This window comes from Brevibacillus sp. SAFN-007a (assembly GCF_051967035.1).
GTDB lineage: Bacteria > Bacillota > Bacilli > Brevibacillales > Brevibacillaceae > Brevibacillus.
On sequence record NZ_JBQCKK010000010.1, the window covers coordinates 57,672 to 114,787 of the forward strand.

The window sequence follows — 57,116 nt, forward strand, 5'->3', positions numbered from 1 at the left end:
CCGTTTTGCGCGAGAACATTCGCCGTCTGGCAGCGCTCTATCTGGCAGTTGGCCTCGATCCGAACAAAATGACCTTGTTCATCCAATCGGAAGTACCGGCCCATGCCAAGCTCGGCTGGATCATGCTGTGCACCTCGTACCTCGGCGAGCTGGAGCGCATGACCCAGTTCAAGGACAAAGCCGACGGGCGCGGCGAATCGATTCCGGCCGGCTTGCTGGCGTATCCTCCGCTGATGGCGGCAGATATTTTGCTGTACGGTACGCACTATGTTCCAGTGGGCGAAGATCAGAAGCAGCACCTGGAGCTGACTCGCGACCTGGCGCAGCGCTTCAACAACCGTTACGGCGACATCTTCACCATTCCGGAAGTACGCCTGCCGGAAACGGGCGCACGCATCATGTCGCTTGTCGACGGAACCAAAAAGATGAGCAAATCCGATCCGAACCAGGGCGCCTTCATCTCCATGCTGGATGACCCGGCGACGATCACGAAAAAAATCAAGCGCGCGCAGACCGACTCCGACAGCTGCGTGCGCTATGACAAGACAGAAAAGCCTGCTGTCTCCAATCTCATGACCATCTACTCGCTCTGCTCCGGCAAGTCGCTGGAAGAAATCGAAGCGATGTACGATGGCAAAGGCTACGGCGCTTTCAAAGCCGATCTGGCGGAAATCGTGGTAGAGACGCTGCGTCCGATTCAGGAGCGCTACGAGCAGTTGTTCCACTCCTCCGAGCTGGACGACATCCTCTCGGCAGGAGCTGCAAAAGCAAATGCCGTGGCAAACGAAATGCTGCACAAAGTGGAGAAAGCGATGGGAATGACACGCTAGAAAAAGCTGGATGAAAAACGGGCCGGGAAGCTTCTCCCGACCCGTTTTTGCATGGGCAAAGCAAACGCGCGGCGAGCGCACGCGACAACGCCGTTTGGCCCGTTCCTGCGCTGCGCGGAAGCTCTCGCCCGCGGCCCTTCCTTACTTTGCTGCGCTTTTGACAAAAAGGTGTACCTTCGCCGTTTTCCCGGCGTAGCGAATCGAGATCGTCGCGCGCACACCCGTTTCCACATCGGCCAGGACTGACACCCGGCCTGCTTCGTCCACCTCGATCTGCTCGGGGAGGCTGGACGCAAACTCGATGCCTTCCGCCTTTGTCACGTCTTGCGAAGCGCCATCGGCGAATATCGCCCGCACCTCAAGCTGCGCTTCCTCTCCGGGAGCGAGCTTCAGCGACTTCGGTCTGGCTTCGAGCGCCTTTACATCAGCGTCGCCCACGACGTAGGTCGCCGCCGAATGGACGGTGAAGACAGCCAGGTCAGCTTCCTGCGCCACCTGGAGCGGCTTGCCTTTCGCCCCTGTTACCACCCGCCACTGCTTGTTGCGGTACGTGTAAACTTGCAGCTTTTCACCCGCATCGGACGACAGTGGCAGCGCGAGCGTAAAACCTGCTTGGCCAAGGCTGCTCAGCGCTTTTCCGTTGCTCCACGCTTCAAGCAAGTAGGCTTCTCCCGGATGGGAAACGCCCTTATCGCCAGTTGCTTTCGCTGCTGTCAGGGAGAGGGCAAATTTTTGGGCGCGTTCCTTGGCAAAGTACGCTCCCGGTACTTCTACCCATGCTCCTGACGGAACGGTCAGCCTGACGCCGATCTCTTTTTTCTTCAGCAGCTGGACCAGCTTCTGCTCCACGGTAATCCGCTGATCTGCCTGCCCTGATTTTTGGCTGCGGAGGCGACCCGCTGTATCGGCATCCGCACCGTCTTCCTCTGCTTCCTCGCCTTCGATGCGAATGAACAGCACCGGGGAAAAGTCGATTTTCTCCCGCACGTCCTCGATGGCTTCCAGAAAATCGTCCAGCGTGTCCAGCACGTCGCCCACGTGCCCGTCTGTGGCTTTCAACTCGGCTCCAGGCTCGACGGCCAATGTGCCCGCCTGGATCAGCAGCGTTTCCGCCAGCAGACGAACACGCTTGGCTACGTCCCGGGAAATATCCTCTGGATCAAGCGGCTTCAGCGCCGTTTTCGCAAACGTCGTCAAGACCGCAAGCCCCCGTCGGGCCAACTCCTCGTCCGCTTCCTGGCCGTTTGCCAGGGGAGCAAATGCTTCGTCCAAATAGCGTTCGCTCCAATCATGCAGCGACGTTTTCCGAACGACTTCACGCTCTGCCTGCTTTACCGCAGCGGCCAGCACGGTTGAAACTGAATGGGAAACCGCGTCCCACTTCTCGGCCTGGTTGACCTGTTTGGCAGCGAGCAGCTTTTCCAGACTGGCAAGCACCCGCTGCACCTGTTCCTCGATACTCCGTTCATCTTTTGCCGACAAAATGGCCTGTTCTGCCTGCTTGTCTGCTTCTTTTTGCCTGTCTGGCGTCGGTGTCGCATCAGGTGGAGTCACAGGAGGCGGCGGGGTTGTCGGTTTGGCTGGCACCTGGACGACCAGCTTTTCGGTAGTGGCGCTCGTCTGATCCGACTCCCGGGTTACCTGCAAAATCAGCTCGACGTCCGTCCGGCGACTCGGCGGCGTGATCGTGCCATCCAGCGCGATGACGCCTGTGTCGCTCGATTGCTTGATGGCGACCGTAAATCCTGCGGGCACTTCAGGCAACCGCAGCCTTGTCGCCCCGACTGTCGGCTGGGCGAGACTCGTAATGCCGTCCGCCACTTCCTGCGCCGTCGTCTCGTGCTCGGCCCGCTCCTGCAAGTGGATTTGCACCAGCACCGGATCGTGGTCGCTCACCCGGCCCTCGTCCTCGGTGAATCCGGCATTGATATGCACGATGTCCACCTTTGTGCGGTTTTCCAGATGATTGCTCACCAAAATTTGATCGAGTACCTGCGAATTGCCCTGGTACACGTAGGTGTACTGACTGCCCGGCGGCAGCTTCTCGACCATATTGGTCAACACGCCGTCTGCCAGCGCTCGCACTGGATGGGAAAACGGGAAGTCGTTCAGGTCGCCCAAAACGACCACATTGGCCTTGGGATCTGCTGCATGGATTTGCTTGACAAAACCGTTCAGCACGCGGGCGATTTTCATTCGCTGCTTCTCGCTTACCAGCTCCGGCGGCTGCTGTTTGCCGAACAGCGCCCCATCCCCGCCCTTGGAGTTGAAATGGTTGGCGATGACAAACACAGGCTTGCCCTGGAAAATGAACTGCGCCGCCAACGGCTTGCGGCTGGACGCGAACGCCTCGTTGTTCGGGGCGACCCGGCCTGGATTGTGCGAGAGGTACGCCGCTCCGTCGCGCGTCTCGACCTGTACCGCCTCTGTTGCCGTTCCCGCTACGCCCTCTGCCAGCTGCACGCGAGCCGGGTTGTAGAAAAACCCGACGCGGATGTTGCCGCCTAGCTGGCCCCCGTCCTGGTTGTTCTCTGGCGCGATGTCGATGTAGCGATAGGCAGGGCCGTTCTTTTGCTGGATAGCCTTACGCAAGGCATCTGCGGATTTCGCGGCATTGGTTTCGCCGTCGTCCGTCGGTCCGCTGTTGTCCTGCATTTCCACAACGCCGATAATATCCGGTGCTTTCATGTTCTCGACGATCGTTTCCGCGATCCGCGCGATTTTTTTGGAATCGGTTTTGGCGGAAAAATTCTCGATGTTGTAGGAAGCAATCGTCAGTTCATCGTCTTGCGGAGCGAGTGTCGTCACAGTCGGTTTGCTGCTGCCGGACTGGACGGATACCGTTTCAATGGGATACAGCTTGTAATTGGCAAAGCTGTAATCAATAATCCCTGCCAGCGGCTCGGTGATTTTGTCGCCAACCTTGGGATGAGCCAAAATCGGCACGAGTTTGTCTGCTACCGTGATGCGCTCGGGGTGAAAATCATCGGCTGCAAGCACCACGCCGCCTGCCGGGGTGCGGGGCTGCCCGCGATGCGCCTGGTCGTCCATGACGACGAATTCTACGCTGGCCGGGTTCGTGAAAACGTTTGCTTCCCCAACCACGACCGGATTGTCGACCTGCACCAGCATCCCTTCGAGGCTCTCCCAGAAGTCAATGGCGTCCTCCTCCGGATCGAATGTGCCCAGGCCGTCGTTGTCAATGATTCCCTTCGGATAGCGGTAGCTTCCTTTTCCCAAAACAACCGGGTCCGGGAGCGGCAGCGCCTTTTTCTCAACGGTGATTGTCGCCGCGTCAATTTGCGTCTGGGTGAGATCGGTAGACGCCCGGTTTTGCGGCACGTACTCCTTCACCGTGCCGTCTACGCTCACTTCATCGCCCGGTTGTACCGCCGCTTTCGGCTCGTACACGTAGATGCCCTCGGACGTGTTCGGATCGTCGTCCGGAAGCGGGTCTTGCATGTAGAAGCCTTGTACCGTTCCGCTGTTTTTCACGACGGCCGTGACGATTCCCTTGACGGCTTTTACCGTGCCGTTTTCCAGCGGGGACTGGTGGGAGGCGCCTTGGATATCGTGGATGCGCACGCTCTCTTTTTGGATCGTGTAGCGGAAGCTGGCGACTTTGCTGTCCGTGAAGCCTTCCTTGACAGCAAACGCCTGAATCGTCGTATCCGCGTCGAGCTGGATCGGTTCTATATAGACGGTACTGTCTCTGGTCGGCTCCGAGCCGTCTGTCGTGTAGTAAATGTTTGCGTCTGCCATGGACGTGGACAACGTCACTTTGGTGCCTGCCGCGACCAGAGGGCCTGGGGGATACGCCGTCACCGTCGGCACCCGCGTCTCATCCTCGACCAAATCGGCCAGCGTCCGCGGCACCAGCTTGTATTCGTTAAAATCGTAGTTGACCACTCCGGTGATGCGGGCGTAAGTCGTGCCCGGTTCCAGAGGGAGAGTGACGGGCGGGCGGGAAAGGAAGCGGCCCTGCTCGTCTTGCAATGTGTAATTCCCGTTCTGTACAGACTGGACCGTCACATTGCGGACCGTCACCAGTTGGCCTTCGATCGCTTCTCCCGCATGAGCCGCAAAATGTTCCGATGTGACCAGCCGCGGCGTCGGCACCCCAGCCTGCTTCTCTACGACTGTCACGTCGTCGGCTGCGACTTCGAGCTGTTCCAGCCCGTAGTAGTCATTCCTTTTTCCTGTCGCCCGGATGTTGTCTCCGACCGCAATGTTGGCAGCAAGCCCCGGACCGCGCAGGACCAGCCCGGCCGTTTCGTCCTGTAGGTAGACGTTGTTTTGGCCTCCCGCCTCAAAGATAGCGGTCACGATCCCCGCGACACTCGCGGTTGTTCCCGGTGCCAGTGCTCTTGCCTCGGCAATGGGCATGGCCGAGGACACAGACTTGGCAATCGGCACAGGCTCGCTCTCGAACATCTTGCCGTGCTCGCTTGCGAGCTGCTGCGTCACGTAGACGGCTTCCACCTGCTCGATTCCTTGCAACGTATAGGAAAACGCGCCGTTCTCCCCTGCGCTGCCTGTCAGATTGCCGTTGAGCAACAGGCTGTTGCCAGCTGGCGCATCATAGGCGCGCAAAATCGCCTTGCCCGCGGCTGCCCCCGCTTGGCCTTTTAGCTCCGCGGCGCTTCCGGCCTGCTGTAGGCTGATTTTTTCAGCCGTCACAACAGGGCTTGCCTCGGCTGGCAGCAGCTCGATGCTCTCGCTCTCCTGTTTGCCACTCTCCGTCGCTGTGAGATAGACCGCTGCCGCAGTCGGATGGGCAAACGTCAATTCGACTTGACCGGAATCGTTCGACACCTGCTCAGCCAGCGGCGTTTCGCTGCCAGCTGGCGGATTTGCGTACACTTTGATGGTGACATGCGGACGAACTTGGCCGCGAATGACGGCTTCCGCCGGATTCGTATGGTCAAACAGCAGCTCTCGGCCGCTCGGCTTCTCGCTGACATCGCTGTCTGTCGGCGGCGGCTCTGCCGGACTCTGCGTATTTTTCGGAGTAGGCTCTCCCACTACGAAGTCGGCGCTGTTGTTGTCCGTGTCCCAGCCGTTTCCGCCGTTTGGCACAATACCATCCGCGCGGCTTTTGCGGGAAGCGCTGGTAGCTGCCGACGTAGTGGGAGCAGGACCAGCCCCCTCATAGCCATTGGCCGCTCCGAAGCCGACCAGATCGACTACATCGGGCCGGGCCGATACATCGGCTCCCGTCAAGATGGTTCCGCTGCTGACGAGGGCCACTTTTCCAGCCGCGTTTCCCATTGGAATCGCGCCCTCGGCATCTGCGGGGGGAAGACCAGTCGTTCCTCCTGACCCAGCCGCCTGCTGAATCAGGTAATATCCGTATGGAGCGATGCTGCCCGTCAAGTCTGTCTTGCTCCATGCCGTCCCGTTTGCAGAGGCGTACTGCACAGACCAGCCTGCAAGCGAGACGGGCGTGCCCGTCGGATTGTACAGTTCCATAAAATCGTTTTTGTAATGGGCCCCGTTGTTTCCTCCGCCGCCGTACACCTCGCTGATGACGACATGTCCGGCTTGCTGCGCTTTTGCCTGCGGCTCCCATCCGCTCGGCAGAACCGCGCTCGCGACAACCGCCGCACTCAACGCCAGCTTCGCGAGACAGCGCCAGCTTCTCTTTTGGCTTTGCATTCTCTTTTTCTTCCTCCTCTCAAATAGGCGAAACCATAACCATGAACATCGTAAACAAATCATCCAAATTTGATGTAAATTAGATGTGAAGATTTCATATTCCTTCCATTTTTGTAAAATAAAAAACGCCAAGGCAGGTGGAACACCATAAGCGCTTCCAAAAACGACGAAACCAGTGTGCTCCCGCTGCGTACGGAAACACACTGGCTGCTTGGACTTGTGCATAGCTGTCTACTTGACAGGGGTACGTGCATCCTTCACTGGGAGGACGAACGATGCCTTTATCTCACCAAACTCGAAATCAGGAGCAAGAATACAAAGACAAAAAACAGAGACAGAAATGAATAACCAACGATTCTCAACCATCTTGGCATTGTTTTCATATTTATTTTTGTAGGTGGCCCGCTTCCTTCTATTCGCTGCGCATCCTCCAACATTTCATTGATAGGAGTGCGCTCTGAACCGGATGTATCTGTAGGTATCGTTTTGTTCTTTTCATTCATTTATTGTCCCTCCCTCATCGGAAACAGGCCGGGGTTATTCAGCCCCAGCTTGTTTCGTCCTGCAAGTGAACTTCGCTTTGTTGCCCGCTTTTCCCCTGTTCCTGTTTTGTAGACGGGCTGTCACCTGTCTGTAACGATCCCTTCTGCTCTTTCGCTCATAATGAACGTGTAGCAAGACACATGAACCACTCACCACACACTCATGAAAACTTGCCACACTCTGAACAAATGCGAAGACAAGGGAGGAGATTCAGCATGAACAACTGGAACAAAATCGTCACAGGGACATTGCTCACCTCGGTGCTTTTCACCGGACAAGCCCTGACCGCCGACGCTGCAAGCACAGGCTCTGCCACAAAAGACTTGCAGGTGCTCGCAGAAAAAACGGCGGACGTGACAGGCGACAACAAGGCCGACACGATTACGCTCTATGGGAAAAAGGAGAAAAACAGCCCGTACGTATCCGCCCTCACTGTCAACGTAACAGATGGCCGGACCAAGAAATCGTTTACGATTGACGTCAAAGACGGCGGCTATGAGCCCAAGCTGTCCGTGCAAGACTTCACCTACGACAAAAAAGGCGAGATCATGGTCAGCGCCAATACGGGCGGCAGCGGCGGCTACACCACCCAGCACATCTACACCGTCAAAAACGGCAAAGCCGAAAAGCTCAGCCTGCCCGGCCTTGATAAAGACAAACAAGGCATCGTTGGAGGCGGCTTTGTCGAGTTGAAGCCAATCGACGAGAACAAAAACGGCCTCTACGTGCTGGAAGGCACAGAGCGTCTGACCGGAGACTACAACGCAGACGTGCGCGGCTACCTCCGCTCCAAATGGAAGTGGAGCCAAAACAAATGGGAGCTGATGAGCGCCCATTTCGAGCCGACTAAAAGCGGAGAAAACAGGATGAAATGAAAAAGGCGTTTGTGCTGGTGAAACGCTAAACCTGGCTACCGAGGCTTCACCCTGCCTAGCAAGCAAGGCCACCTTTTGCTCTTGACGGAGCGAAAGGTGGCCTTTTTGGGGACGAAGGCCGGTTTACCTGGCTCTATCCCTCTTCCCCGCAAGTCCCGCCTCTTTCTTTTTCACACATAAAAAACGCTCAACGCCGGGGTAGACCTCCCCGAGACTCTCCACCGTAAACCCGCACGACTGATAAAAGGCGACCGCCTCCTGATCGGTTTCGGCTTGAATGGCAGTAAACCCGTGCAGAGCCAACACCTCGTCGATCAATTGGTGGCCGATGCCTTGCCCGCGCCGCTCTTTTGTGACCGCGATATGCAGAATGACCGCTGTCTTCTCTGCCGGATTGATTTTCAGCCCGATAATGGCAAAGACGCCATCGTCGTCGACGCAGGCGTATAAAATCCGGTTCGGATCGGATTTGTATAATCTCATCAGCACGTTCAGCTTTTCTCGTGTCGGGTTGTACAGGCATGGCGCAATCACGGACGCAACGTCGTCCGTCAGCTCATCGACCTTTTTTAGCGGGAGCATGTTTTCCCTCCTTTATCGGGCCGTACCCTTGACTCGCAAAGCGGCCTGCCTGGCGCAAAAGCCCGCGAATGGACAAATGACAACAAACACGTCATGGCGCGCTCTCGGCAGCATCCCTAAATTTACCACTGGCTGAAGGAAAAGATCAATAAGAAAACAGCCATCCCGCAAGAGAATGGCTGCTTTTCCTGCTTTCAACCGTCACAACCAGCGCTTTCGCCGTTTGTAGTGCTTCACCTGACGAAAGCTTTTGCGCTTCCCGTCGCTCACCCCCAGGTAAAACTCGCGAACATCCTCGTTGGACTGCAACGACTCCACGCCCCTCGACACGCTTTTGCAGACCGTACGACAAAGTGCCCACTGGCTTGTGCCGGATGGACTCAATCTCCAGAAACGAGATGATCTCCTCAACAGCTTGGCGATGCTCGATTTCTTCCTGCTGTGCCTTCCTTCAGATAGCGAAGGTCGGGCTGCCGAAAAAAGGCGACCAGTCCCCGCTCCGTGTGGCCGAACAGGTCGGGACAAAAAAATACCCCAACCGAAAGGCGGGGTATCGTTCCTTACGTGAATACAGGCAGCATCAGATTGAGCAAAAACAGCCCGGCGATCACATAGAGCAGAGCAGGCACTTCCCGGCGCTTGCCCAGCGCGAGCTTCATCAGCGGATAGGCCACGAAGCCGAAGGCGATGCCGTCCACAATGCTGTAGGACAGCGGAATGATCGCGATAATCAAAAAGGCGGGGAAGCCCTCCGAGAAGTCTTTCAGATTGATGTTCTGCACATTTTGCAGCATCAGTGCCCCGATGATGATGAGCACAGGCGCCACCGCGCCGTCCGGGATCATTTTCACCACCGGAATCAGGCCGAGCGAGAACAACAGAAGCGTCCCGGTGACAAGCGTGGTCAGTCCGGTCCGCCCCCCTGCCGCAATTCCGGCTGCCGTCTCTACCGTGGATACGGTCGGACTCGTTCCCAGGATGCCGGAGATAGCCGCCGACAAGGCGTTAGCCTGCAACGAGCGGCGGAACTTTTGCGGCTGACCGATCATCGCCGTATGCCCGTGCAGCAAGCCGATGTTTTCAAACACGACCACCATTGCGAGCGAAAAGGTCGCGATCCAGAACGGCAAGGTCCAGATGGCGGAAAACGACAGACCGCCCAGTACTTGTCCGTACTGCGCAAACGAAAACGTCTCCCCTGTCCCCGGCGCGACGATCCCGAACAAAAAGCCAAGTCCCGTACCAGCCGCAATCCCGATCAGGAAGTTGCCGGGGACATTGCGCACAAACAGGATCAGCGTGAGGAGGAGCGTCACCAACGTCACGATCACATGCGGGCTGGACAAATCGCCCAGCGCGACGAAGGTGGACGGATTGGTGACGATCAGGCCGCCTTTTTGCAGCCCGATAAAGGTCAAAAACAAGCCGATGCCTACCGTAATCGCTTCCTTCAGCGAAGCGGGAATCGCATTGGACAAAATCGCCGCCGCGCGGGTAAAGGCGATGACGGTAAAGATCAGGCCGGAAACGAATACAGCCGCCAGCGCTTCCTGCCAGGAGAGGCCCATCGACTGGCAAAGCGTATAGGTGAACAGCGCATTAATCCCCATGCCGGGGACGAGGATGATCGGAGCATTCGCCCAGAAAGCCATGAACAAGGATCCGATAAAAGCGGTCCATACAGTCGCCAAAATCCCTGCCTCCATGGGAATTCCGGCGTCCTGCAAAATCGAAGCGTTTACGGCAACAATGTAGACAATGGTGACAAAGCCGATAAAACCGGCGATCAGCTCCCGTTGAAACGTCGTGTCGCAAGCGCGCAAGTGAAACAGCTTATCCAGCCACGTACGCACGTCTATTTCCCTTCCTTCTTTCGTCGTCTCTCGATGTTTTGCTGAAACATATGCTATCATAGCAACAACAATATGAAAAATATCGAGTAAATCTGATTTTCATATCGAAATCATATAGCAGAAAAGCCAACGAAAGAAGGATGACACGTGGATATACGGCAATTGCGCTACTTTATCGCCATCGCGGAGGAAGGCCAAATTACAGGAGCGGCAAAACGGCTGAACATGGCCCAGCCCCCTTTGAGCCAGCAGCTCAAGCAAATGGAAGACGAGTTGGGCGTCGCGCTCGTGGAGCGCTCCGGGAAGCGGATGGAGTTGACCGAAGCCGGGCTTACCCTGTACCGCCAGGCGCTGAACATCGTTCATCAGATGGAGGAAGCGCTCGCCGAGGTAAAAGAAACAGGCGAAGGCATTCGCGGGACGCTGTCCATCGGGGTGAGCGCCTTGTCCGCCTACCGTCTGCCGGAGCAGATTCGACTGTTTCAGCAAAAATACCCGCTCATCACCTATAAAGTCTGGAAGGGCGACACCCAGCTGCTCAACCAGTGGCTGGAGCGGCGCACCATCGAGGTCGCGATTGTGCGCTTGCCCCACTCGCTCCACAACTGCACGATGATTCCGCTGGAGGAAGAAGCGTTCGTCCTGATCGTCCCGGCTGACTCGCCGTATGCGGACCGCACGGAAATCCACATGGAGGAAATCGCCCGGCTTCCGCTCATCATGCCCAGCCTGCCCGGCCTTGGCATTTACGATTTGCTCATCAAAGAGTTTTCGCGCCTGGGCATTTCGCCGCACGTCATCTGCGAGTGCCCGGACATCTCGCTGATCGTCAGCATGGTCGCCGCCTCCGTCGGCTCGTCCATCGTCCCGATTTCCGCCTGGAAGACGCATCAGAGCGAACAAATTCGCGGAATCAGGCTTGCCGGAACGTCCATTTACTCATCCGCTGCTGTCGTCTGGCAGTCGGGCCGGCACTTGTCCAAGGCCGCCAAGCGGTTTATCGAAACGTTTTCGTAAACGGGTAGAAACCGAAACAAAAACCCGTGCGCACAGCCATCTGCTACGCGCACGGGTTTCATGGTATCATTTGTAAAAAAACGCAAAGGAGCGCCACCACTTTGCCACCGATGAGCTTGTTTACACGAAGTCGCTCTTTTCCGATGTCATGTACAAAATCGAATACGAACGGGATCAGGCAGGAAATGTCGTAGCGTACCATACTGTTTCCGCCCCTGCTATTCGCTGCTTCGCTTGCGAAAAACGGTGCTATCAATAACTTGGAGCAGCCAAGTTTTCTGCTGCGCGAAAGCTAGTTTCGCTCCGACTTCACCTCGATGCCATGTCGGCGAAACAGCGCCGCCGTCACGCCTGCTCCCGGCACCTTGTTCCCGGAAAAGTGGCCGTCGTACACAAACGAGCTGCCGCAGGACGGGCTGTTCTCTTTCAGGATCGCGGCGGTTGCGCCGACCGTCTTCGCCAGTCGCAGCGCCTGATAAGCGCCCGCCACAAATTCAGCCGTCACATCGCGGCCGGTCTGGTCGATCACTTTCGCCCGCCCGTCCAGCACGTCGTTCCCGTCTCCCCCGACAATCTCCGCTGGCGGACGCGGGGTCGGCAAGCCGCCCAGCTGCTCCGGACAGACAGGAATGACTTGGCCGTCGCGCAGCAACTGCTCCAGCTCCTTGTCCAGACACGATGTTTGGTCGTAGCGGCATTCGCAGCCGATCAGACAGGCGCTAATCATTTTCACTGGCTATCCCTCCCGCCGCTATGCTTACAGCTTGCGTAGCTTGACGCTTTGCACCATGTGATCCTGCCCCTTGTTCAAAATCAGTTGGGCCCGGACGCGCGTCGGCAAAATATTTTGCACCAGGTTCGCTCCGTTGATTTCCGTCCAGATGGTTGTCGCCACCTCTGTGGCTTCCTCGTCAGACAGGTTCGCGTAGCGCCGGAAGTACGAGTTCGGATGGGAAAAAGCGGTCTGACGCAGCAGCTTGAAGCGCTCCACATACCATTGCAAAATATCTTTTTCCTCGGCGTGCACGTAAATCGAAAAATCGAAAAAGTCGGAGACGATCACCTCGGAAAGGCGCGGATCGTCGCCTTTTGGCGGCTGAAGCACGTTCAAGCCTTCCACGATCAGGATGTCGGGCTGGCGAACGGTCTGCCATTCCCCTGGCACGATGTCGTAGACGAGGTGAGAGTAGACCGGAGCCTTGACCTCAGGCAGACCGGATTTCACATCGGACAAAAAGTTGATAAAGCGGCGCAGGTCGTAGCTTTCCGGGAACCCTTTGCGCTTCATGATCCCCCGCTCCTCCAGCACCCGGTTCGGATACAGAAAGCCGTCTGTTGTCACCAGATCGACCTTGGGATGGTTCGGCCACCGAGACAACAGCGTCTGCAAAATACGGGCTGTCGTGCTTTTCCCGACCGCCACGCTTCCGGCGATCCCGATGATAAACGGCACCTTGCTGTCCTGATTGCCCAAAAACGTATGCGTGGCCTGATACAGCTCCTGCATGCCGCCAACGTACAAATTCAGCAGACGAGACAGCGGCAAGTAAATATCGGCCACTTCAGTCATGGATACATTTTCGTTCACCCCCTGCAAACAGGCCAGTTCTTCGTCTGATATGGTAAGCGGCGTGGAGGCCCGCAGCGCTCTCCACTGCTCGCGATTGAAGGTAACATAGGGTGATGCCATGGGAATGTACATCCTTTCCATCATGAAAGTGCTTTCTTTTTTTCATCACATAAAAGTAAGTTTACACTAGCATGCCTCTCTTGGGAACAAGAGGGATGTCCCAAATAGAGCCACAGCACCTTCTTTGCTTATGGAAAAGAGAGGCGCACCCACGAAAAAATCCCGCCTCGCTGTTACGTCGCCGTCGCTGCCGGACCTGTTGCGGGCACGCGCTTTTTTTCCTCCAGCTCCCATTTTTGCGCCTGTTCGTCCCAGCGATACCTGGCAAGGTGGTTGCTTCCCAGCCCGTCATTGTATAGGACGACAGCCACTGGCTCGTCTTTTTTTAAAAAGACGGCAGGAATACTGCCCTTGTAGGCCGTTCCGCGCTCCACCATCGGCTGGCGGGAAAGCAGCCTGATCTGTTTCAGCGCGTCTAGCTTCCACCCCATGTCGGTATAGATGGCGTTTTGCTTGTAATCGTGGAGGTACGCATACGCCGACAGTGACAGCCCGAAGCTTTGCAAAAATTGTTCATGCCGCTGTTCGCGATCCAGCGCAAATTTCACGTCCTCATGCAGCGACAAGCTGTTGGTCAGGAACAGGACGTTTTTGGCCGCATACAAATACGTCGGGCCGCTGGCTGAAAGCGGCAAGCGATCCTCCCGCAACTTCGCCCCTTGAAACGTATACGTGACCTCCTTCGGGCGAGTGAAGTCCTCCACGATTTTGATTTGATCGGCCCGGTACCCTTCGGGAAAAAAGATGATGTGTACCTTTCTGTATCGTTCTTCCACCAGGACGGCTTCCTGCGCCTCGGCAAAAACTCCCGCCAACGGAGAAGCGGAAATTTTCGCTTCGTGTACCCCGCCGTACAGGGCCATAACCTCGATCAGCTGAGCCGCTCGCTGACTGAGTGCCGCTTCGCCATAGGGCGCTTCCACCGGATGGTTGCCCCCTTGATTGCTCACACCAACCTGAAAGCCGACGCCGACCGTGACCGCCAGCACGATTCCGGCAGCAACCGCCCCTCCGATGCGCGGGAGCGCGCTTTTCCGTCTTTTCGCCTGTGTGAGGATGTTTTGCTCCATGCGTGCCTTCCGCTCGTCTTCGAGCTTCCATGCTTGCCGTTCGACTGTTGCCAATTGGCGCAATCCTTTTTCTACGTCCACCGTTCTCCCTCCTTCAGCAAAAGCTTTTTCAGCTTTTCACGCGCGCGATGCAAACGGGTGTAGACAGCGCCGGGCGATATGCCGAGAATCGCCGCAATCTCTTCCGCGCTTAGTTCTTCGTAGTAGTGGAGAACCAGCATTTGGCGATGACGATACGAAAGCTTCGCCATGCAGCCTGTCAGTTGGCGCCACTCTTCTTTTTGCAGCACTTCCTCTTCCAACCCGGAAAAGCCAGGCACAGCCGGTTCCGCCTGATACAGCAAATGCCGAAACGACCACGAGCGCATGTAGCGTTTGCACTCATTTACCGCAATCCGATACAGCCACGTCTCGATTTTGCTCTCCCCGCGAAAGCGTGGAAGATGCTGGTACGCGCGCAAAAACACCTCCTGGGCAATATCTTCTGCGACCTGCCTGTCCTGGACAAGCCAGCAGCAGAGACGGTAAATCCGGTACAGATGAGCGTCCATGATCGCTTCCAGCGAGACGTCGACTGTCGTGCGAAGAATCGAGAGCGACGGCAGCAGTTCTTTATCTCTCAGCGTCCTCCCCTCCCTTTCAGCATTTAGATACCGCAGCCCGCATTTTCTTACACGTTTTTTGGCGAAGCCACAAATTCTTGTCTGGATAAAAAACAAGCTGACACCGACGGCATCAGCTTGCTCTCCTGCTTGCGCTTATTTTCCCAAATGCGCCTGTAGCATCCACACATGCTTTTGCAGGCTCTCGCTCATTTCCAAAAACATGTCGCCCGTCGCCTCGTCATCGGCGGCCTCTGCGGCGACAATCCCTTCCTTCAGCTCGCCGATCAAGGTCGTAAAGTCGCTCACGACTGCCTGCACCATCTGCTCGGCCGACTCGCCTCCGGCTGCTTCCTTGACAGAAGCCTGCTCGATACAGGCCTTCATCGTCGAGACAGGCTTGCCGCCGACAGCCAGCAGCCGCTCCGCCAGTTCATCCACATACGTGGCCGCCTCGTTGTACAGCTCCTCGAACTTGGCGTGGAGCGTGAAGAAGTGCGGACCTTTTACATACCAGTGAAAATGGTGAAGCTTCACATACAACACGGACCAGTTGGCAACCTGTTTATTTAAGACCTCGGTAACGGGCCGACTTATCGTCATGCTCATGAAAAGGACGCTCCTTTCTATGATGAAAAAGCTACAGCGTCTGTAGTGTTCCGCCGCTTCCCCGATCCTATACCGGATCGGCTTTGAAAATCGCCGCGTGCGCCCCTCCCGAGCTGGCAACAGCCAGCCCGTTTCTGCCCGAGCCGTTGTGCTCCCGATAGCTCCTGCCCGTGAGCATTCGCTTCGGCCGAACCTTACACGGTCAGGCTTTCCTCCAGGACAAGAAGCCGTGAAGTCGCGTCAAGCGTAGCCTCCACACCAAAGGGCAGCGCCATATTGTAGGTGCCGTGCCCGCTCTGCACGTTCCAGATCGTCGGCTTTCCGTAGGGCACGACGATGTTGTGGAACACGTCCCACACCGAAAAGCCTTCGCGCTTTTTCGGCTCGCAGTTGGTCCACGTGCCGATGACGACTCCTGCGCAATCGTCGAACAGGCCACCGAGCGCAAGCTGCGTCAGCATGCGATCCACCCGGTACGGCTCCTCATCCACATCCTCCAGAAACAGGAGCTTGCCACGGGTATCCAGCTGGTACGGCGTGCCCATCAGCGCCGCGACCAGCGCGAGGTTTCCGCCGACGATGGGGCCGCAAGCCTGCCCCTCCACGAGACAGAGAATGTCCTCTCCCGGCGGATTGAGGATCGGCCCGAGCGGCTCAGGCCGGGTCATCGCCCGCAGCAAATACGCCTTGGACCAGTCATCCAGTCCGGGCGCCATATACGAGGTCGCCATCGGCCCGTGCAAGGTCGCCAGACGTGACACCTGCCCGAATGCGGTGTGCAGCGCCGTTATGTCGCTGTACCCGATAAACAGCTTCGGATTTTGCGCGATGAGATCGTAATCGAGCAGCGGCAGCATTTGCGGGGATCCGTAGCCGCCGCGCATGCACAGGATGCCGTCCACCTCGTCATCGGCAAACATCGCGTTCAGCTCGCTTGCCCGCTGCTCCGGCGTGCCCGCCAAATAGCCGCCGTACGTCTCGTAGCACGTCTGCCCGACTTTTACCTTGAAACCCATCTCCATGATCGCGGCCACTGCCTTGCCCAGCCCTTCTTCCGTTGCAGGGCTGGAAGTGGCGACCAGCCCGATTGTATCCCCGGCCCGCAATGCTTTTCCTTTCTTCATCGGCCCCGTCTCCCTTTCTGTTTTGTCCTTCGACTGCGGTCCTGCGAAGCGACTCTGCACACACGTATGCCGTCTCCGGTTCGTTCATGCCTTTTGTTTTCCCTTGTCATTTCGTTTCCTGCGCGCCGACACGAACGTAGCGATTCGTCGGCCTGCCTACCCCGCCATAGCTGACGTCGATTCTCACCAGCCCCATCTTTTCCAGGTAATCCAGATAGCGTCTGGCCGTCACCCTCGCGATGCCCACCCGTTCCGCGACATCTTCTGCGGACAGCGCCTGTCCTTCGTTGTCCAGTTGGCGAATGATTTGCCCAAGCGTCACGGCATGCAGCCCTTTTGGCAAGGAATCGAGCTTGCCGCCTGCCCGTGCTGACCACTCCTCTTCGTCGTCGCGCTCTGACGCGCCGCGAAACAGAAGCTGGTCTACCTCAGCCTGCGACGCCGTCTCTGCCTGTTCGATCCTCTGACGGAACTCCCGGTAGGTTTCCAGCGACTTTTTCATGCGCGCAAACGCAAACGGCTTGATGAGGTAGTCCATGGCACCGCCGCGCAGCATCGCCTGAATCGTCGCCTTGTCTTTGGCCGCCGTCACCACGATGACATCCACGTCCTGTCCGGCAGCGCGCAGCTCCACGAGCGATTTGACGCCGTCCTGAATCGGCATGAAAATGTCCATGATGACCAAGTCCGGTTTTAGCTCCTGCACCATTCGCACGCCATCGGCCCCGTTCGCCGCCATCCCGACGACGACGAAGCCCGGCACGCGCTCAATGAACTGTTTGTTGATCTCCTGCACCATCGGATCGTCTTCCACTACCAGCACGCGAATGCTGTCCGCCGCCATTATTCGTCCACCTCCTTCATCGGGAATGTAATGAGGAAACTCGCTCCTGCCCCCGGACGGGAGTGGCAGACCAGTTCGCCCCTGCCTTTTCGCACCAGTTGATGCACCAGGTGCAGACCGAGTCCGCGATTCGCCCGGCTTTTGGTGGAAAAGCCTCTTTCCAGCATCTTCTCCCGCGTCTCTTCGTCCATGCCGATCCCGTTGTCCTCCACGAGAATCGAGCACACTTCTTCATCCTGCTCGATGCTGATCGTAATTTCCTTGTCCGGTCGCTCGCACTGTTCCAGCGAGTCGAACGCATTTTCAATCAAATTGCCCAGGATGAGCACAAAGTTGTGGTGGTCCATGTAGGGCGGAAATTTTTCCAGGTGGCTCATCCGGTCGATACTCACGCGAATGCCCAGTTCCTTGCCGCGGCTGACCTTGCCGATCAGAAGCCCGGACAGGTTTTCGTCCATAATCCGCGTCGTCAGAAAAGAAGTCAGCTCCTCCTGCTCCTCGTTGATCTCGAACAAGTAGGCGAGCGCCTTGTCGTATTGGTGGAGCTGCAGCAAGCCCGCGATCGTGTGCAGCTTGTTCATGTGCTCGTGGTTTTGTACGCGGAGGGCGCCGACAAACTCCTTGACCCCTGTCAATTCCTCCGCCATTCGCGCAACCTCCGTCCTGTCCTGGAAGATGGCGAGGGCGCCGACGATCTTGTCCTCGACTTTAATCAAAAAGCGATTGGACCAGAGCAAGGCATTGCCGACGTGCAACTCGGTGTTCGTAAAGTTTTGCCGCAGCTCCAGCACCTCGGGCAAGCGGGTGTCGGGCAGGACCTCGCGAATGGATTTTCCCAGCACGTCCCCCTCGATGCCGAAGATCTGTTTGGCCCGATCGTTGAAAATCGTGATTCGCTCCTGGTTGTCGATGGCGATCACCCCTTCGTGCATGGCGTGAAAGGTAGCCGTCCGCTCGACCAGGATGCGCGCGATCTGCTCCGGCTCCAGATCGAGCATCTGCTTCTTGATGTGGCGAGCCAGCAGGTAGCTGCCCCAGACGCCCACCAAAAGCGAGAGAAGCAGCGTCCAGGCGATGTTGCCGCGCTCGCTTTTCACCATTTCCCATGGACCGGGGATCACCCGGCCCACCAGCACCACCCCTACCTGTTGGTGCTGCTCGTCCATGATCGGCACGTAAGCGCGGAGCGCGGTGCCCATGTCTCCCTTGACCTTTTGCAAATAGGAGTGCTCGGCGTACGCCTCTTCGACAGCCGCGTCTTCAAACACCGTGCCGATCCGCTCGTCCAGCGGGTCCGAATAGCGCACGCGCTCCTTATTCAAAACGACGATGTACGTCACGTCATTGACGACCCTCAGCTTGTGCGCTGTCGGATTGATCTGCCGCCAGCCCTCCGGCTCCTGGATGCTTTCTTGCACCAGCGGGATTTGGGCGACAGTGCGGGCAATCGTCATCAGTCGTTGGCCCAGCTGATTTTCCGTCACGCGAATCATGCCTCCCACGATAATCAGCATGCCGATAACCAGGGAGAACAGCACGATTCCGACGGAAAGCAGCATGATCTTCCATTTGATCGTTAACCGTTTGAACAGACCAGTCCTTCCTTTCCGGCAGGGATTGCTTGCTTCTCTATATTTTGGTACAGTACATCCAGCAACGCAACTGATTGTGGGCAGGTGTAAACAAGATGAGATCGTTTCTTGGCATCGCGCTGTTTGTGTTGATCGGGCTTGTGAGTGCTGTCATGATCGGCTTCGGGACAGACCTGTCGTCGGCGAAGCTCGGCTATGACGAAGTGCAGGAAGGACTGTCCGAGCGCATCATCATCAAATTCAGCCACGTAGTCGCGGAAAACACGCCCAAAGGCTTGACCGTGGAACGATTTGCCCAGCTGGTCAAGGACAAGACCAAGGGACGCGTGGAGGTGCAAGTCTTCCCCAACAGCGTGCTGCATTCGGAAAAGACGGAGATGGCGGCGCTGAAAAAGGGCGAAGTACAGATGATCGCCCCTGCGTTTTCCCATCTGTCCAGCATCATTCCCGCCTGGGCTGTGCTCGAATTGCCCTACGTGTTTCGAACGCAGGAGGACGTAGAACAGGCACTCAACGGCGAAATCGGGCAGATGCTGTTTTCCACGCTCGCCGACTATGATATGAAGGGTCTGGCCTTCTGGTCCAGCGGCTTCAAGCAGATGACGGCCAATCGCCCGCTGATTACGCCAGACGATTTCGTCGGCCAGCGTTTTCGCATGATTCCGAGCGCCGTGCTCGAAGCCCAGTTTCGCTCTTTTCAGGCAATTCCGATCGGCTCGTACTTCGGCGACCTGTACAGCCTTTTGGCGAACGGAAAAGTGGATGGCGAGGAAAACACCATCTCCAATGTGTACACGAAGCGGCTGTATCAGGTGCAAAAGTATATGACCATCAGCAATCACGGCTTTCTCGGCTACGCAGTCGTCATTAATCAAACGTTCTGGAACAAACTCCCTCCGGATATTCAGCAGGCCATCACGGAGGCCATGCAAGAAGCGACCGCGTACAACAATCAACTGGCTGTTTCCATGAACGCGAGCCAATTGCGCCTGCTCCAGGAACAGAACAGCATCCAGATTCACATGCAAACAGCGGAAGAGCGGGCAGCCTGGATGCAAGCTGTGCAACCGGTCTACGACAAGTTCGCGGAAAGCATCGGGGCGGACCTGATGGAAAAAATCAGAGAGCTTCACCAGAGACGGTGAAGCTCTCACCCGTTCTCGGCTGTCTATCCGTCCGCTTTGGCAGGATCAGCGTAAAGACCGAGCCTCGCTCACTGCTTTCCCTAAGCACGAGATCGCCGTCCAGCGCTTTGGCCATCATGCGCGAGTACGACAGCCCAAGCCCAAGCCCCCTCACCTTGTCCTTTTTGTTGCTTCCGCGGAAGAACCGCTCGAAGACAAGCGGCTGCTCCTCTGCGGGAATCCCTTGACCGTTGTCCTTTACGTCCATGCGCACGTCCGTTTCGGTTTCGTACAGCACCAGTTGAATGCTTCCCTGGGCTTCCGCCTTTCCGATCGCCTGTCTCGCGTTGTTCAACAGATTGGTCAAAATTTGTTGAACGCGGCCCGGATCAACGACAACCGTCACAGGCTTCTCTGGGATGACAACCTCGAACGAGATAGCCCCCAGGTCTTGGACAATCCGCCATTGCGAGGCGATTTCCCTGACCAGCTTGTTGATGTCCTGCTCCTCCTTGTGGACGGTGATCGCCCCGACCGCAAACGAGTTGAAATCCAGCAAGTCCTCCACCATTTTTTGCAGACGCCTGGTTTCGTGCAGGCATATCTCCAAAAATTCTTTCTGTTCTGCCCCGGAAACGACTTCATCGTTAATCGCCTGAACCAGTCCGCTGATCGAGGTCACAGGCGTTTTCAACTCGTGGGTCACGCCGGCCAACAGCTCTGTCCGCATGCTTTCCAGTTGGCGCAGGCGGTCAGCCATCTCCTTGAACGTGTAGACCAGTTCGTGAATTTCCCGCTCCTGGATCGGCTTCGTGATCGTGACGTCGTAGTTGCCCTCCACGATTTTTCGCGCCGACAGCACGACTTGCTGAATCGGCTCCGACAGCCTCCGGGAGTGAAAGTAAATGACGGCCCAGCCAAGCACGCCGAGACTGCCGAGCATGATGACCAAATATTGCAGCTGCTCCCGGCCGATCTTGATATCGGTTTCGGGAAACAGCAGGATGACTTTCCCGATCCTATTGTCGTTAAATTGCAAATCTTTCCGGATGACGTAAAGCGTATCACCCGACGCCTGCCTGATCCTGTCCGCCGTATTCGCCTGCTCTAGCAAGCCGGGTAGCGCCTTTTCCAGTGCGGGCGGCAGCATGTCCGGACGGCTGTAGAGGACCTCCCCCTGGTTGTTTTGAATAAACAACAGCAGGTTGCGATCCACCCCCATGAACTTGCGCCGATTGTCCAGCACCTGGTGCAGCTGGGCTCCCACCAAAATGTTTCCATCGTCGTCTACGACCCGATCCGCCACTTCCTCGGCAAACAGCCGGGTCACCTCGATTTGCTTTTCCACCGCCGCGTATTTGATCCAATAGGCTGACACGGCTCCGACGATGAACAGGCCGACGACCAATGTCAGCAGGTAGCGGGTCGTCCAGTAGCGCAAAAGCGAGACGGGTTCCTGTTTTTTAATAAACACAGAACTGATACCCCACCCCTCGCAGCGTCTTGATCTCGCCTTCCTGGGCGGGCCAATTCTCCAATGTTTTGCGCACGCGCTTGATGGCGAGATCCACGGCGCGATCACTGCCTCCGTAGTCCATTCCCCATACCTGCTCGATCAACTGCTCGCGGGTAAAGGTCTGGTTCGGATTTTGCGCCAGGAAGAGCAACAAGGACAAGTCGCGCGGATGAAACACCAGCTCCAGTCCGTGCAGCGTCACGCGATGAGACTGGAAATTGATTTTCAGACTGCCGAAAAAACGCGTCTCCTGATCCTTCATCAAAATCACCGAGCGCCGCAGCACAGCATTGACTCTCGCCACCACTTCTTCGGCGACAAACGGCTTGGTTATATAGTCGTCGGCTCCCTGGTTGAGCCCCTTCAGCTTTTGATCGGTTTGCCCGAGCGCCGTCATGATAATGACCGGACAGGCGCTTTTTTCCCGAATCTCCTGCAAAATCTCCCAGCCGCTTCGCTCGGGAAGCATGAGATCCAACAGAACGAGGTCCGGCTTTTTTTCGTCAAACAAGCGGATGGCTTCGCTTCCGTCTTCCGCCTGCCAGACCCGATAGCCCGCTTTTTGCAGGTACGCCTTCAGTACGCGCGAAATCACCAGTTCGTCTTCTACCAACAAAATGCTTTTCATAGGCTTCCTATTCTCCCATTCGCGATCGCTCGCATGGTCCTTTCCCTCTATTACGTACTTCTATACTATCAGTTTACCTCGTTCTTTTTAGATTGGGAGTTGGGATTTTGGAAAATAGGAAAAAAGCCTTGCTCCCTTTTTCAGGAAGCAAAGCTTTTTGGGTTGAATCTTAGTTGATGATCTCATCTTCGAAGTAGATGTCTTCCTTGCTCACATCTCCTTCAAAGTCGTATTTTTTCTTGTCGTTGTTGCTGGTATCGACGATCTCGCCTACTACGTCTGCATCGTCGAATTCATACCAGATGTCCTCAATGACGTTCACCACGAGGTCTTCATAGTCGGAATCGTCCAATTCGTCCTCATACTCATCGAAGTCGAGAGCGATTTCTACCTCGATCTCATCTTCGTCGCCGCTCAGGGTAATATCCCACTCAGCGCCGCGGAAGTCTTCGTAATCGTCATTCAGATCGTCTTCCAGATCGCTCAGAAGATCGTCGAAATCGTCGTCGTCATCGTCGTTTCTCGCCTCTTCCAGATCGTCCTCCAGGTCAGCGATTTGCTGGTTCAGCGTGTCGATCTTCGTTTGCAGACTGCGGATTTGGGCATCGCGCGCCGCCAGCTCGGCCGCATGCTGGGCGTCAGCCTGGTCTCTTACGGTGATGGTGTACGTATTGCCATCCCAGACGACTTCCTTGTTGAACACGCCTGCCATCATGCGCAGCGGAATGTAGGTGGTTCCGTTCACGATGAAAGGTTCGATCGTCGTAGGAACGGCAGCGCCATTATACAAAACCTTGATATTGTTGTACTTCGCCTGCAAGTTTTTTGTTCCGGTCGCTGCCTGAGAGCCGTTCGGCAGCAAGCTTGTCGCAAGAACCACCGCTGAGAAAACTGCCAGATACTGCTTTTTAAACATCGAAAATCCTCCTTCTCCCGGTTGTCTTTTTTAAGTCATGTCGCTATGTACACCACCTACTTTACCTATTGATCGTGTCGAGAGTATGTCAACCTTGCATTTTTTCTGTCCCGGCTTCAGGCGAATCCGTGACCAAAACGACCAAAACAACCAATATGACCGTATCATTCTCCATTTTCGCTCCATTCTGTACAATGCGAAATAGATAAGGGAAGCGCTTACAACAGCAAACTTCCAGACACAGCACCACATGCAATTTGAGGAGAAAAGGGGTCGGTTCGATGCGGATCAACTTTAGAAACCTGACCGTTCAGGTTGTCATTGCCATCATTCTCGGCATACTCGTCGGGCATTTTGCCCCCACATTCGGCGCAGAGCTGAAGGTGTTGGCGGATATGTTTGTCAAGCTGATTAAAATGGTCATTCCGCCGATTGTGTTCTTCACGGTCGTAAACGGAATCGCGAGCATGGGCGACATGAAAAAGGTCGGCAAGATCGGCGGCAAGGCACTGATTTATTTTGAAATCGTTACCACGATTGCGCTGGCCATCGGACTTGTCGTCGTCAACCTCATCAAACCGGGCCAAGGCTTCGACAAAACGGGCTTGACGAGCGGAGACGTCAGCAAGTACACAGAAGCGGCTGCGCAATCGAATCACGGCTTCGTCGATTTTATCGCCAGCATCATCCCGGAAAACGTCGTCGGTGCCATGGCAAAAGGCGAACTGCTTCCCATCCTGTTCTTCGCTGTCCTGTTCGGGCTGTCGCTCGCGGCCATGGGTCCTGCCTCCCAGCCTGTCATCAAGCTGTTTGACAAGCTGACACACGGATTTTTCGGCGTCGTCAACATGATTATGAAGGTGTCCCCGCTGGCGGCATTCGGAGCGATGGCCTACACGATCGGCAAGTTCGGCATCGGCTCTCTCACCCGTCTGGGCCTGCTGATGACAGCGGTGTACATCACCATGTTTTTGTTCATCGTCCTGGTGTTGGGCGGTATCGCCCGCTACTACCAATTCAGCATCTTTTCGTTTATCAAATACATTCGCGAAGAAATTTTGCTGGTGCTTGGCACCTCTTCCTCGGAATCGGCTCTTCCGCGAATGATGGACCGTCTGGAGAAGTACGGCTGTTCCAAATCAGTTGTCGGCCTTGTCGTTCCTACAGGCTATTCGTTCAACCTGGACGGAACCTCGATCTACCTGTCGATGGCAGCGATGTTTATCGCCCAGGCGTACGGCGTCGATCTCAGCATCTGGCAGCAGTTGACCTTGCTCGGCATTTTGATGATTACGTCCAAGGGCGCAGCAGGCGTGACAGGCTCCGGCTTCATTACGCTTGCGGCTACACTGGCAGCGTTCCCGATGATTCCGGTCGAAGGCATTGCCCTGCTGCTCGGGGTGGACCGCTTCATGTCCGAGGCGCGCGCGATTACGAACCTGATCGGAAACGGCGTAGCAGCGGTTGTCATCGCCAAGCAAGAGGACGAATTCCATCCGGGGCGCGTCCAGCAAGCGAGCGACGCAACAGAGCCGGGCTCGGAACAGGAATCCGAGGGCAAAGCGATCTGGGCGTAACATCTGTGCCGCTGCTTTTGGCTATAACACAAGGGAACCCGCTCCGGCAGGTTCCCTTGTTGCGTGACAGGCTTTGCTTTTTTCAGACGCCAACCTTCATGCGTGTTGGTGGAAAAAATGTACTCCTTGCTCAATCATGTGGCCATGTCTTGCGCAGGTCCTGCTCGAACTGGCGCAAATGTTTGATTCGCTTCTGCGCAGCCTGGTATTCCTCCAGCCAGTGCTCCTTCTCCCGCTCGCGGATGATCTCTGCTTTTTTCTCCAGCTCCCGCACCTCATTGCGCAGGGCAATCACGATATCCAAGAGCTCATCCATCTCCATGGAGCGCATATCCTGAATAAAATGCCATTCTGCTTCGGTTAAACGATATTGCTTGTTGGCCACGCTTCATCACCCTTAAACAATGTGTTAAATCTGTTGGAATTTGTTGCATCTATGTGAATTCCTGTTCGTCCCCGGAAAGCGGCTGGGCGCATCGTGTATAATAATGGAATAATAGGTACGTATGTCGACCATGCCACCTCACATGCACCGGGGTTATTACTAAAATAGCACCGGAATGGTTATAATTCCAAATAATTATTGGCGGCATGCAAAGCGCTCTTTCCCTGAAAAAGAGTGACGACCTATCCAAATACAGACGTGGAATTGAAGGAGGCTGTTGCATGTTCTCGATTCGAGAAACAGATTTGCCGGGCATCGGCAGAAAATACCAGGTGGAAACGAAAAGCGGCGACAAGCTGGTCATCGTCATTCACGATGACGGACGCCGGGAAATGTACCATTTCGATCGGGAAGATCCCGATGACAACATCTCGATGGTGACCCTCGATGATGACGAGGCACGGCAAATCGCAGCCATCGTCGGCGGCTTGACGTACAAGCCATCCGCTTTGGAAACCGTTGAGGTCGCATTGGACAAACTCGTGATCGAGTGGTACAAGATCGAGTCTGGCGCACGCGCCATCGGCAAGACGATTGGCGAGCTGGATGTGCGTCAGGAGACGGGAGCCACCATTATTGCCGTCATTGAAAAAGATCATAAGCAAACGATCAACCCAGGTCCCGACTATGTGCTCTGTGCAGGCTCTACCCTGGTTGTCGCGGGGGAACGAAAGCAGGTGAAGGCGCTCAAGACTATTCTCAGCAACGGGGGTGATTGACCTTGGAGCACATCGTGTTTGAAGTCGGCCTTGCGCTCGCTCTGATTGCCATCGCCGGCTTTCTCTCCATCAAGTTGAAGTTCTCCATCGTTCCCTTTTACATTTTGGTCGGGATGGTCGTCGGTCCGCACGCTCCCGACTTCGGCCTGTTCGACCTTCGCTTTATCGACAGCGCTCCGCTCATCGAATTCATGGGCAGAGTCGGCGTGCTTTTTCTGTTGTTTTACCTCGGACTTGAATTTTCAGTGGGGCGACTCATCAAAGCCGGCCGCTCGATTGCGATTGGCGGCACAATCTACATCGCCATCAACTTTACGCTCGGACTGCTGTTTGGCTGGGCTGCCGGCTTTCCGCTCAAGGAAATGCTGATTGTCGCGGGAATCACCACGATTTCCTCCAGCGCGATCGTGGCCAAAGTGCTGGTCGATCTCAAGCGCACCGCCAATCGCGAAACCGAAATGATTCTCGGCATCATCATGTTCGAGGACATTTTTTTGGCCGTGTACATCTCCATCGTTTCCGGGCTGGTTCTCTCCGGAGCCACTTCCGTTGGCGGCGTGATTTCCTCCGCCCTGATCGCGCTGGGCTACATGCTCTTGCTCATCATCGTCGGGCGCAAGCTCGTCCCCTTTTTGAACCGCGCGCTCAACATCAAATCGAACGAAGTGTTCATGATTACCGTGTTTGCCGCCCTGTTTCTGATTGCGGGTTTTTCCGAGACGATCCATGTAGCTGAGGCCATCGGCGCACTGCTCGTGGGGCTCATATTGGCAGAAACACAGCATATGAAACGCATCGAACATCTGATCCTGCCCTTTCGCGACTTTTTCGGCGCCATGTTTTTCTTCAGCTTCGGGTTAACGATTGATCCCTTGTCGCTTCTGGGCGCCGTCTGGCTGTCCATCGCGGCGGTCATCATCACGCTCGTCGGCAACGTCGCTGCCGGGCTGCTTGCTGGCCGCAGCGCCGGGCTGCCGCCCAAGGCCTCCACGAACATCGGACTGACCATCGTTTCCCGCGGTGAGTTTTCCATCATCATGGCTAATCTGGGAAAAGCAGGCGCACTCATGGATATCCTGCAGCCGTTCGCCGCGCTGTACGTGCTGATCCTGGCGATCTTAGGCCCTCTTTTGACGAAGGAGTCCAAACGCATCTACCAGTTACTGAACGCCGTTTTGCCTCTCGAACGAATCAGCAAAAGCAAACGGCCGGAAAACAGTCCGGGCAACTGACGGACGGAACGAATGGGGGATACAAAAAAAACAACCCAAGCCCGCATGCTGAACAGGCTCAGGTTCGTTCCGTTTTATGCCTTTTCTTGTCTCTCCAGCCATCCGGCCACAAGCGCCGCTGCCTCCCGGTCCCTTCGCTCGCTCTCTCCGCTTCGGGTCCAGTGCAAAAAGCGGTCGTCCAACAGCTCTGCCAAGATAGCACGCTTGTCTGCCGGGCGAAGCTCATCCAGCGCGAGTACGCGGCGGCGCATTTTGCCCAAAAAGAGCGTGTAGTCCTCGTACTCCGGCCCGATCCACGCTTCCAGCTGGCGGCGCAGTTTCTTCGCCAATCCCGGATTGTTGCCCCCTGTCGAGATGGCAACGGTCACGTCGCCGCGCTCGACTACGGACGGCACCGTAAACGAGCACAGGTCGGGACGATCCACTACGTTGATCCACTGGCACCCGGCTTGCCGACACGCCTCGTAAACAGCCAGGTTGACCGCCGGATCGCTGGTCGCCGCGATGACGAGCACGGCGTCCGCGACGTCATCGGGGACGAACGGGCGCAGCCGGAGCGTCAGCTTGCCCGCTTGCTCCCATTCGCGCATCGCCTCCGTGCAGGAGGGACTCACGACGCTGACGGCTGCCCCAGCGGCCAGCAGGCTGGCGATTTTTCGTTCCGCGACTTGCCCGCCGCCGACGACCACGCAGTGTTTCTGTTCCAGGTTGACCATCATGGCATACGGCCGCATCCTTCATCCCTCCTCCCAACATGTTTCGGGCAACCAACCGGATGGCTCCTCCGATCACTTCATCCGGTTGCCCGCTTCCCTGCCCTTGCTTACCCGGGAACCCCCTCGTTCAGACCGAGCGAAGTCTCGAACCAGTTGATTTTTTCCCGCATGTTCACGACATCTCCGACGAGAATGATCGCCGGATTGGTGATATGGTTATTTTCTGCCAAACGCTCCTCGATATCCGCCAACGTGCCTGTGACAACTGCCTGCTGGGGCAGCGTCCCCCAGGAGATGACGGCGACGGGCGTCTTCGGATCGCGGCCGTGCTTCATCAACTGCGTGCGGATGAGCGGCAGGTTGGCGACGCCCATGTAAAAGGCCACCGTGTCGATTCCGCCTGCCAGCGCCCGCCATTTTTCCACGGCCAGCTCCGGTTTGTCCTCGCGCAAATGCCCCGTCACCACGGCAAACGACGAGCCGTGATCGCGATGCGTCACCGGGATGCCCGCGTACGCCGAAGCGGCGATTCCTGCCGTCACGCCCGGCACGATTTCAAACGCGACGCCGCGCGTAGCCAGATACTCCGCTTCTTCGCCCGCGCGGCCAAAGACGCACGGATCGCCGCCTTTCAGCCGTACGACGGTTTTGCCTGCCAGCGCTTTTTCCGCCAGCACCTCATTGATCGACTCCTGCCGCATCGTGTGATGATCGGGCAGCTTGCCGCAATAGATGCGCTCCGCCGTCTCGGGCGCATGGGCGAGCAAAGCCGGATTCGCGAGGCGGTCGTAGACGACTACGTCTGCCTTTTGCAGACATTCCAGACCTTTTACGGTAATCAGCTTCGGGTCGCCGGGGCCTGCGCCGACAAGGTACACTTTGCCTGCGCCGCTCATCGGTCGCTGACCCCCGCCGATGCGAATGTCGCCATCTCCCGTACCATCCACGACGCGGCCTCGACGATCGAAAACGCGATAGCCGCCCCGCTGCCTTCGCCCAGTCGCAGGTTGAGGTCGAGCAACGGCTGTTTGCCGAGTACGTTCAGCACAAAAGCGTGCCCCGGCTCCTGGGAGCGATGCCCGGCGATCAGGTAGTCTGCGACCTGAGGCGCAAGCCGCACGGCCAGTAGCGCCGCCACGGTCGCGATAAAGCCGTCCAAGAGCACCGGAACGCGCCGCGAAGCCGCGCCGATCATCGCGCCTGCCATCGCGCCGATCTCCAGCCCGCCCACTTTTGCCAGGACGTCCAGCGGTTCGTTGGCATTCGGACGATGCAGGGCGAGCGCTTCGCGAACGACCGCTTTTTTGCGTTGCCAGCCCGCGTCGTCCAGTCCTGTGCCGCGACCGACGATCTCGTCCGGGTCCGCCCCGGTCAAAGCAGACAGGATCGCGCTGCTCGCCGTCGTATTGCCGATGCCTACCTCTCCGACGATCAGCAGCTTGGCCCCTTCGTCGATGATTCTCTCGGCCAGCTCGAAGCCGACCGCAAGCGTGCGCTGCGCCTCGTCAGCGGACATGGCGGCTTCCCGCAGCATGTTGCCCGAGCAAGCCCTGATTCTTTTGTTGATGACGCCTGGCGCCTTAACCTCTACTGCCACGCCGACATCGATGAACTTTTGCATCGCGCCGATTTGCCGGGCGAAAACGTTGATGCCCGCGCCGCCGTTCACCAGATTCAAGAGCATTTGCGCCGTCACCTCTTGCGGGTAGGCCGACACTCCTTCTGCGGCCACCCCGTGATCGGCGGCAAAAACGAGTACGCCCGGCGGCGTGACGACCGGAAATGTCTCGCCTGTCATCGCGGCCAGCTCGACGGCCAGCTCCTCCAGACGTCCCAGACTGCCAAGCGGCTTTGTCAGTTGATCCACATGCTGTCTCGTTTGCTCACTCGCTTCCTGGTTTCGCGGCGCAATCGCCGGAAATCGCTTTTCCAAGCCTGCCATCATCTACGCACCTCTTTTTCCTGATAAGCCTTCATCTGTTCTTCAATCGCATCCAGCCGCACATGACGGCGTACCGTATCCGCCAAAAGATCGTAGCCCTGCTCGCGGAGCGCCACGAACGACGGACGCTCCGTGATCGGCGCAAGCCCTTTTTTCGCGCGAATCGCATTCAGCAAGAGCGTGCGGAAGCGGTCGTTGTGGAACAGTCCATGAAAATACGTCCCGATCAGCCGACGTTCCTCGCAACAGTAACCTTCTGCCCGCTCTCCCATCTGAATAAACGGACATTCGCTCTTGGCATAAACAGATTGGCCCATGTGAATCTCGTAGCCTTCGAGTGTAAGCCGTTCTCCGGCGAATGTGGCTTCTCCGCGGGACAGCACCGTCGTTTTCTTCTGTTCCATCGTCGTCACCATCGGGATCAGGCCCAGCCCGTCCAGCTGCTGTAGCGGTGACTCCACACCAGCCGGGTCCAGAATCGACTCGCCAAGCATCTGATAGCCGCCGCACAGGCCGATCACGTACGACTTGCCCTGTCCATGCAGCTGTTTCACCGCCTCGGCCAGTCCCGTCTCGTACAAAAATTGCAAGTCTTCCAACGTATTTTTGCTGCCAGGCAGCACGATCAGGTCCGGCTCGCCCAGCTCTTCCAGCCGGGTCACAAAGCGCAGGCGGCAATCCGGCTCCACAAAAAACGGGTCGACATCCGTAAAATTCGAGATGCGCGGGTAGCGCAAGACGGCGACATCCAGCTCGCGCGGCGTCTCCCGCTGCCCCTGGTAACGGTGCAAAATGAGCGAATCCTCCGCGTCGATCCACAAGTCAGGAATAAACGGCACCACGCCAAGCACAGGCTTGCCCGTGTACTGCTCGAACCAGTCCAGCCCCGGCTGCAACAGCGCCAGATCGCCGCGAAAACGATTGATGATGACGCCGATCACCCGGTCGCGGTCCTTGGGTTCAAGCAGTTGCAGCGTGCCGACGAGGCTGGCAAACACGCCACCGCGCTCAATGTCCGCCACCAAAATGACCGGAGCGTTCGTCAGGCGGGCAACCCGCATGTTGACCAGCTCGCGGTCGTTCAGATTGATCTCCGCCGGACTGCCCGCTCCTTCGATGACGATGCGCTCGTAAGCGGCAGCAAGCCGTTGGTACGCCTCCCGGATAATCCGCAGTCCTTCTTCGTAAAAATCCGTCCGATACGCCATCGCCTTCATGTTGGCGTACGGCTCGCCGTTCACCACGATCTGCGACTCCGCATCCCGCGTCGGCTTGATGAGGATCGGATTCATGTCGGTCGTGGCGAGAATGCCTGCCGCCTCCGCCTGAACGCCCTGTGCCCGCCCGATTTCTTTTCCGTCCAGCGTCACATAGGAATTCAGCGCCATGTTTTGCGACTTGAACGGCGCCGTTTTGTAGCCGTCCTGGGCAAAAATGCGGCAGAGCGCTGTCGCAATCGCGCTTTTTCCGGCATCGGAGCTGGTTCCCTGAATCATCAGCGGGAGCGCTTTAGGCACGGGAGGCCACCTCCGCGCACAAACCGAGCCAGCGCTTCACCAGCGCCGGGTTGGAGCCGAAATGCAAATGCGTGTACCCCGCGACGAGATTGCCCCTGGCAAAGCCCTCCGGCTTGGTGCCGCGCAGCCCTTTTGTCTCGTAGGCCGCAGGGAGCTGCTCGTCTGTGGCATAGGTCGAATAGTGGAACTCGTGGCCTTTTGCCTGTTCCTCTGGGCCGAGCAGGAAGTTGCCCTCCTTGCCGCGCACCTCGCGATAGCCGAGCGCCGCCCATTTTTTTTGCATCGTCACCTTGCCGGGGATGAGTCCGACCATCGGGTAGCTCTCCCCGTCTGTCGTCACAATCGCCTCGGTCAAAAACATGAATCCGCCGCACTCGGCCAAGGTCGGCAAGCCTTTTTCGACCGCCTGGCGGAACGATTCCTTCACCGCCTCGTTTTGCGACAGCTCGGCGGCAAACTCCTCCGGGAAGCCTCCCCCGATGTACAAGCCGTCCGCTGCTTCCGGTACACCCTCCCCCGCAAGCGGCGAGAAAAAGATCAGCTTCGCGCCGTACGCTTGCAGCAGCTCCAGATTTTCCGGATAGTAAAAATGGAACGCCGGGTCTTTCGCTACGGCAATCGTGACGTCGAAAGCCGCCTCGCGCGGTGCGAACAGCTTCGGCTCCACTTGCAGCGGCTCGGCTTTGGCCAGCTCCCAGACCAGGTCCAGGTCTACCGTCTCCCCGATCAGGTCAGCCAGCTTGGCAAACAGCGGCGCCAGCTCGCCGCGCTCCACAGACGGCACAAGTCCCAGATGGCGCTCGGGAATTTCCAGCTCGTTTTCCCGCTTCAGGTAGCCGACGACCGGAATCCCGCACTCCTGCTCAATCGCGGCCTTGACGATTTTGTGGTGGCCTTCGCTGCCGACCTTGTTCGCGATCACGCCGACGATTTTCGCCTGGGGATTGAGCAACTGGAAGCCTTTTACAATCGCAGCCGCACTGCGCGCCATGCTCTGGCAGTTGACGACGAGCAACACAGGCGATCCGGTCAACATGCTGATTTCGGCCGTGCTGCCCTTGTCGCTGGTCGCTTCCTTGCCGTCGTACATGCCCATGACGCCTTCGATGATCGAAATATCCGCGCCTTCGCTTCCCCGGACAAACATCTCCTTCACGACGTCGTGCTCCAGCATGAAGCTGTCCAGATTGCGCGACGCTCTGCCCGTCACCGCGGTATGGTAGGTCGGGTCGATGTAGTCAGGACCGCACTTGAAGCCTTGCACCCTGTAGCCTTTGCGGATCAGGGCAGCCATCAGCCCGATGGTTACCGTCGTTTTCCCCGCTCCGCTGCCTGTTCCGGCAATGACAATCCGGCGGCTGTCCGTCATGCGCGTTCCTCCTTTTGATAGGGCATCAGGGCGACCGAAATGGTGACGTTGCCCGACTTTTTCTTGGTCAGCACCAGCTCGTCGACGCCTGCGTACAGCTTGGCCGCAGGCTCGCTCACCCCGTACGCTCCCGTAAACTTGAACACCGTCTCGGACGGCTCGCTGATTTCCACCTGGTTCAGCTCCTGTGGCGAGTACCAGACGAACGGCCAGCCGTATTTCTCGCATACGGCGATCAACCCGGCCTCGTCTTTTTTCAGCTCGATGGTAGCCAGCGCCTTGACGCTCTTGAGCGAAAATTGCAGCTCGTCCAGCGTCTCGCAAATGACCGCCTCGATCTCCTCCGCAGACGTTCCCCGGTTGCAGCCCATCCCCAGCACGATCACCTTGGGGCGATACAGGACGCCGTTGTCCAAAATCGGCTGTTCCTCCGGCGCAAGCAGGCGGTGCGTCACGACGAGGGCCGCATCCGGCTTGGCGGCCAGTGCTTCGGCGATGCTCGCATACTCCTTGATCGACGGCGGCATCGGCGTGTCGTGCATCCACCAGTCGCGTTCGCCGGATTCGTTGACGACCGCTACGTGTTCCTCGTTGACGACCGAGGCGCTCACAGGCGTCAGCTTGTCGGCAGAATCCCACTCCCAGCCAAAACGGCGACCGAACAAATCGACCGGAATCGTCTTCTGCACGTCGGACGCGGTCGTGATGATCGGACGGGCGCCCATGACTGCCGCCACTTCGCGGGCCAGCTCATTGGCCCCGCCCAGATGGCCGGACAGCACGCTGATGACGTTCTCTCCCCGGTCGTCGACGACAACGACGCCCGGGTCTTTCTTTTTGTCTTCGAGCAGCGGCGCGATCATGCGCACGACCGCCCCGAGCGAAATGATGACAATCAGCCCTTTGTACGCTGGCCACAGGGCGGGAAACAGCATCCGCACGCTGTTGGAAAAAAGCTGGATGCCGCGCGCTTCCTCGTCCCCGCGCGCGAACTTGCTCATGTAGTACAGGTCTGTCCCGGGAAATTTTTGCGCCAGATCGCGGGCCATCTCGACCCCGTGCTTCGTGATGGCGACAATCGCGTAATCGCCCTGCTGACGGATGACAGGAATTTCTCCTTCGACCAGTTCGAGAATCATTCTTTCACACCTTTTCTGTACCCGTGCGTGAAGGTTTTATCGTACAGCCTGGAACGGTATTGCTCGCTTTTTTCGTGAATGTCCGGGTCCAAAGCCCAGCCGGCCAAAATCATCGCGTGCTTGCGAATGCCGTTTTTGCCCATGTCTTCGTCCAGATTTTTCAAGGTCGTGCGCACGATCAACTGATCCGGCCAGCTCGCCCGCTGCACGACAGCGACGGGCGTATCCTCGCTCCAGCCCGCCTCGATCAGCTCGCGCACCACTTTTTTCGTCAAAGTCGCGCTGAGGTACAGCGCCAGCGTGCAATGATGCTCCGCGAGCGCGCGCAGCTTTTCCCTGTCGGGCACAGGCGTGCGTCCTTCTGCACGGGTGAGGATCAGCGTCTGGGTCAGCTCGGGAATCGTCAGCTCCGCGCCGACCGCCGCTGCCGCCGCAAACACAGAGCTTACGCCCGGCACGATTTCCACCTCGATGCCTTCTGCCTTCAACAGCGCGATCTGCTCCATGATCGCCCCGTACACAGACGGATCGCCCGTATGCAGGCGCACGACCGTTTTGCCTTTGCGAATCCGGTCCACCATCAGCTCGACCATTTCTTCCAAGGCCATGCCGGAGCTGTGCAGCACCTCTGCGTCAGGGTTGCCGAGCGCCACCAGCTCTTCGTTGACGAGCGAGTCGGTGTACAAAATCACGTCTGCCTTTTGCAACAGCTTCAAGCCTTTGACCGTAATCAACTCCGGGTCGCCGGGACCCGCTCCCACTATGTACAGTTTCATCCTTTTTTCACCACCATCAGCGTAAGATAGCCAAGCTCTGCCCGCTCCAGCTCGCGCATGTCCGTCCAGACCATCTCTTCGGAGGAGGTGACTTTTGTCGCGACGGCGGCTTTGTCTGCGAGTCCCATTTCTTGCAGCAAACCGATTATCATCGGCAACACTTTCGCTACCTTCAAAAACACGACGGTATCGTGGTTCTCAAGCGCTTTGCGCATCGCTTCCCGGTCTTCTGTCGCCGGAATAATTCCGATCTGCTCATCGCCGTCCGCAAGCGGCAGGTTGAAGCGCGAAGCCGCTCCGAGAAACGAGGAGACACCCGGCACGGTCACGACAGGCACTTCCGGGTGCGCGTCGTGCATGACCCGCATCATGTGGATAAACGTGCTGTAAAACATCGGGTCACCTTCCGTCACGAACGCGACATCTTTTCCCGCAGACAGACGCTCCCAGACGATTTCCACCGTTTTGTTCCACTCGCGCTCCAAAATTTCCTTGTCCCGCGTCATCGGGAACACCAGTCCGAGCATTTCTTTTTCTGACTGCTGCACGTACAGCTCGGCGATCTGGTGCGCGTAGCTTTTGCTGCCCATCCGCTTTTTCGGATACGCGATCACCGGCGATTGCTGCAACAGGCGGAATGCCTTGACCGTAATCAGCTCCGGGTCGCCGGGACCTACGCCCAGCCCGTACAATGTTCCGATCTTGCTCACTTGCCGTCTCCCCCTTGTTCCTCTGTCTGCTTGGCCCAGGCCGTGATGATGTAGATCGGATTCAACGCCTCAAACCGCGTCAGTGACAAAATCGGCTTGCTGCGCGACAACTGCGCCAATGTCACCGATGTTTCAAAGCCTTCCTCTGCAAAAGCTTGCGTCGCTTCGTACAGCGTCTCGATTGTCGCAGCGTTGACCACGATTCGACCCTCCGGACGCAGACGCGTGCAGCAAAGATGCAATAGCTCGCGCAACTCCCCGCCGCTGCCGCCGATGAACACGGCATCCGGGTCCGGGAACTCGTCCAGTCCTTGCGGCGCGCGCGCATGTACAACGGTCACATCCGTGCGAAACTTCATCATGTTCTGGCGGCAGTTTTCCAGATCGTCCGCGTTTTTCTCCACGCCGTACACTTCGCCTTCCCGCGCGATCCGCGCCGCCTCGATGGCGACAGAGCCTGTGCAGGTGCCGATGTCCCAGACGATGCTTTTGGCGTGCAATTGCAGCTGGGCGATGCTCAATATGCGCACTTCTTTTTTCGTAATCAGTCCTTTGTCCGGCTTGCGCTGGGAAAACTCTTCGTCCGCAATTCCAAACGGCCAGACCGGGCTTGGACGGCGTTTTTTCAAAATCACGACATTCAGATCGGAAAAGATGCCATCTACCATTTCCTCCAGCGTGTACCAGCCCGTCCGCTCCTCGGTGCTGCCCAGGTTCTCGGCCACGAACGCCTCGTATTCCGTCATCTGAAACGACAGCAAATAACGGGCGATAGCCGCTGGCGAGTTTTCCCGGTCGGTGAGCAGCGCGACCTTTTCCTTCCCGTCGATGCGCTGCGCCAGTCCCTTGATGCTGCGGCCGTGCACGCTGACGAGCGCCGCATCCTGCCACGCCTCGCCCATTTTGGCGAATGCGAGCTGGATGGAGCTTAGGTGCGGGTAAATGTCCACATTCAGCTTTTTCGCCAGCAAACTGCCGATCCCGTAAAAGAGCGGATCGCCCGAAGCGAGGATGACCGTCTTGCGCGTCTCGGAGCGCAGCTCCTCCACCATTGCGGACAAGCCGCCTTTCAGCACCCGTTTTTCCCCTTTGTACTCCGGAAAAAAGCCCAGATGCCGCTCCCCGCCGACCAGAAGCTCGCTCTCTTCAATCCAGGTCCGGTACAACGGCAGCAGGCTTTGCTGCCCGTCATCCCCGATCCCGATTACTTTCATCGCTTGTGTCATTGATCGTCACCCTTCCCAACAGGGACCCTTTCATTGTGATGATGATGGTTTCGACCTCCAGACCGCCGCCTACTTCCTTCAGGGCCGCCCGACAGCAGTTCGCGCACATAATCTCGAAAAAGGCAGGCGTATCTGCCATCAGATCGCCCACCTGCGAGGCCGTGTTCGCGGTGAGAATCTCGCGGACCCGCTCCTGCGGCGCGCCCGCCTCTTCTGCCATCCGGGCGAGAAAGCTGAAGTCGACAGGGGCGCTTTTCGAGTGGACCATCATGACGCCCTGCGCCACTTTGGAAAACTTGCCCATCATCCCCACCAAGGTCACCTTGCGCATGTTTCGGTTCTTGCATTGCTTGAGCGCAAAACCGACAAAGTCTCCCATTTCCACGAACGCTTCCTCGGACAGCTCCGGGTAGGTGGCAATCCCGAACGATTCGCTCTTGCCGCCCGTGGACAGGACGATGTGGTCGCAGCCCGCCTCCTTGGCGACGTTGATCGCTTGCGCCACGCTCGCTTTGTAGGCAGAAGTGGAAAACGGCACCACGATTCCGCGCGTCCCCAAAATGGAGATGCCTCCGAGTATGCCGAGTCGTCCATTCAATGTTTTTTTGGCGATTTCCTCGCCCGCTGGCACAGAGATCACGATTTTGATTCCGCGCTTTGTCCCGTACTCATCGAGCACCGCCTGCGCGGTGTCCCGAATCATTTTGCGCGGGACGGGGTTAATCGCCGCTTCTCCGATCGGAACAGGCAGCCCCGGCTTGGTCACCCGACCGACACCAACGCCGCCGTCCAGCATAATGCCCGGCTCATCGGACCATTCCACGGTGGAGAGAATCAGCGCACCGTGGGTCGCATCCGGGTCGTCTCCGCCGTCCTTGATCGTGCCCGCCGTCGCTTTTTCCGGCGAAACTTCGCAGCTCTCCATCCGAAACGTCACGTCCTCGCCAATCGGCAGGCGGATGGTGGCCTCTGACTGCGGCTCCTGGGTAATCAGCGCGATCAAAGCAGCCTTGGTCGTCGCCGTTGCGCATGCTCCCGTTGTATAGCCGTGGCGGAGGGGTTTTGCCTCTTTTTCGTCCGACGCTGCTTTGGCTGCCATCTCTTTTATCCCAACCGTTCCGCCATGATGGAAATGGCATTCAATGCTGCTACTGTCACAGGGCTTCCGCCTTTGCGCCCGATGTTCGTGATGAACGGAATGTCTAGCTTCGCCAGCTCTTCCTTGGACTCTGCCGCAGAGACGAAGCCGACTGGCATCCCGATCACAAGACCTGGCTTCGCTTCGCCTTCCTTCACCAGGCGAATCAGCTCCAGGAGCGCTGTCGGCGCGTTGCCGATGCAGAAAATGCCGCCGTCTGCTTCCTTCACCGCTTTGCGCATGGAAATGATCGCGCGCGTCGTGTTGAGGCGTTTCGCTTCTTCCATGACGTCGCGGTCGGAGATGTACACCTTCACTTGGCCGCCGAACTTCTCGATCCGGTTTTTGCTGATGCCGACCTGAACCATTTGCACGTCCGCGACGACGATTTTGCCTCTGCGGATCGCCTGAATACCGGATTGGACAGCATCCGGGTGGAAGACGAGGCTGCGTCCCAGCTCAAAGTCTGCGGACGCGTGGATGACGCGCTGCACGACGGGAAATTGTTCGGCGGTAAAAGGATGCTCGCCCAGTTCATCGGCAATGATTTGAAAGCTCATGTCCTCGATCTCTTGCGGTTGGACAGTCAAAGGCTTGAATTCCGTCTTGAAATCCATGGTTGGTTTCCTCCAGTCAGTGGTTTGGGGTGCTGCTCGACTCGACCAATGGCTTGGCGCGTTATGGCACAACCGCCTTGAGCTGGTTCAGCACGCTTTCGTAATCGGAAAACTTGGTGCCGTAGTCGATTTTCGGCCGACCGATGACAATGGTTTCGATGCCCATTTCCAGCGCCGCTTCCACTTTTTCGTCAAATGCGCCGACCTTGCCGCTTTCCTTCGTAATCATCAGCGTCACGCCGTAGTGGGCGTAAAGCGCCTTGTTCAGCTCCTTGGAAAAAGGCCCCTGCATCGCGACGATGTTTTTTTGCTCCAAGCCGAGCTCCTCGCATTTTTGCATGTTGTCCACGCGCGGCAGCATCCGGGCGACCAAGGTCGTGTCCGGCAGGCCCAAGAGGCGGTCCGTGAACGTTTTCAGCGTCTTGCTGCCTGTCGTCAGCATGATGACCCCGCGCTTGTCTGCGGCAAGCTCAGCCGCCTGCACGTAGTCCTCGACGACGATCAGCTTTTCGCTGCCCGGCGCAGCAAGACTTTCCCGCTCGTAGCGGATGTACGGCACACCTGCGCCCTCCGCCCCGGCCATGGCGTTTTTCGAGGCTTCCTCGGCAAACGGGTGGCTTGCGTCTACCACGCACCGCACGCCTTTTTCCCGGATCAACTGCTGGATGTCGTCCGCGCTCAAGCGTCCGACCCGGACAGGCAGACCTGCCTCTTCCATGCTTTTCGCAGCGTTGTCTGTTACGACCGTCGTCAAAAGGTCGTAGCCGGTTTCCTTGATGAACCGGGCCAATTCGCGGGCGTCGCTCGTTCCAGCCAGTACCAGTATCATGCTGTGTCTCCTCCTACTTGGTTACGTGGTCGTGTTTGTGCTCATGCTTGTGGTCATGGTCGTGAGCATGGTGGTGGTCATGATCGTGATGATGGCCATGGTGATGATGATGGTGCCCATGGCCGTGCTCGTCGTCATGATGGTGGTGGTGATGGTCGATATGCTCCATCGCTGCCAGCCTGTACTGACAGGTGTCGCAGTTCAGCTTCACTTCCCCGTGCAGCGCTTCCTCGATCCGGTCCTTCATCACTTCTTTTAGCAGCGGGTGAAAGCCGAAATATTCGGCCAGCTCGAACTGGGCTTCCGGATATTGCTGGCGGAACTTTTCCAGCTGATCGCTCATCCGCTTCATCAGTACGCCTGTAAACAGGAAATACGGCAAGAGCACGATCCGCTTCGCGCCGAGCTTCAGACAGCGCTCCACACCTTCGTCGTAGAGCGGATAGGTCACGCCCATGAAAGCCGTCTCGACCCACCGCGCCTTGTAGCGCTCCCAGAACAGGCGGGACATTTTGTAAAGATCGCTGTTGGCGTCCGCGTCGCTGCTGCCGCGCCCGATCACGAGCACTGCCAGGTCGTCGTGGTCTTCGCCCGAAGCAAAGCCCGCTTCCGCCATGCGCGCAGACAGGATGTGGATGACTTCCTCGTGAATGCCGATCGGACGGCCGTAGATGAACTGCACGTGCGGATACAGTTCCTTCGCCTCGTCAATCGCCGCCGGAATGTGGATTTTCGCATGTCCCGCCGAGAACAGGATGATCGGAATGACCGCCACCCGCGTAGCGCCGCGAGCGACGCACGTATGCAAGCCTTGCAGCATGTCAGGGCGCGCAAACTCCAGAAAGCACGTCTCGATGATCGGCACATCCAGCTCTGGCGCAAGCGAAGCGACAAACTGCCGGATTTCTTCATTGCCCTCCGGGTCCTTGCTCCCGTGTCCTACAAATAATACCGCGTCCATTTCGTTTCCCCCTCGTCTTTGTTCAAACAACCGATCAATCTCCGCAAGCGGCGTTCTCGATTTCCGCCTTGGCCGGTTCGTACCAGGCGTAGCCTTCCAGTTCGCCTACCCGTTGGAAAAACTTGTGGAAGCGTTCATTCGGAAATGCCTCTTTTTTGAAGCGGTTCACGATTCGCTCGACAATCGGCACGATCTCCTCCTTGTCGATGCCTTCCGCGACCGGAATGCCGGAGTGGGCATTGCGCCCGACCGTTTTCGCGCCCAGGAACAGATCGAACTTGCCTTTGCGGAACACGATGCCGATATCCTCCCGGACGGCTCCGTAACAGGCCATTCCGCAGCCGTTGAAGCCGATTTTCAGCTCTTTCGGCATTTCTTTTCCGCCCAGTCTGCGGTGCAGTTCCTCCGCGTACGGAATGCTGTCTTTTTTCTCGCCGTCGCAAAAATCGCACGCTTTTACCTGCAATACGTCTCCGATCGGACTGAGGATCAGCCCCAGCTCGCGCAAGCGGCCTGTCAGGCTGTCCGGGTCGGCAGTCGGCACGCGCAAAATCATCTGGTGATGCGGCGTGTATTCGATCTCGCCCTTTTCACCCGCCACCTCGGCAATCGCCATCATTTGCTGCGGCGTTATTTTTTTGTTGGCGACGCCTGGACTGACGGCAAATTCGAAAATCATTTCCGGCTGAAACGCTGAGGCTGGACGCACGTTGCTTGCTGTGGCAGGCTTCGTTTCGATACCTTTGGCAGCATGGAGCGCATTCAGCGCCTGCATCGCCCATTCGAATGGCGGACGCTCTGCCTGCGGCTTTGCTGTCTCCAGCTTTTGCTCGACTGGCGGCGCTTCCAGAACAGCCGTCCTGATCGCCGTGTCGGCATGCGCCGCTTCCGGCGCCGTTGCCTTCGCCGCTTCCCCAGCCGCCACAGGGCGCTCGCTCGCAGGCTCGGCTGACTTGGCCGCAGAGACGTTGATGCTTTCGCCGCTCGCTTCGAGCGACCACGGTTCGTTTTCCACGCGCAGGCGCTGGTGCGGCTTCAGCGGCTGCTCATCCGCAGACAGCGTGTACTTGCGCTGATAGCCGCGCGGCGTAATCATTTTGCCATCGTAGACAAACGTCGAAGAGTTCCCGATAATGACCGTCGTCAGCATGCCGATGTCGTGTTCGAGCATTTGCGCCAGCGTCGTCACCACAACCGTCTCGCGCTCGCGATAGGCGCTCTTCACAATACCGACAGGGGTATCTGGCGAGCGGTATTGCAGCAGGATGCGCTGCGCCTCGACGATCTGCCGCGTCCGCCTGCCGCTGCGCGGGTTGTACAGGGCAATGACAAAGTCGGCCATCCCGGCTGCGTCAATCCGTTTGGCAATCAGCTCCCATGGCGTCAAGTGGTCGCTCAGGCTGATCGTGCAGGCGTCGTGCATGATCGGAGCGCCGAGGATCGCGCCACAGGAGTTGATCGCCGAAATGCCCGGCACGATTTCGACCGGAACGCCTGTCGCTTCGGTCCAGCCTTTTTCCACCAGCACCTCGTAGACCAGTCCCGCCATCCCGTAGACGCCGGAGTCGCCGCTGGAGATGACCGCTACTTTTTTGCCTTCCTCTTCCGCCTGACGCACGGCTTCGCGCGCTCGCGTCACTTCCTCGGTCATTCCGGTGCTGACGATCTCCTGGTGGGTCAAAAGGCCGCGAATCAAATCCACGTAAGTCGAATAGCCGATAATGACATCCGACTCTTGCAACGCCTCTCTCGCCCGCTTGGTGATATGTTCAAAACTTCCCGGGCCAAACCCGATCACAAACAACTTGCCGCTCATACGGTCCCTCCCCTTTCGCTTGCCTGCGTGTCGCACGCCGCCGTTTTTTGGTTCATTCTCATTCCTTCCGCTGCCCTGCGCCTCGATCCGCTTGCCGTTCTCCGCTTTAACTAGCCAGCAATGACAGCCGCAATCGCCAGACAAACGAGCAGGCACAAGAAGGATGTCAGGTACATCAGCCGGATCGTCGCCATAATATCTGCCACCGCCAAGGGCCGATGCGCATCCCCTAGCCGCGCCCGGTTGGACGGCACTCCCTGGTAGTAGTTAAGGCCGCCAAGCTGCACGCCCAGCGCCCCGGCCACTCCCGCTTCCGGCAGCCCGCTGTTCGGACTGGGATGCAGATGCGCGTCCCGGCGAATCATCGCCCAGCACTGCCGCCAGTCCAGCCGTTGCAGTCCGCTTGCGATGACCAGCAGCAATGCCGTCAGCCGGGCGGGTATGTAGTTCAGCACGTCGTCAAAACGGGCGGACGCCCAGCCGAGATTTTTGTACGTTTCGTTTTTGTAGCCGACCATCGAGTCCAGCGTGTTGGCCGCCCGGTACGCCATCGCCAGCGGCGCGCCGCCAATCGCGGCATAGATCAGCGGAGAAACGATCGCATCGACGATGTTTTCCGCCACCGTCTCTACGGCTCCCCGGCAAATCTCCGGTTCGTCCAGTTGCTCCGTATCGCGGCCGACCACCATCGACAGAGAGCGTCTGGCCGCTGCCATGTCCCCGGCGCGCAGATGGCGGGCGATCTCCAGTCCCGCGTCCGCCAGTCCTTTTGTGGCAATCGTCGTGGAGATGAGCCACGCGCTCAACACCCACGAGAGCAGCGGATGAAGGAACGCCGCTCCCCATAGCAGCAGCCAGACGACCGCATAGCTGCCTGTGACGATCAACAGCGGAAACAGGACGCCAGCCAGCTTCAACTGCGATTCCCGCTTGACTGCCGCGCGAATGACCCGCTCCAGCCGCGTAATCCACCAGCCGATGATGACCACCGGATGCGGCAGGCTGCGCGGGTCGCCGACCACCCGGTCAATCACGTAGGCCGCGCACAATATCCACACTTCCGTCATGTTGTCCCTCTCTTTATTAGCCTTCCAGCCGTTGTCTTCGCCAGCGTCTCCCGTCCCATTGCGCCAGCAGGGCCTCTCCGTGCCCTACGCCGTCTACGTGCCAATAGCGCGTGGGGTCGTTTTCCAGCCACGTCGCCTGAAACCAGCGAATGACTCCCCCGTGTGCGACGAAAACCATCGTCTCGTCCGCAGCCGCTTGCCGCTGCTCCATAAGCTTGCGCAACCAACCGTCCACCCGGTGCCCCAGCTCCTGCAAGCTCTCGCCATTCGGCGGACGGTAGCGATACGGGTCGTCATACCAGCGGACAGCCCGCTCGGCGTCCGAGCGCATCAGCTCCTCGTAGGTCAACATCTCCCAGTCGCCAAACGACAACTCGCGCAAAGCCGGGACGGAAATGATCGGCAGCCCCCACTCGTCTGCCAGCGGCCGGGCCGTTTGCGTGCAGCGGAGCAAATCGCTTGCGTACAGCGCGACAGGCCGTTTTCGTTGCTGCGACAATCGCCGCGCCAGCTCGCGCGCCTGCCGCTTCCCCTTTTCGTTCAAAGGAACGTCACTATGTCCCAGATATTTGCGCTCCCGATTGCTGTCCGTCTCGCCGTGCCGTATCCAGAGCCACTTCATGCCCACCAGCTCCCGACCAGTACGAGCAGCATGACCGCCTCGCCGCTTTCGATCATGGCGCCGTAGCAGTCTCCGTTCAGGCCGCCGAGCTTGCGGGCGACCGAGCGGGAAAACAGCAGCACGAACAACAGCGAGACGGCCATTGCCGCGACGACCTGCAACCCTCCGGCGAACCAGCCAGCCGTGGCGAGAACGATGTATCCGGCGGCGATGACGACAGGCGACAGCCCTGCGCTGATGCCTGTGCCGATCCCTTTTTCCTCGGATACATACGGCCACAGGCGAATCGACAAAAGCACATGTGTCCGCGCTATGGCAGGAACGAATACGAGAAGCCCTCCCCAACCCGGATGCGCCAGCTCCGCGACGGCCCCTGCCTTGAGCAAAAGCAGCAAGATCGCGGCCAAAACGCCCATCGCGCCCACGCGGCTGTCTTTCATGATTGTGAGCATCTGCTCTTTTGGGCGACTGCTTCCCAGTCCGTCCGCCAAATCCATCCAACCGTCCAGATGCAGTCCGCCCGTGATGTACACCCAGACAGCGAGCGTCAGCACGGCGGACAGCCACGGGCCAAAGAACACAAGCCCCGCCTGGTGGACGCCCCATAGCACCACGCCTATGACCAGCCCGACTGCCGGATACCAGTTAACGCTTTTTTTCCACGCCTCGTCGGATGGGCGCAGCCACGGAACCGGAATCCGGGTGAAAAACGCGAGCGCGTGCCAAAATGCATTCATCCTTTGATCCTCCACGGAATCCCGGCCATGACCGCATAGACCGTCTCTGCCTGGCGCGCAGCCCGCTGGTTGACGTCGCCCAGCACGTCTGCGAACCAGCGGCCGAGCCGATTCATGGCGACACCGCCCAGCCCGACCTCGCTCGTGACCGCAATCACTTTTTGCGGGGAGCGCCGGACAAGCCCCAGCCACGCCTCTGCCTCTGCAAGCAGCGCCTCTGTGTGCGCCTCGCTTCGCCACTCTGCTTCCTCGACGCTCATCAGCCGATTGCTCACCCACGTGGACAAACAATCGATCAGCACGACGTCGTAAGGTGTGCCAGCAGGCTCGTAGTCGCACAGCCGCTCGCCGACCTCCACGCTGCCCCACTGCTTCGGCCGCCGCTCCTTGTGCCGCGCAATCCGTTGCCGCATCTCCTCGTCCCACGCCTGACCCGTCGCCACGTACAGGACGCGCTCTCCGGCCTGTTGCGCCAACTCTTCCGCAAAGCGGCTTTTTCCCGAGCGCACGCCGCCTGTCACCAGCACCAGACTCATCGCTCTCCGCTCCCTTCGCTGTGTACCTCGTGTACCTCGCGCAAGGCCACGATCAAGCGCGCATTGTCTTTTGGCCCGCGAACGGCAATGCGCACGTCACGCGCCGTCAATCCGGGGTACATGGCGCAACTGCGGATCAGCACGCCTTTTTTGCCGAGCCGCTCTTGCAGCTGTGCGGCTGGCAAGCCCTCCGGCGAGCGAAGCAGCAAAAAGTTCGCCTCCCCCGGCCAGACCTTCCAGCCCAGCTCCCCGCGAATGAACTCAACCAGGCCAGCGCGCTCCCTGGCGATCAGGCTGCGTGTCCGCCGCTCGTACTCCCGCTCCTGCAAGCACAGCTCCCCCGCCAACAGCGCAAGCGCATTCACGCTCCAGCTCACCTGCTTCGCGCGCATTTTCGCAATCGCGTCCGGATGAGCGATCGCGTAGCCGAGACGCAAACCGGGGATCGCGTACATTTTCGTCATCGACCGCAACAAAATGACGCGGGGAAAGCGCTCCAGACGACTTGCCAGCGTAAACTGGCGGCTTTCCTCCACAAAGTCGAGAAACGCCTCGTCCACGACCAGCCACGTATCGGTCTGGGCCGTCCAGTCCGCCATCTGCAACAGCTCCTGCGGCTCATACACGATGCCAGTCGGATTGTTCGGCGAGCCGACAAACACCAGATCGGCCTGTTCAAACAGCCGGTACAGCTCGGCGCTGTCGGCCTTGTAGCCGTTCGCTTCGTTTCCGTAGCAGCCGATGACGGTTGCGCCAAACTGCTCGGAAAGCTCTGCATATTCCGAAAAGCAAGGATAAATCACGCCGACCGTTTGCGGCTGCAGCCCGAGAATCGCGAGCGCCATCGCCTCCGCCGCTCCGTTCGCAGGCAAAAGCCATTCCTCTGGCAACTGCAACCGCTCTGCCAACGCCCGGCGAAACTGGCGATGCCCAGGGTCCGGGTAACGCAGCACGGCAGACAGCGAGGCCAACAGCATCTCGCGCACGCTGTCCGGCATGCCCAGCGGGTTGATATTGGCACTAAAATCAAGAAATTGGCCCGGCTCCATCCCAAAGCGGTCCGCTGCCGTCAACAAATCTCCACCGTGGCCGTACGCTTCCAGCACATTCATCAAAACTCTACCCCCAGCACCGCTGGTATTCCTTCCTCGTAGTAATGCTTGATCGGCTTCATCTCTGTCACCAGATCGGCCATGTCGATGATTTCCTGCTTGGCGCTCCGCCCCGTCACGACCAGATGCACATGGCTCGGCCTGTTTTGAATCGCTTCCAAAACGTCCGCGAGCGGCAGCACGTCCGCAATGGGAAAACGGTCGATCGCCAGCGCATTGTTCAGCTCGTCGAGAATGACGACGTCGTACTCGCCCGAAGCGAGCTTTTCCCGGGCGTATGCCCACGCCTCCTTCAGCGCCGCCCGATGCTCCTCCGGCGTCTTCGTCCAGGTGAAACCTACGCCTTTTTGCACGATTTCAATGCCCAGCCTGTCGAAGACGAGTTTTTCTCCGTACGTGCGCTCCGGCGACTTGATGAACTGGATCATGATAACCTTCTTGCCTCGTCCAGTCGCCCGCACAGCCAGCCCCACCGCTGCTGTTGTCTTTCCTTTGCCGTCTCCGGTGTAGACCAAAAACAGGCCCCGCTTGTTGCCCAAGTACGGTCACCCCCCAAATAAATGGTAGGCCCCGTTGCCCATCCCTCATCATTTTCGGAGGCACAGCGCTCCAAAAATGCAGGGTAGGCTCCGTTGCCGATTCAACTGTTTTCCCTCGCTTCGTGATTGACCTGACGGAAACAAGGAGGAGTTAGCCGTTTTGCCCCCTGTTTCGCGTTCCGTGTACAAAAAAACGCCTTGTTTCCCCAAACCTCCAAGGAAAACAAAGCGCGGATAGCCGACTGCAACAATCCTCACCTCATCCTTTGACCCGAAGGAAATCAGTGTACACATCAAAACAGGCAGGTCTCCTGGCTCAAGGATCATCGCCCTTCTTCCTCCTTCCCGCACGCTGGCGTGCAGTGGATGGCGCCGTTGCCCAGAAGAAGAGCTCCTCTTTTACAGTGGCGGGACCGCGTTGGCTTTTCACCAAACTTCCCTTTTAACCTCGCTTTCGCAAGCTGCCGCTCGCAAAAAACAAGGACCTGTTTTTCTACGCTATTCAAATGTCGTTCGTTTCCATGACCATGGCTTGTTTTAATAATAGCAAATGCTCCCAGGGATTCAAGCAAAAGCTGCAATCCGGCAAAGAGCGAAGCTGAAAAGTAGTCGTTTCTTCACGGATGTTTCCTGCTCCCCTGCAACCTTGTCATCAGGCGGAGGCAGGCCGCCTTATTGTAAAATAGTACCGCACATCCTATAAAATGCCGCGAGGAAAAACACAGATGAAAAAAATGCAGCAGGTCGGCCTGCTGACCTTTCTGCTCAGCGCCGCCCCCTTCTCTTTTGCCCAGTCCGCTCCGCACATCCAGGTAGCCGTAAACGGAGAGTACGTCACCTTTCCCGACACCCAGCCCTACGTAGACCCAAGCACGCAGCGCACCATGGTTCCCGCCCGGTTTGTCGCGGAAAAGCTCGGCCTTGGCATGCAGTGGCACCCACAGACGAGCCAGATGACGCTCCGGAAAGAACCGAACACCATTCAGTTGACCATCGGCCAGGACTACGCGCTGGTCAACGGCAAAAAGGTACGCTTCGACGCCCCGGCCGTCCTCCGCAACAACCGCACGATGGTTCCGCTCCGCTTCATCAGCGAGCTGTTTGACGCCCGGATCGAGTGGCTGGCCGAGCGCAACCTGGTCGCGATCACCACTTCCGGCCATGCGAGTGCAATCCCTCCGGCCTCTGTGCCGCCTGCTCCCGACAGCACCTGGCAACATCGGCGCAGCACGTGGCTTTGGGATGCCAGCCTGCTCTACACCCAGCAAGAGCAGATTATCCAGTTTGCCAGCGAGCATCAATTGAGCGCGATCTACCTGCAAATCGACCGGGACATCCCGCCGACTGTCTACCAGCAGTTCATCCGCAAGGCGCAGGAAAAGCAAATCGCCGTAGAAGCGCTGGAAGGCCGTCCCCAATGGTCTTTTCCTGCAAGCCATGGCGAGCTCAAGGCGTTTATCAACTGGGTCCGCGCGTACAACGCCTCGGTCGCCGCGCAAGAGCGGTTCGCCGGACTGCACTTTGACATTGAGCCGTACATTTTGCCGGAATGGAAGTCAAATCGCGACAAAATCGTGCAAAGCTGGATGGACACGGTTCGCCTGATCGAAAAAGACAGGCGGGCAAGCGGGCTTACGCTCACGCTCGACATCCCGTTTTGGCTCCATCAGGTCAAGGTTCCGGGCACGAATTACAGCTTGAGCGCCTGGATGCTGGAAAAGGCAGATGCGGTAGTCATCATGGACTACCGCAATGTCGCACTGGGCCAGGACGGGATCATTGCCAACGCTCATCCGATTTTGCGGGAAGCGGCCACGCTGAAAAAGCAGGTGATCGTCGCCGTAGAGACGGCTCCCAGCAACGAAGGCCCCCACACGAGCTTTCACGCGCTGCCGCTCCAGACGATGAAAACCGAGTTGCAGGTAGCACAGGAACATCTCGGGCGTTATGCGAGCTTTGCCGGCTTTGCGATTCACGATTACAACCATTGGGTCAGGCTAAAGCAGGGCGGTTCCTGATTCCCCCGCCTGTCGCTGCGCTTTTCGTTAAAATAATTTTCATTTGATATTGATTATAAATATCATTCGTGATAATTTGGTACCAGACCTATTTTTCGAAAAACAGGAAAGAGGAGATACACGATGAGCGCACGCATTGGCCTTCCCGCCCCCGATTTTACAATGGACACGGTAACGTTTGAAAACGGCTTCCCTGTTCCGAAAAGCCTGGTAGATTACCGCGGCAAATGGCTGCTGTTGTTCTTTTATCCATTTGATTTCTCCAAAGTCTGCCCCACCGAAATCCTCAGCCTGAATCGGCGAATCAAGGAGTTTGCCGCTCTGAACGTCGAGGTGCTCGGAGTGAGTGGCGACAGTATTCATACACACAAAGCCTGGATGAGAGCGAGTGACGGAATCGGCCCGCTGTCCTTCCCGCTGGCTTCGGACTACAGCAAAGAAGCTACCATCAGCTACGGCGTGCTGGACGAAGCCACCAAAGCGCCGCTGCGCGCCAGCTTCATCATCGACCCGGAGGGCATTCTGCAGTATTCGGTCATTTCCAACTCCAAAGTAGGCAGAAGCGTGGACGAGACACTGCGTGTCATCGAAGCCCTGCAATCCGGCGGCCTGTGCCCGATGGATTGGAAGCCGGGACAAAAAACGATTTCGTAACGATTGTCTCCCCGGTAATAAGACCTCGGTCGCGCAAGCAGATGCATGAGCATCGGCTCCGGCCGATTTTTTTATCTGCATCCCTCCTCGTGCCTTGAAACGTTCTTCCCTCCCGCTCGTCAAAGGGATATACGGATCAAATATGTAGTGGGGTGACTGGAATGAACATCAAACGTACTTTCATGGTTCTGTCTACTCTCGGCTATCTTGCGCTTTCCATGACGAACCAGGCTGTTGCAGCGACTTCTTCGTTTACGGACGTGAACGACGTAGCCGCGAAAGAAAAAATTATCTCTTTGCAGCAGAGAGGAATTTTGCACGGGGTAAACGACAAGCAGTTCATGCCGGACGCTACGGTTACGGCTGCCCAAGGAATCCAGTTGATCGTCAATGCTCTTGGCTTAGATATCGACAACATCCGTTTTATCCAGGAGCCAAAAGCTACGCACTACTATGCAAAAGCAAACGATAACGCGTGGTACGCCCCTGCCCTGATTATTGCCGCCCACAACGGACTGCAACTGCCAGCAGATCTGGACCCGAACCAGGCATGGTCGCGCGAACAGTTTCTGTACCATCTCGTCACTGCCATCGAGCAGCACGGGCAACTCCCCATGATTAACCTCGCTCCCGTTGCGATCAAGGACGAAGATGCGCTGAATCCGAGCTATCAAGGGGCGGTCCAGCGAGCCTTGCATTTTGGCATCGTCAAGCTGGATGCCGAGGGCAGCCTGCATCCGAAAGCGACCCTGACCCGCAAGGAAGCCGCTGAATTTATTTACAACGCCATTGAATATTTACAAGCCCATCCCGCCCCGGCGGCAGAGAACGTTCAGCCGTAATCTCCGGATCGGTTTGGTGCCCAAAAGCAAAAACGCTTCCCGCGAAGTTTCCGGGGAAGCGTTTTTCTATGTGTGACGGGTACATTCCGGTCTGGCGGGAAGCCGTTAAGCCCGGCCGCTGTTTCCTCCCCTTGCCGACAACCTCTGCTTCACTTTTCTCCCATCGTTGCGATTTTTGACACGTTTTATAGCCCGTTTGAGTCATCCGAAAAGGAAAAGGGACTGCTATCCTGAAGGTAGCTGACAGCCCCTTCCCAAGGAGGAACATTCGAGAGCTCTCATTACAAAGGGGGAATCTACCCTGACGCGCACGAAAAACAACCAAACCGCATTCCGCCTGCTGCTGGCAGCCTCATTGACGCTTGTGCTCATCCTGCCAGCGGCTTATCCGGCGCAGGCGGAAGCGTCCCTGCAGGCGCTGATCGACCAGGCGGCGCCGGGCGACACCGTTATGATACCGGAAGGCACGTACGAAGGCCCCATCCGCATCGCGAAGCCGCTCAAGCTCTTGGCAAAAGGCGAAGTCAAGCTGACCAATCCGAGCGAAGAAGCGGCGCTGACGATCGCGGCGGACGGCGTGACCCTGCAAGGCATCACCGTGCTGGACAGAAGGATCAACAGCGAGGATGCCGCCATCATCGTATCCGGCAGCCGGAACCTGCTGGAGAACATCACCGTGGAAACGATGGGAACCGGGGTTCAACTGCGGGGCGCGAACGCCAACACGCTACGCAACGTGTCGGTCATCGGCAAGGTAAAGGACAGAGGCAGCACAAGCAACGCCGGCATCGACCACAGCGCGCATCTGTCCAACAGCCAGAGCAAGCCGAAGCCGGTCGTCCAGGCCCAAAAAGGCAACGGCATCGACCTGTACGACTCGCACGACAATCGCCTGATTGAAAATCGGGTCATAAACGTCTTTGACGGGATTTACCTGGAGAAAAGCACGAGGAACGAGCTTACGCAAAACCGGGTGGAAAAATCGCGCTACGGCTACCACCTGATGGGCACGAGGCAAACCTCCCTCAGAAACAATACAGGCAGCGAAAACGTGACAGGCGCCATGCTGATGGAAACCGCCGATGCCACCGTCGTGGGAAACCAGTTTTTGAAGCAGCAAAAAAACCCGAATTCCCAGGGCATCCTGCTCTACGACGTGCAAAACTCGTTGCTGGCGGACAACCACATCGAAGGAAACCGCGTCGGGTTATACCTGGAGCGCTCCAGCGGGATTACGGTCAAAGGCAACCGGCTCGCGCTCAATTTCGTCGGCATGCAACTGATCGCCTCCACGGGAAATACGTGGACGAACAACCAGTTCATCTCCAATGTCATCGCCGCCCAGGCGCAGGACAGCGCGACGGACAACCTGAACGGCAACTACTGGGACAACCTGCTCGGCCTGGATGTGGACGGCGACCGCAAAAGTGATTTGCCGTACGAAATGAATCCGTTTTATCTCAGCCTGACAGAAGCGATCCCCGCGTATCAGCTGTTTTTTCAATCGCCGGGCTTCGTCTTTCTGGAAAATCTGTTTACAAGCGGCGCAGGCAGCCCGATCCGGGACGAAACGCCGCTGATGCCGACCTCTGCCGCCACGTCTGCCGACGACCTGCCAACCGGCAGCTGGGGCGCAGGCATTCTTGGCCTTATTCTTCTGGCAGGAAGCTGCACATTCATGTACGTAGGAGGGAAAAAATCAGGATGAAACTGAAAAAATGGGGAGCTACACTGGGAGCAATCGCAAGTATCAGCCTGCTCATCGTCGGCTGCGGCAAGGAAGAAGCGCAGCCTGTCGAGATCGCAGAAGGGGTAGACAAATGCGATGTTTGCCACATGCACGTTCCCAACGATCATAACGCAACCGAAATCATTCTGAAGAACGGCAAAGCGCTCAAATTCGACGACATCGGCTGCCTGCACGAATGGACGGAACAGCACGGCACCGATGAAGTCGCCATGCAGTACGTCCGCGACTACTACACGGCGGAGTGGACAAAAGCCGAGCAGGCGACATTCGCCTATGACAAGGAGTTCAAAACGCCGATGAGCTACGGCATCTACTCGTTCAAGGACAAGGCAGAGGCAGAAAAATTCGTCGCAGAGCAAAAGAAAGGCGTCATCATGGACGCAGAAGGTTTGAAAAACCATACGTGGGAGCGCAGCATGAGCGAGCCTATGAAAAAGGACGGAAACTCTTCGGAAGGACATTCTTCCGGTGAACAGCAATCGGGCGGCAGCGAGAACGGCACACAGAGCGCCCCTTCGCACGGCAGCAGCACGCCGACAAAAACACACCACTAATAGAGGAAGTGGAGAGCCTTGCACATCCAACTGATCGCCAAACGGGAAGTGAAGGTAGGCTTCCGCAATCCGTGGTCCTACTCCTTTCTGGCGCTGTTTTCCCTGTTTAGCCTGGGGCTTCTCATCATCCAGTCGCAGTCCTACATGACGGGCTATACGTACACCACAGGCACCATGCTCAACCTGATCCTGTACTTGCTGCCGCTGATGACGATGCTGCTCTCCTCTTTTTCCCTTACAGCCGAAAAAGAGGAAGGCAACTGGCAGCTCCTCTCCACCTACGCGATGACAACCTCGTCGTTTCTCGTGGGCAAATACGTGGGGCAGGCGCTGGTGCTCATCGCTATCGTCAGCTTCGGCTACGGCATCTCCGGCGTAGCCGGGCTGCTGCTCGGAAAAAGCTTCACCTTTTCCACCTTGCTGTTTTTGCTCGTCTTTTCCATCTGCCTCATCCTGCTGTTTTTAGGAATCGCCATGGTGATCGGCGCGTTGTGCCGCAACCGCTGGCAAGCCTTGACGATGGGCGTCAGCATCTGGTTCTTCTCCATTTTGGCCTGGCCGACGCTGTTGATTTCCCTGCTCAGCTTCGTGCCGTATACGTGGATCAAACCATTGCTGCAAATCGTTACCTTTTTCAACCCGGCTGAATTCGTGCGGATTTACTCTGTGACGAGGCTGGGCGGCGGCGCGATCTTCGGCCCCGAATACTACAAGTGGATGTACTGGATGGACTCTGCGCTCGGCGACGTTTGCTTCGTCGCGCTCTGTCTGCTCTGGATTGGCGCAACCTTGTGGATCGCGATCCGGGCGTGGGAAAGGAGGTAACACCATGCAAGCTTTCGGACTTACAGTCGATCAGGTAAGCAAAACGATCAATGACAAAACGATTGTCCATCCTTTCAGCCTGCGCATCGAGCCTGGCGAGGTCGTCGCCCTGTGCGGCGGAAACGGCGCGGGCAAAAGCACCATCCTGCGCATGCTGGTCGGCATCCTCCGCCCTACCTCCGGCACGATCCGGCTCAACGGCTTACGTTGGGAGGAAGATCGCGTCGCGTACTTGCAGCAGATCGGGTATATGCCTGACCACTTCTCCTTCAGCGCTGGCCTGACTGCGCGGGAGACGCTGGCATTCTACGCCGCCCTGCGCAACCGCACCGCCGAGGACGCCGACAGACTGCTGAAGGCGGTCGGCCTGTACGATGTCCGCAACAAGCGCGTGGCGCACTTTTCCAAAGGGATGCAGCAGCGGCTGCTGTTCGCCCAGGCGATTCTGGCGCAGCCCGCGCTCGTCGTCCTGGACGAACCGACGAACGGCCTCGATCCTTACTGGATGGATGCCTTCATCGACCTGGTGCGTGAACTGCGGCTGGCGGGACAATCCGTCATCTTCTCGACGCATCAGCTCCAGGTAGCCGACGCGGTCGCGGATCGGGCGATTTTCCTCATGAACGGCCAAATCGTCCGCGACGACACGATGGACAGCTATCGGGAGCAGTATGGCACGGTCGGATTGTACGGCGCGTTTGCCGAGCTGGTATCGCGTGTGCATGCGTGACATACGCCACGACAACAAGAGCTTGGGAATGCGCCCAAGCTCTTTGTTGTCGCTGCGAATACACGCAGGGGATAACCGCCGTTTCCTTGCCGCATGTTCGTTCGTCCTTTTCCCCGCGCTGTTCAAATCGCCTTGGCTTCCATATAAAAAACAGATAAAAACTTTTTCACGCTGATCCGGCACTTCGTCGTTTTTTCCCCAGCCTCCAGCTCCTGCATCCGTTGGCGAATTTCCTGAAAATCGAACAGGCGCGGGGCAAAATGCTCGAAGGTCGGGTTGGCGTAATCGGTCAGGCCGAGCGAGGACAGATGCGTAAACGCTTGCAGCACCATGCGGCGAATGCGCTGCTCCATCGCGCGCACCTCTTTGGTCAGCGCCTGTTCATCGAGGTTGCCGTGCAGCTTGGTCAAAATTTGCGTGTACAGCTCCTTCAACTGCAAATCGCGCAGCCTGTCCACTTCCCGCTCGTTCTGGGCAAGCCAGCCCATGATGATCAAAAGATCGTGCGCTCCCGCCTCGCTGGCAATCCCAAGCTGCAACAGCAACTGTCTCGCTTTTTGCGCGAGGCTCTCTGTGTCGGACGACTGGCTTTTCAGCCCGCTCGTCGGCTGCTCTTTTCCTTTGACATCGAGAATTTGCAGCGACCTGCGGATGGATTGCAACGAGGCCTCCAGCGTCAAGTAATCGGACACCCTCCTGAGCACAGATATGACTTCCAGGCGGTTGATCGGCTTTTGAATAAACGTATCAATCCCCTGCAAGTAAGCCTCCCCGATCATCTCCTTGTTCTCCACCTGGGAAACCATGATGAATCGGCCCGTGAACCCTTCCGCTTGCAGCTTCTTGATCGTCTGGATGCCGTCCAATCCCGGCATGAGCAGGTCGATCAGCACGACATCTACCCCGTACAGTTGGTCGATGGAGACGCTGCTGCCATCGCTGGCCTGTCCCACGATCTCGCCCAGGCCGCTGTCGGCAATAATGCGTTCCAGCATGCGGCGCACCACGGCGTCATCTTCAATCAAAAAGAAACGTATCATCGGCTATCCCCCCTCCCCTCTCAGCAGTTGATCCGTGGGAATCCGCACTTCAAAATGAGTCCACGCCTCTCTGTCATGCAACATTTGCAACTGTCCCTGCAAACTCTGCACGATACCCCTGGCATGTGTCAGCCCAATGCCGGTGGACGCATTTCCTTTTTCATCATACTTGGTCGTATAGCCTGCTTCAAATACCCAGTCCCGTTCCTCCTGCGAAATCCCGGGTCCGCTGTCCAACACGGAAAAGACGATGTACCGCCCGTCCAATTGAACATTCAGTACAATGGTACCCGATTCGTCAATCGCCTCTACTGCGTTGGCGACGATATTGTTCAACACAGACAGGAGCGCGTAGATCTGATTCGTCGACAAGCTGGCCTGACAGCTCCATGTAAACTGAATCTGTTTTCCCAGCATGTCCGCATACTTCCGGTTGGCTCTCATGACCAGGTCGCACAGTTCGCCGATCGGCAGTTGGGAGGCAAGTCCTTCCTGATGAATCAGTTTGGAGATGCCGGCGAGAATGCGCTGCGAATCTTTTTTCACCTCATGCACATTTTCGGCAATCGCCAGCGCCGTCGGGGATTCCGCATGCGCTGAGGTCAAGAGTCGCCTGTACAGCCGATAGCTCTCGCGCGTGATGTCTTCCAGCTGTGTCATCGACTTGCGCAAGTAAAACGCCTCTTCGTACAGCTCCGTATTAATCATCCGCAGCCGCTCCAGCTCCTGCTGCCGCACCTCGCCGACCGCGCGAATTTGCCGAATCGAGACGCTGTTGTACAAACCGACGGCAAAGAAGCTGCGCAAAATCCCGAAGACCAGAAGCATGAAAAAACTTTGCCACGCAAGCGGCGGAAAGTCGGTAAAATGCTCGCGCACCCGCAGCTCGACCAGATTGGACAAAAAGTCAATGGAAGCGCCGATCAGCCCCAGCTTCAGCGGAAACTCCAGGTAGTCTCGGGCTCGCAGCACACGGAACAAAATCGCGAAGCTGAAGTAGTAAAAGGCGGACGGCATGTGAACGGCCACGCTCTCAAGCAGCGTCCGGTACGCCATCAGTTGATCCAGTCCGACGCGAAAGAAGAAAATGAACGTCCCGGTCAAAAAGCCGGTCAAAATGACAGGCACAAACGAAAACCAGAGCAAGCCGAAAAAGAAAGCGGCAATCCCCAGCGAGAAACGAAACGATCCTCCGAGCGGATTGACTTTCATCTCTCCGAAAAAAGCGGTCGCCAGCAGAATAATCATGAGGACCAACAAGCGCTCGCGCATAGATGCCCCCTTTTGCACATAAAAAGATCTCCTATTCCTCATTTTACAAAGAACTGGAGATCGGAAAAGATGCTTTTCATCAGGCATGTTTGTTTTCAAGACGTCTGGATACGATGGACAACGCGTAGTTGACCACAAAATACATGACCGCCACCAAGAGGAAAATCGGAATCACGTAGTTGACGTTGCGGCCATTGATGATCTGCGCATGGTTCATCAGCTCTGGCAGCGCAATGACGACGGCGAGCGAGGTGTCTTTCAGAAGCGAGATAAACTGGCTGACGATAGGCGGAACCATCCGTCTGAGCGCCTGTGGAAGCACGATGTGCCACAGCGTCTGCACGTAGGTAAGGCCGGAAGAACGTGCAGCCTCAATCTGCCCTTTTTCTACCGATTTCAACCCACTCCGCACAATCTCCGACAGCATCGCAGCCTCAAAGATGACCAGCGCCAGCACAGCGGCATAAAATTTGTCCAGCTTGATGCCGACCTCCGGCAAGGCAAAGTATGTGAAAAAAATAATCAACAAGAGCGGCAAGTTGCGGATCAGCTCGACGGCGGTAGCCAATACCTGCGAGACGACGGGGATTTTCGCGTAGCGAAGCACCCCTACGACGATGGCGATGGCAAAGCTGAACACGATGGATAAAAAGGCAACTTGCAAAGTAATCCAGAAACCTTCGAGCAGGAAGGCCAAATGACTGGGTGCGTATGCTCCGATAAAGTCCATGATGTCCCCTCCCCCTTAGCGGTTGCCCGCCAAGCGTCGCTCCAGATAGCCTACGAGCATGCTCAACGGAAGTGTCAGAATCAGATAAAAGACAGCGACAAAAATGTACACGTCGAACGTCACAAACGTATCGGCGGAAACCAGGTCGCCGAAGTACATCAGATCAAGACCAGCGATGACGCCGAGCACCGAGGAGTTTTTCACCAGGTTGATAAACTGGTTGCCCATCGGCGGGATGACGACCTTGATCGCTTGCGGCAAGATGATGTAGCGCATCGCCTGGTTG

General features: G+C 57.5%; 54 protein-coding genes, 1 pseudogene and 1 riboswitch (2 of these 56 cut by a window edge). Of the genes and pseudogenes, 14 read left to right on the plus strand and 41 right to left on the minus strand.

Features of this window, described 5'->3' with window-relative positions:
• Positions 1–830: the 3' portion of a tryptophan--tRNA ligase gene (gene trpS, locus ACTHO6_RS12620; protein ID WP_440241923.1), read on the plus strand. 154 nt of this gene lie to the left of the window's left edge; only the last 830 of its 984 coding nucleotides appear in the window; its start codon lies beyond the left edge, outside the window; its stop codon occupies positions 828–830.
• Between the two features lie 141 nt (positions 831–971).
• Here the strand turns inward: trpS and ACTHO6_RS12625 are convergent, their stop codons facing one another.
• Entirely contained in the window at positions 972–6,488 is a 5,517-nt protein-coding gene (locus ACTHO6_RS12625) for a chitobiase/beta-hexosaminidase C-terminal domain-containing protein (protein ID WP_440241924.1), read from the minus strand.
• Positions 6,489–6,769: 281 nt separating this feature from the next.
• Entirely contained in the window at positions 6,770–6,991 is a 222-nt protein-coding gene (locus ACTHO6_RS12630; protein WP_440241925.1) for a hypothetical protein, read from the minus strand.
• A gap of 255 nt (positions 6,992–7,246) precedes the next feature.
• Here ACTHO6_RS12630 and ACTHO6_RS12635 point away from each other — a divergent pair, with 255 nt between their 5' ends.
• The gene (locus ACTHO6_RS12635; protein ID WP_440241926.1) at positions 7,247–7,906 is read left to right on the plus strand and encodes a hypothetical protein; all 660 of its coding nucleotides are present in this window, start codon (positions 7,247–7,249) and stop codon (positions 7,904–7,906) included.
• Between the two features lie 123 nt (positions 7,907–8,029).
• Here the strand turns inward: ACTHO6_RS12635 and ACTHO6_RS12640 are convergent, their stop codons facing one another.
• From ACTHO6_RS12640 to ACTHO6_RS12650, 3 genes and pseudogenes are all read right to left on the minus strand, one after another.
• Entirely contained in the window at positions 8,030–8,488 is a 459-nt protein-coding gene (locus tag ACTHO6_RS12640) for a GNAT family N-acetyltransferase (RefSeq protein WP_440241927.1), read from the minus strand.
• 322 nt (positions 8,489–8,810) lie between these two features.
• Positions 8,811–8,936 (minus strand): annotated as a pseudogene (locus tag ACTHO6_RS12645) (ABC transporter ATP-binding protein); the annotation flags it as partial.
• Positions 8,937–9,048: 112 nt separating this feature from the next.
• Positions 9,049–10,341 (minus strand): NCS2 family permease, encoded by a 1,293-nt coding sequence (locus ACTHO6_RS12650; RefSeq protein WP_440241928.1) that lies wholly within the window; start codon positions 10,339–10,341, stop codon positions 9,049–9,051.
• A gap of 147 nt (positions 10,342–10,488) precedes the next feature.
• Between ACTHO6_RS12650 and ACTHO6_RS12655 the strand changes: the two genes are divergently transcribed.
• The gene (locus ACTHO6_RS12655; protein ID WP_440241929.1) at positions 10,489–11,358 is read left to right on the plus strand and encodes a LysR family transcriptional regulator; all 870 of its coding nucleotides are present in this window, start codon (positions 10,489–10,491) and stop codon (positions 11,356–11,358) included.
• Between the two features lie 292 nt (positions 11,359–11,650).
• Here the strand turns inward: ACTHO6_RS12655 and ACTHO6_RS12660 are convergent, their stop codons facing one another.
• The 8 genes from ACTHO6_RS12660 to ACTHO6_RS12695 all read right to left on the minus strand — a co-directional run bounded on the left by ACTHO6_RS12660 (position 11,651) and on the right by ACTHO6_RS12695 (position 18,856).
• Positions 11,651–12,091 (minus strand): DUF523 domain-containing protein, encoded by a 441-nt coding sequence (locus tag ACTHO6_RS12660; protein ID WP_440241930.1) that lies wholly within the window; start codon positions 12,089–12,091, stop codon positions 11,651–11,653.
• Positions 12,092–12,115: 24 nt separating this feature from the next.
• Complete coding sequence (gene coaA / locus ACTHO6_RS12665) at positions 12,116–13,048, minus strand: type I pantothenate kinase (protein ID WP_440241931.1); 933 nt, start codon at positions 13,046–13,048, stop codon at positions 12,116–12,118.
• A 173-nt stretch (positions 13,049–13,221) separates the two neighbouring features.
• Positions 13,222–14,199 carry a hypothetical protein gene (locus ACTHO6_RS12670; RefSeq protein ID WP_440241932.1) on the minus strand — a complete coding sequence of 326 codons (978 nt, stop codon included), beginning with the start codon at positions 14,197–14,199 and terminating at the stop codon, positions 13,222–13,224.
• Positions 14,190–14,669: an RNA polymerase sigma factor gene (locus ACTHO6_RS12675; protein ID WP_440241933.1), complete on the minus strand. Its 480-nt coding sequence runs from the start codon at positions 14,667–14,669 to the stop codon at positions 14,190–14,192. Before ACTHO6_RS12675 ends, ACTHO6_RS12670 begins: the two co-directional genes overlap by 10 nt.
• A gap of 207 nt (positions 14,670–14,876) precedes the next feature.
• Positions 14,877–15,329: a Dps family protein gene (locus ACTHO6_RS12680; RefSeq protein WP_440241934.1), complete on the minus strand. Its 453-nt coding sequence runs from the start codon at positions 15,327–15,329 to the stop codon at positions 14,877–14,879.
• 194 nt (positions 15,330–15,523) lie between these two features.
• Positions 15,524–16,453 (minus strand): S66 peptidase family protein, encoded by a 930-nt coding sequence (locus tag ACTHO6_RS12685; protein ID WP_440241935.1) that lies wholly within the window; start codon positions 16,451–16,453, stop codon positions 15,524–15,526.
• A gap of 106 nt (positions 16,454–16,559) precedes the next feature.
• Positions 16,560–17,297 carry a response regulator gene (locus ACTHO6_RS12690; protein ID WP_440241936.1) on the minus strand — a complete coding sequence of 246 codons (738 nt, stop codon included), beginning with the start codon at positions 17,295–17,297 and terminating at the stop codon, positions 16,560–16,562.
• A complete protein-coding gene (locus ACTHO6_RS12695; protein WP_440241937.1) occupies positions 17,297–18,856 on the minus strand; it encodes an ATP-binding protein in 1,560 nt (519 codons plus the stop codon). Before ACTHO6_RS12695 ends, ACTHO6_RS12690 begins: the two co-directional genes overlap by 1 nt.
• A 128-nt stretch (positions 18,857–18,984) precedes the next feature.
• Between ACTHO6_RS12695 and ACTHO6_RS12700 the strand changes: the two genes are divergently transcribed.
• On the plus strand, positions 18,985–20,034 hold the full coding sequence (locus ACTHO6_RS12700) for a DctP family TRAP transporter solute-binding subunit (RefSeq protein ID WP_440241938.1): 1,050 nt from the start codon (positions 18,985–18,987) through the stop codon (positions 20,032–20,034).
• Here the strand turns inward: ACTHO6_RS12700 and ACTHO6_RS12705 are convergent.
• The 3 genes from ACTHO6_RS12705 to ACTHO6_RS12715 form a co-directional block, all read right to left on the minus strand.
• On the minus strand, positions 20,009–21,487 hold the full coding sequence (locus ACTHO6_RS12705; RefSeq protein ID WP_440241939.1) for an ATP-binding protein: 1,479 nt from the start codon (positions 21,485–21,487) through the stop codon (positions 20,009–20,011). The genes ACTHO6_RS12700 and ACTHO6_RS12705 overlap by 26 nt on opposite strands.
• Positions 21,477–22,157 (minus strand): response regulator transcription factor, encoded by a 681-nt coding sequence (locus ACTHO6_RS12710; protein WP_440241940.1) that lies wholly within the window; start codon positions 22,155–22,157, stop codon positions 21,477–21,479. Before ACTHO6_RS12710 ends, ACTHO6_RS12705 begins: the two co-directional genes overlap by 11 nt.
• Positions 22,158–22,326: 169 nt before the next feature.
• Entirely contained in the window at positions 22,327–23,073 is a 747-nt protein-coding gene (locus ACTHO6_RS12715; RefSeq protein WP_440241942.1) for a stalk domain-containing protein, read from the minus strand.
• 281 nt (positions 23,074–23,354) lie between these two features.
• On the opposite strand from ACTHO6_RS12715, the gene ACTHO6_RS12720 reads away from it, so the two are divergent.
• The gene (locus tag ACTHO6_RS12720; RefSeq protein ID WP_440241943.1) at positions 23,355–24,650 is read left to right on the plus strand and encodes a dicarboxylate/amino acid:cation symporter; all 1,296 of its coding nucleotides are present in this window, start codon (positions 23,355–23,357) and stop codon (positions 24,648–24,650) included.
• Positions 24,651–24,780: 130 nt separating this feature from the next.
• On the opposite strand, the gene ACTHO6_RS12725 is transcribed toward ACTHO6_RS12720, so the two are convergent.
• On the minus strand, positions 24,781–25,035 hold the full coding sequence (locus ACTHO6_RS12725; protein WP_005832027.1) for a hypothetical protein: 255 nt from the start codon (positions 25,033–25,035) through the stop codon (positions 24,781–24,783).
• A gap of 281 nt (positions 25,036–25,316) precedes the next feature.
• Here ACTHO6_RS12725 and ACTHO6_RS12730 point away from each other — a divergent pair, with 281 nt between their 5' ends.
• Together ACTHO6_RS12730 and ACTHO6_RS12735 are read left to right on the plus strand one after the other, a co-directional pair.
• Positions 25,317–25,814: a cation:proton antiporter regulatory subunit gene (locus tag ACTHO6_RS12730; protein WP_440241944.1), complete on the plus strand. Its 498-nt coding sequence runs from the start codon at positions 25,317–25,319 to the stop codon at positions 25,812–25,814.
• Positions 25,815–25,816: 2 nt separating this feature from the next.
• Positions 25,817–27,046, plus strand: a complete 1,230-nt coding sequence (locus tag ACTHO6_RS12735; RefSeq protein WP_440241945.1) for a cation:proton antiporter — start codon at positions 25,817–25,819, stop codon at positions 27,044–27,046.
• 74 nt (positions 27,047–27,120) lie between these two features.
• Here the strand turns inward: ACTHO6_RS12735 and ACTHO6_RS12740 are convergent, their stop codons facing one another.
• The 20 genes from ACTHO6_RS12740 to cobO form a co-directional block, all read right to left on the minus strand.
• Complete coding sequence (locus ACTHO6_RS12740) at positions 27,121–27,780, minus strand: precorrin-2 dehydrogenase/sirohydrochlorin ferrochelatase family protein (RefSeq protein WP_440241946.1); 660 nt, start codon at positions 27,778–27,780, stop codon at positions 27,121–27,123.
• A gap of 89 nt (positions 27,781–27,869) precedes the next feature.
• Complete coding sequence (gene cobA, locus ACTHO6_RS12745) at positions 27,870–28,658, minus strand: uroporphyrinogen-III C-methyltransferase (protein WP_440241999.1); 789 nt, start codon at positions 28,656–28,658, stop codon at positions 27,870–27,872.
• Positions 28,655–29,707: a nicotinate-nucleotide--dimethylbenzimidazole phosphoribosyltransferase gene (gene cobT, locus ACTHO6_RS12750; RefSeq protein WP_440241948.1), complete on the minus strand. Its 1,053-nt coding sequence runs from the start codon at positions 29,705–29,707 to the stop codon at positions 28,655–28,657. Before cobT ends, cobA begins: the two co-directional genes overlap by 4 nt.
• Positions 29,704–31,221 carry a cobyric acid synthase gene (locus tag ACTHO6_RS12755; protein ID WP_440241949.1) on the minus strand — a complete coding sequence of 506 codons (1,518 nt, stop codon included), beginning with the start codon at positions 31,219–31,221 and terminating at the stop codon, positions 29,704–29,706. The genes cobT and ACTHO6_RS12755 overlap by 4 nt, the downstream gene beginning before the upstream one ends.
• The gene (locus tag ACTHO6_RS12760; RefSeq protein ID WP_440241950.1) at positions 31,214–32,590 is read right to left on the minus strand and encodes a cobyrinate a,c-diamide synthase; all 1,377 of its coding nucleotides are present in this window, start codon (positions 32,588–32,590) and stop codon (positions 31,214–31,216) included. The genes ACTHO6_RS12755 and ACTHO6_RS12760 overlap by 8 nt, the downstream gene beginning before the upstream one ends.
• Positions 32,587–33,729: a cobalt-precorrin 5A hydrolase gene (locus tag ACTHO6_RS12765; protein ID WP_440241951.1), complete on the minus strand. Its 1,143-nt coding sequence runs from the start codon at positions 33,727–33,729 to the stop codon at positions 32,587–32,589. The genes ACTHO6_RS12760 and ACTHO6_RS12765 overlap by 4 nt, the downstream gene beginning before the upstream one ends.
• Positions 33,726–34,505, minus strand: a complete 780-nt coding sequence (cobM, locus tag ACTHO6_RS12770; protein ID WP_440241952.1) for a precorrin-4 C(11)-methyltransferase — start codon at positions 34,503–34,505, stop codon at positions 33,726–33,728. Before cobM ends, ACTHO6_RS12765 begins: the two co-directional genes overlap by 4 nt.
• On the minus strand, positions 34,502–35,215 hold the full coding sequence (gene cobI / locus ACTHO6_RS12775; RefSeq protein ID WP_238504116.1) for a precorrin-2 C(20)-methyltransferase: 714 nt from the start codon (positions 35,213–35,215) through the stop codon (positions 34,502–34,504). The genes cobM and cobI overlap by 4 nt, the downstream gene beginning before the upstream one ends.
• On the minus strand, positions 35,212–36,441 hold the full coding sequence (gene cbiE, locus ACTHO6_RS12780; protein WP_440241953.1) for a precorrin-6y C5,15-methyltransferase (decarboxylating) subunit CbiE: 1,230 nt from the start codon (positions 36,439–36,441) through the stop codon (positions 35,212–35,214). The genes cobI and cbiE overlap by 4 nt, the downstream gene beginning before the upstream one ends.
• Complete coding sequence (locus ACTHO6_RS12785) at positions 36,404–37,540, minus strand: cobalt-precorrin-5B (C(1))-methyltransferase (RefSeq protein ID WP_440241954.1); 1,137 nt, start codon at positions 37,538–37,540, stop codon at positions 36,404–36,406. The genes cbiE and ACTHO6_RS12785 overlap by 38 nt, the downstream gene beginning before the upstream one ends.
• Positions 37,541–37,545: 5 nt before the next feature.
• On the minus strand, positions 37,546–38,196 hold the full coding sequence (locus ACTHO6_RS12790; protein WP_440241955.1) for a precorrin-8X methylmutase: 651 nt from the start codon (positions 38,194–38,196) through the stop codon (positions 37,546–37,548).
• Between the two features lie 61 nt (positions 38,197–38,257).
• Entirely contained in the window at positions 38,258–39,025 is a 768-nt protein-coding gene (gene cobK / locus ACTHO6_RS12795) for a precorrin-6A reductase (RefSeq protein ID WP_440241956.1), read from the minus strand.
• Positions 39,026–39,038: 13 nt separating this feature from the next.
• Complete coding sequence (locus tag ACTHO6_RS12800; RefSeq protein WP_440241957.1) at positions 39,039–39,986, minus strand: sirohydrochlorin chelatase; 948 nt, start codon at positions 39,984–39,986, stop codon at positions 39,039–39,041.
• Between the two features lie 34 nt (positions 39,987–40,020).
• Positions 40,021–41,802, minus strand: coding sequence for a precorrin-3B C(17)-methyltransferase (gene cobJ, locus ACTHO6_RS12805; RefSeq protein ID WP_440241958.1), 1,782 nt, complete (start codon positions 41,800–41,802; stop codon positions 40,021–40,023).
• A 110-nt stretch (positions 41,803–41,912) separates the two neighbouring features.
• Positions 41,913–42,869: an adenosylcobinamide-phosphate synthase CbiB gene (gene cbiB / locus ACTHO6_RS12810; protein ID WP_440241959.1), complete on the minus strand. Its 957-nt coding sequence runs from the start codon at positions 42,867–42,869 to the stop codon at positions 41,913–41,915.
• A 16-nt stretch (positions 42,870–42,885) separates the two neighbouring features.
• Entirely contained in the window at positions 42,886–43,491 is a 606-nt protein-coding gene (locus tag ACTHO6_RS12815; RefSeq protein WP_440241961.1) for a histidine phosphatase family protein, read from the minus strand.
• Positions 43,488–44,228 (minus strand): adenosylcobinamide-GDP ribazoletransferase, encoded by a 741-nt coding sequence (cobS, locus tag ACTHO6_RS12820; protein ID WP_440241962.1) that lies wholly within the window; start codon positions 44,226–44,228, stop codon positions 43,488–43,490. Before cobS ends, ACTHO6_RS12815 begins: the two co-directional genes overlap by 4 nt.
• Positions 44,225–44,764, minus strand: coding sequence for a bifunctional adenosylcobinamide kinase/adenosylcobinamide-phosphate guanylyltransferase (gene cobU / locus ACTHO6_RS12825; RefSeq protein ID WP_440241963.1), 540 nt, complete (start codon positions 44,762–44,764; stop codon positions 44,225–44,227). The genes cobS and cobU overlap by 4 nt, the downstream gene beginning before the upstream one ends.
• Complete coding sequence (gene cobD / locus ACTHO6_RS12830) at positions 44,761–45,876, minus strand: threonine-phosphate decarboxylase CobD (protein WP_440241964.1); 1,116 nt, start codon at positions 45,874–45,876, stop codon at positions 44,761–44,763. Before cobD ends, cobU begins: the two co-directional genes overlap by 4 nt.
• Entirely contained in the window at positions 45,876–46,415 is a 540-nt protein-coding gene (gene cobO, locus ACTHO6_RS12835; RefSeq protein ID WP_440241965.1) for a cob(I)yrinic acid a,c-diamide adenosyltransferase, read from the minus strand. Before cobO ends, cobD begins: the two co-directional genes overlap by 1 nt.
• A gap of 284 nt (positions 46,416–46,699) precedes the next feature.
• A riboswitch (cobalamin riboswitch) is annotated at positions 46,700–46,919 on the minus strand.
• A gap of 221 nt (positions 46,920–47,140) precedes the next feature.
• Between cobO and ACTHO6_RS12840 the strand changes: the two genes are divergently transcribed.
• The 7 genes from ACTHO6_RS12840 (at position 47,141) to ACTHO6_RS12870 (ending at position 53,788) form a co-directional block, all read left to right on the plus strand.
• Entirely contained in the window at positions 47,141–48,433 is a 1,293-nt protein-coding gene (locus ACTHO6_RS12840; protein WP_440241966.1) for a copper amine oxidase N-terminal domain-containing protein, read from the plus strand.
• A 123-nt stretch (positions 48,434–48,556) separates the two neighbouring features.
• Positions 48,557–49,087 carry a peroxiredoxin gene (locus tag ACTHO6_RS12845; RefSeq protein ID WP_440241967.1) on the plus strand — a complete coding sequence of 177 codons (531 nt, stop codon included), beginning with the start codon at positions 48,557–48,559 and terminating at the stop codon, positions 49,085–49,087.
• Between the two features lie 161 nt (positions 49,088–49,248).
• Complete coding sequence (locus ACTHO6_RS12850; RefSeq protein WP_440241968.1) at positions 49,249–49,929, plus strand: S-layer homology domain-containing protein; 681 nt, start codon at positions 49,249–49,251, stop codon at positions 49,927–49,929.
• Between the two features lie 364 nt (positions 49,930–50,293).
• Positions 50,294–51,637, plus strand: a complete 1,344-nt coding sequence (locus tag ACTHO6_RS12855) for a right-handed parallel beta-helix repeat-containing protein (RefSeq protein ID WP_440242000.1) — start codon at positions 50,294–50,296, stop codon at positions 51,635–51,637.
• The gene (locus tag ACTHO6_RS12860; RefSeq protein ID WP_440241969.1) at positions 51,634–52,233 is read left to right on the plus strand and encodes a nitrous oxide reductase accessory protein NosL; all 600 of its coding nucleotides are present in this window, start codon (positions 51,634–51,636) and stop codon (positions 52,231–52,233) included. Before ACTHO6_RS12855 ends, ACTHO6_RS12860 begins: the two co-directional genes overlap by 4 nt.
• Positions 52,234–52,251: 18 nt before the next feature.
• Entirely contained in the window at positions 52,252–53,058 is an 807-nt protein-coding gene (locus ACTHO6_RS12865; protein WP_440241970.1) for an ABC transporter permease, read from the plus strand.
• 4 nt (positions 53,059–53,062) lie between these two features.
• A complete protein-coding gene (locus ACTHO6_RS12870; protein WP_440241971.1) occupies positions 53,063–53,788 on the plus strand; it encodes an ABC transporter ATP-binding protein in 726 nt (241 codons plus the stop codon).
• Between the two features lie 122 nt (positions 53,789–53,910).
• Here the strand turns inward: ACTHO6_RS12870 and ACTHO6_RS12875 are convergent, their stop codons facing one another.
• The 4 genes from ACTHO6_RS12875 to ACTHO6_RS12890 all read right to left on the minus strand — a co-directional run.
• A complete protein-coding gene (locus tag ACTHO6_RS12875) occupies positions 53,911–54,828 on the minus strand; it encodes a response regulator (RefSeq protein ID WP_440241972.1) in 918 nt (305 codons plus the stop codon).
• A gap of 3 nt (positions 54,829–54,831) precedes the next feature.
• Positions 54,832–56,100, minus strand: coding sequence for a sensor histidine kinase (locus ACTHO6_RS12880; protein WP_440241973.1), 1,269 nt, complete (start codon positions 56,098–56,100; stop codon positions 54,832–54,834).
• A gap of 79 nt (positions 56,101–56,179) precedes the next feature.
• Positions 56,180–56,830 carry an amino acid ABC transporter permease gene (locus ACTHO6_RS12885; RefSeq protein WP_440241974.1) on the minus strand — a complete coding sequence of 217 codons (651 nt, stop codon included), beginning with the start codon at positions 56,828–56,830 and terminating at the stop codon, positions 56,180–56,182.
• A 15-nt stretch (positions 56,831–56,845) separates the two neighbouring features.
• Positions 56,846–57,116, minus strand: partial view of an amino acid ABC transporter permease gene (locus ACTHO6_RS12890; RefSeq protein ID WP_440241975.1) — the final stretch only. 383 nt of this gene lie beyond the right edge of the window; 271 of the gene's 654 nt are visible here — the last part of the coding sequence; the start codon falls outside the window, past its right edge; it ends in the stop codon at positions 56,846–56,848.

Excerpts from the sequence above, each read along its gene's own strand:
- ACTHO6_RS12845 (WP_440241967.1), top strand. The coding sequence starts at position 48,557 with ATGAGCGCACGCATTGGCCTTCCCGCCCCCGATTTTACAATGGACACG.
- cobM (WP_440241952.1), bottom strand. The coding sequence starts at position 34,505 with ATGAAACTGTACATAGTGGGAGCGGGTCCCGGCGACCCGGAGTTGATT.
- ACTHO6_RS12675 (WP_440241933.1), bottom strand. The coding sequence starts at position 14,669 with ATGGACGCTCATCTGTACCGGATTTACCGTCTCTGCTGCTGGCTTGTC.
- ACTHO6_RS12815 (WP_440241961.1), bottom strand. The coding sequence starts at position 43,491 with ATGAAGTGGCTCTGGATACGGCACGGCGAGACGGACAGCAATCGGGAG.
- ACTHO6_RS12710 (WP_440241940.1), bottom strand. The coding sequence starts at position 22,157 with ATGAAAAGCATTTTGTTGGTAGAAGACGAACTGGTGATTTCGCGCGTA.
- ACTHO6_RS12730 (WP_440241944.1), top strand. The coding sequence starts at position 25,317 with ATGTTCTCGATTCGAGAAACAGATTTGCCGGGCATCGGCAGAAAATAC.
- ACTHO6_RS12840 (WP_440241966.1), top strand. The coding sequence starts at position 47,141 with ATGAAAAAAATGCAGCAGGTCGGCCTGCTGACCTTTCTGCTCAGCGCC.
- ACTHO6_RS12760 (WP_440241950.1), bottom strand. The coding sequence starts at position 32,590 with ATGACGGACAGCCGCCGGATTGTCATTGCCGGAACAGGCAGCGGAGCG.
- cobD (WP_440241964.1), bottom strand. The coding sequence starts at position 45,876 with ATGAATGTGCTGGAAGCGTACGGCCACGGTGGAGATTTGTTGACGGCA.
- ACTHO6_RS12625 (WP_440241924.1), bottom strand. The coding sequence starts at position 6,488 with ATGCAAAGCCAAAAGAGAAGCTGGCGCTGTCTCGCGAAGCTGGCGTTG.
- cobJ (WP_440241958.1), bottom strand. The coding sequence starts at position 41,802 with ATGAGCGGCAAGTTGTTTGTGATCGGGTTTGGCCCGGGAAGTTTTGAA.
- ACTHO6_RS12700 (WP_440241938.1), top strand. The coding sequence starts at position 18,985 with ATGAGATCGTTTCTTGGCATCGCGCTGTTTGTGTTGATCGGGCTTGTG.
- ACTHO6_RS12695 (WP_440241937.1), bottom strand. The coding sequence starts at position 18,856 with ATGCTGCTTTCCGTCGGAATCGTGCTGTTCTCCCTGGTTATCGGCATG.
- ACTHO6_RS12800 (WP_440241957.1), bottom strand. The coding sequence starts at position 39,986 with ATGGACGCGGTATTATTTGTAGGACACGGGAGCAAGGACCCGGAGGGC.
- coaA (WP_440241931.1), bottom strand. The coding sequence starts at position 13,048 with ATGGCATCACCCTATGTTACCTTCAATCGCGAGCAGTGGAGAGCGCTG.
- cbiB (WP_440241959.1), bottom strand. The coding sequence starts at position 42,869 with ATGACGGAAGTGTGGATATTGTGCGCGGCCTACGTGATTGACCGGGTG.
- cobK (WP_440241956.1), bottom strand. The coding sequence starts at position 39,025 with ATGATACTGGTACTGGCTGGAACGAGCGACGCCCGCGAATTGGCCCGG.
- ACTHO6_RS12685 (WP_440241935.1), bottom strand. The coding sequence starts at position 16,453 with ATGAAGAAAGGAAAAGCATTGCGGGCCGGGGATACAATCGGGCTGGTC.
- cobA (WP_440241999.1), bottom strand. The coding sequence starts at position 28,658 with ATGAGCGGCGCAGGCAAAGTGTACCTTGTCGGCGCAGGCCCCGGCGAC.
- cobS (WP_440241962.1), bottom strand. The coding sequence starts at position 44,228 with ATGAATGCATTTTGGCACGCGCTCGCGTTTTTCACCCGGATTCCGGTT.
- ACTHO6_RS12720 (WP_440241943.1), top strand. The coding sequence starts at position 23,355 with ATGCGGATCAACTTTAGAAACCTGACCGTTCAGGTTGTCATTGCCATC.
- ACTHO6_RS12860 (WP_440241969.1), top strand. The coding sequence starts at position 51,634 with ATGAAACTGAAAAAATGGGGAGCTACACTGGGAGCAATCGCAAGTATC.
- cobT (WP_440241948.1), bottom strand. The coding sequence starts at position 29,707 with ATGATGGCAGGCTTGGAAAAGCGATTTCCGGCGATTGCGCCGCGAAAC.
- ACTHO6_RS12740 (WP_440241946.1), bottom strand. The coding sequence starts at position 27,780 with ATGCGGCCGTATGCCATGATGGTCAACCTGGAACAGAAACACTGCGTG.
- ACTHO6_RS12785 (WP_440241954.1), bottom strand. The coding sequence starts at position 37,540 with ATGGCAGCCAAAGCAGCGTCGGACGAAAAAGAGGCAAAACCCCTCCGC.
- ACTHO6_RS12875 (WP_440241972.1), bottom strand. The coding sequence starts at position 54,828 with ATGATACGTTTCTTTTTGATTGAAGATGACGCCGTGGTGCGCCGCATG.
- ACTHO6_RS12690 (WP_440241936.1), bottom strand. The coding sequence starts at position 17,297 with ATGGCGGCGGACAGCATTCGCGTGCTGGTAGTGGAAGACGATCCGATG.
- ACTHO6_RS12715 (WP_440241942.1), bottom strand. The coding sequence starts at position 23,073 with ATGTTTAAAAAGCAGTATCTGGCAGTTTTCTCAGCGGTGGTTCTTGCG.
- cobU (WP_440241963.1), bottom strand. The coding sequence starts at position 44,764 with ATGAGTCTGGTGCTGGTGACAGGCGGCGTGCGCTCGGGAAAAAGCCGC.
- ACTHO6_RS12630 (WP_440241925.1), bottom strand. The coding sequence starts at position 6,991 with ATGAATGAAAAGAACAAAACGATACCTACAGATACATCCGGTTCAGAG.
- ACTHO6_RS12880 (WP_440241973.1), bottom strand. The coding sequence starts at position 56,100 with ATGCGCGAGCGCTTGTTGGTCCTCATGATTATTCTGCTGGCGACCGCT.
- ACTHO6_RS12850 (WP_440241968.1), top strand. The coding sequence starts at position 49,249 with ATGAACATCAAACGTACTTTCATGGTTCTGTCTACTCTCGGCTATCTT.
- cbiE (WP_440241953.1), bottom strand. The coding sequence starts at position 36,441 with ATGACACAAGCGATGAAAGTAATCGGGATCGGGGATGACGGGCAGCAA.
- ACTHO6_RS12635 (WP_440241926.1), top strand. The coding sequence starts at position 7,247 with ATGAACAACTGGAACAAAATCGTCACAGGGACATTGCTCACCTCGGTG.
- ACTHO6_RS12790 (WP_440241955.1), bottom strand. The coding sequence starts at position 38,196 with ATGGATTTCAAGACGGAATTCAAGCCTTTGACTGTCCAACCGCAAGAG.
- ACTHO6_RS12680 (WP_440241934.1), bottom strand. The coding sequence starts at position 15,329 with ATGAGCATGACGATAAGTCGGCCCGTTACCGAGGTCTTAAATAAACAG.
- ACTHO6_RS12640 (WP_440241927.1), bottom strand. The coding sequence starts at position 8,488 with ATGCTCCCGCTAAAAAAGGTCGATGAGCTGACGGACGACGTTGCGTCC.
- ACTHO6_RS12885 (WP_440241974.1), bottom strand. The coding sequence starts at position 56,830 with ATGGACTTTATCGGAGCATACGCACCCAGTCATTTGGCCTTCCTGCTC.
- ACTHO6_RS12870 (WP_440241971.1), top strand. The coding sequence starts at position 53,063 with ATGCAAGCTTTCGGACTTACAGTCGATCAGGTAAGCAAAACGATCAAT.
- ACTHO6_RS12765 (WP_440241951.1), bottom strand. The coding sequence starts at position 33,729 with ATGATTCTCGAACTGGTCGAAGGAGAAATTCCTGTCATCCGTCAGCAG.